Raw genomic sequence first — 57671 nt, 5'->3', positions numbered from 1 at the left:
AACCTGGCGATCGGCGCCCGCGACGGGCTCGGCGTCGTCCCGTTCGACTTCGGACCGGTCGCCGACGCGCTCGCCGAGCGGGGCCGGGTCGTGGCCCGGCGGGCCTACGCGGACTGGTCGGCGTTCGACGACGACCGCAGGCTGCTCGCAAGGGCCCAGGTCGAGCTGATCGAGATCCCGCAGCGCCTGGGGGCCTCCCGCAAGAACGCCGCCGACATCAAGATGGCGGTCGACGCCATCCAGCTCGCGTTCGAGCGGGGCTTCATCACCACCTTCGCCATCGGCACCGGCGACTCCGACTTCACGCCGCTGGTCCACAAGCTGCGCGAGCTGGACAAGCGCGTGATCGGCATCGGCGTCCAGTCCTCGACGTCGGCGCTGCTGCCCCCGGCCTGCGACGAGTTCCTGTTCTACGACCGCCTGCCCGGTGTCGAGCCGACCCAGCAGCCCCGCGGCGCCAGGCGTCGCCCGCGCCCCTACCCGGCACCCGCCACCGAGCCGGCGCCGGCCGCAGCCGACGCGGTCGCGGCGGTCGCAGAGGCCGCCGACATCGCGGACATCGCCGACATCCCGGACCCGCGTCCCGACGAGCCCGCGGCCACGACCGGGGACCGCGAGGTCGGACCGCTCGTGGCCCGCACCCTCGCCGGTCTGCAGCGCCACGCGGACGGCGCGGTGCTCGCCTCCCGCCTCAAGCGCGCGATCCTGCGCAAGGACCCCACCTTCGACGAGGCCGACCACGGGTTCCGCGGCTTCGGCGAGCTGCTGCGCCACCTCGAGCAGGAGCGGGTCGTCGCGCTGCGCAGCGGGTCCGCCCAGGGGGACCCCGAGGTGACCTTCCCCGAGGACGGGTCCGCCGACGGGGCCGCGTTCCGCCTGCTCGCCGACGTCGTGCACGACCTGCAGGCCACGGGCAGCAGGCCGCAGCTCAGCGGGCTGAAGGACCAGTTGCGCAAGCGACGGCCCGACTTCAGCGAGAAGCGCTACGGCTTCAACACGTTCCTGTCCTTCGCCAAGGCCGCGCGCGCCCGCAACGTCGTCGCGATGGAGTGGGACGAGGACGAGAGCGACTACCTGCTGCACGTCCCCGACTGACGCTCACGTCTTGTTGCGCAGCACCGGCCAGCCGTCGTCGCCCCAGACCACCGGCTGCAGGGCCAGGCGCGGCGCGCCGTTCGCCGAGGCGTCGTAGTAGTGGTAGGCGATGATCTCGTCGGACACCGACTGGCCGCCCGGTCCGACGCGGTCGCCCGTCGTCTCCAGCAGCGTGGTGCCGCCACCCTCGAGGAGGGGCTGCCCGTCCCGGTCCACGTAGGGCCCGGTGACGTCCTCCGAGCGCCCGACCATGATCTTGTAGTCGCTGTCGACGCCCGCGCAGCACTGGCCCCAGGACGTGAACAGGTAGTACCAGCCGTCGTTCTCGACGATGTAGGCGGCCTCGATGGCGTTGGGCGCCGCCTTCCGGTCCGCGATGTGCAGCGACTCCTCGCCGGGGTTCGCGACCTTGCCCGACGGCCAGTCCAGCTGGACCATCCGGATGCCGCTCCAGTACGAGCCGAACGCCATCCACGGCGTCCCGTCGGCGTCCTCGATGATGCCGGGATCGATCGCGTTGAAGTTGTCGTCGGGGCCCGAGCTCACGACCGCGCCCTCGTCCACCCACTCGTAGTCGGGGTCGGAGGGGTCGAGCGTGGTGTTGGTGGCCAGCGCGATCACCGAGGTGTTGTGGCCGAACGTCGAGGCGGAGTAGTACATGTAGTACGTGCCGTCGTGCTCGTAGACCTCCGGCGCCCACAGGTTGTGCACGCCGGGCACCGCCTCGCTGATCCACTCGGGGATCGTGGGCCAGATCGTGCCCTCGTAGGTCCAGTCCTCCCCGTTGGGCGAGGAACGCACCTGGATGGTGCCGCCGCCCATGCTGGCCTCCCCGGTGGCGAAGACGTACCAGTCCTCGCCACCCCCGCCTGCGACGAGCGCCGGGTCGTGGGCGGCGAGGTCGCCGGTCAGCTGCCACGGCTGTTCGGCCTGTGCGGGCACGGACGCTGCGGGCACGGCGGCGGCGGCCGGGGGCGCCGCGAGCACCGCGGTCCCGACCAGCACGGCGGCGACGGTGGCCAGGAGCGGTGCGAGTCGCACGGGCGTATCCGTTCTCGGGAAGGGACCGGACGCCGGACGATCGCTGGGGATGATCGTCCCGGCTGTGATCAGCGTAGGCACGCCGACGAGATCGGCAACGGTCGCGCAACGATCAACCACTGCAGAGTGATCCAGCTCACTCGACCGCGTGTGGGAGATCCACTCGGTGCAGTCGCTCAGTACCGCCGGAACGCCCTGGTCGTGAGCTCGCGGGCCTCCCCTGCGAGGTCGAGGAACCCGGTGGTGCCCTGCTCCAGCAGCTCGCGCGCCGCGCGGGCGACCGCCGCGAACGCGATCCCGCTGAACGCCCCGCCCACCGAGATCCGCGCGACGCCGGCCTCGGCCAGCTCCGCCACCGGCGCCATCCCGGGCAGCAGGAGCACGTTGACCGGGCGGTCGACCGACGACACCACGCTGCGGACGTCGGCGAGATCGACCAGGCCGGGCGCGTAGAGGACGTCCGCGCCCGCCTCCTGGTAGGCCTGCAGCCGCGCGATGGTGTCGGCGAGGTCGGGGTTGCCGCGGATGTGGTTCTCGGCCCGCGCCGTGAGCACCAGCCCGTGCCCCTCCCGCGCCGCCTCCGCCGCGGCCGCCACCCGCTCCGCCGCCCGGCCGATGTCGTGGATCCCCGGTTCGAGGGCCGGGCTGTAGTCCTCGATCGAGCACCCCGCCAACCCGGCCGCCACGGCCTCGGACACCGTGGCCGCCACCGTCTCGGGGTCGTCGCCGTAGCCGTCCTCGAGGTCGGCCGACACGGGGACGTCCACGCAGGCCGCGATCGCCGCCGCGTGCCGGAGGACGTCCGCGGCGTCGACCCCGCCGTCGGCGGCCCCGACCGTGGCCGCGAAGCCGCTGCTGGTGGTGGCCAGAGCCGCGAACCCGAGCGTGGCGAGCACCTTCGCCGTGCCCTCGTCGTAGGGGTTGGGCATCAGCAGCGGCGTGCCGGGGACGTGCAGCGCGCGGAACCGGGCGGTCATGTCGGTGGAGGCGATCGTCACGCGCGCGGACGCTACCGGCAGGCGCCCCGCCCGCCGCAGCGGATTCTCACGCCTCCCGGCGTCGGGCCCGCGGGGCCGCGTCCAGGGCGGCCACCAGGTCCTCACGGGCCCGGGCCACGCGGGACCGGATCGTGCCGACCGGACAGCCGCACACCCGCGCCGTGTCCGCGTAGCTGAGGTCGAGCACCTGGGTGAGCACGAACGCCTCGCGCCGGTCCGGGTCGAGCGCCGCGACGAGCTCGGCGAGCAGGACGGCCTCGTCCGCGGCTCCGCGCACCACGCCGGTGCGCGCTGCGACGACGTCCCAGTCCTCGACCCCGGTGGTGCGAGGCCGCCGCCCGGCCGCGCGCACGGCGTCGGCCGCGGCGCGCCGGGCGATCGACAGCAGCCAGGTGCGCGCCGAGGACGCCCCCTCGAACCGCGGGAGCGCACCGACCGCCCGCAGGTAGGTCTCCTGCGCGAGGTCCTCCGCCTGGCCGGGGTCGGCCAGGTGCGTGACGAAGCGCAGCACGTCGCGCTGGGTGGCCCGGACGAACGCCGCCAGCGCGTCCCGGTCACCGCGCCCCGCCGCGAGCGCCCACGCGGTGATCCGCTCGTCGTCCGGTCGCTCGGCCACGGGCAGAACCCTACGACCGGCACCCGGCGCCGGGAACTCGGGCGGCCCTCGTTGCGACCATAGGCCTATGCGGTGTGAGGAGTGCCGGGACGCGATCTCCGCGCGGATGGACGGCGAGGACGCCGGCGTCGCGGGCGAGGATGTCGAGCGGCACCTCGCCGGCTGCGCCCCGTGCCGCGGCTTCGCCGACCGCGCCGCGCGCGTCACCCGGCTGACGCGGATCCGCCCGGCCGAGCCGGACCACGACGTACTTCCCGGGCTGCTCGCCGCGCTCGACGCGGGCACCGCGCGTCCGGCCCCGCCGCGCGGGTGGCGGGCCGTCGTCCGGGACGCGGTCCGGGTCGCGCTGGCCGTCCTCGGGGTCGGTCAGCTGGCGCTGGCGATCTCCGGCGTGATCGCCGCGGCGGGCACATCCGGTGGCTCGCACCGCCTCGCCGGCGCGAGCATGGCCCACCTCTCCCACGAGAGCGCCGCGTGGAACCTCGCGCTCGGCGTCGCGTTCCTCTGGGTCGCGAGCGGGGCAGCGCGCCGGATCGGCGGGCTCGTACCGGTCATCGGCGCGTTCGTCGGGCTGCTGGTGGCGCTCAGCGTGCTCGACCTGGCGACCGGGCACGTCGATCCGGGCCGGCTGGCCGGCCACGTGCCGGTGGTCGCGGGCCTGGTCCTGCTGCTCGTGCACGCCCGGCTGGGACGCGGCGGCGGCGGCACGACGGGCACGTCCCGCGCCGGCGCGCGGAGGAGCGCAGCCCGGCACCTCCACGACGACCGGCCCGACGGCGGGCACGCCGACGGCGGGCTGCAGCCCACCGCCCACCACCGCGCCGCCTGACGGAGCGGATCGCGGGAACCGGAGCCCGGTGCGCGACGACCACTCCGGTGATGCTGCGAACCCCCGCTCCCCCACCCGCCGTCCGCGCCCGGATCCAACCCTGGCTGGGCACCGCCGCCCGCCTCGTGCTGGGCGGGGTCTGGCTCGTCGCCGGCGCCGCCAAGATCACCGACCTCGACGCCTCCGTCCGGGCCGTGCGCGCCTACCGGCTCCTGCCCGAGACCGCGGCCCAGATCGTCGGCGCCGGCCTGCCGGTGGTGGAGATCCTGCTCGGCGTCCTGCTGGTGGCGGGCGCGGGCGTCCGCGCGGCCGCCGCGGTCTCCGCGGTGCTCATGCTGGCGTTCGTGATCGGGATCGCCACGGCGTGGGCCCGGGGCCTGCGGATCGACTGCGGCTGCTTCGGCAGCGGCGGTGAGCTGCCCGCCGGGCAGGACCCGACCTACGGGCTCGAGCTCGCGCGCGACGCCGCGCTCACCGTGCTCGCACTGGCCCTCGTCCGGTGGCCCACCGGACGGCTCGCGATCGACGGGCTGCTGGACGCCCGCCGGAAGGAGACCCCCTGATGCCCTCCCGCCGCGCCACCCTCGCCCGCCGCCGCGGGCCCGCGACCGGCACCGTCGTCGCCGTCGTGGTGCTGGTGCTGTTCGCCGCCGCCGTCGGGTTCGGCGTCTACCGCGCGCAGTCGGACGCGGGCGACGGAGCGTTCCCCGCCGGGGCGGATTCCGCCGGCGTGGTGGTGGGACGCGCGGACGCGCCCGTCACCATCGACCTCTACCTCGACTTCCAGTGCCCGGCCTGCGCGCAGTACGAGCAGGCCGCGGGCGCCACGCTCGACGAGCTGGTCGCCTCCGGGCGGGCGCGCGTCGTCTACCACCCGGTGGCCTACCTCGACCGCTTCTCCAGCACCCGCTACTCCAGCCGCTCCTCCGCCGCAGCGGGATGCGCCGCCGACGCGGGCGTACTGCCCCGGTTCACCCGGCTGCTCTACGCCCACCAGCCCCCGGAGGGCGGAGCCGGGCTCCCCGACGACCAGCTCGTGGCCCTCGGGCAGGAGGCCGGCGGGGGCCCGGAGTTCGCGGCCTGCGTCCAGGAGGCGCGCTACGCGGGCTGGACGCGATCGGTCACCGACACCGCGTCCCGCTCCGGGATCAACCACACGCCCACCGTGCTCGTCGACGGGCAGGAGATCACCCGCTCGGCCGAGGCGCTGCGCGCCGCCGTCGGCTGAGCCCACCTATCCTGGGCCGGCCGGTATCGGCCGGCCTGGTGTGGGGGGCGCATGACGACGGGGTGCCGCGACGGGGCCGTCCGGTGAGTGGTGGCCTCGTCGAACCGACGCAGCGCGTCTCGCGCGCGTGGATCGCCCGCTTCGCCCTGGCCTGGATCGGGCTGTACGCAGGCCTGTTCGGGCCGTTGCAGGTCCTGCTGCCCCAGCAGGTCGAGGCGCTGGCACCGGAGGCCAAGGAGGCGGCGCTGGCGCTCGTGCTCGGGGCCGGCGCCGCGTGCTCGCTGGTCGCGAACCCGCTGTTCGGCGCCCTCTCGGACCGCACCCGCTCGCGGTGGGGGCGGCGCAGACCGTGGATCGCGCTCGGCTTCGCGGGCGGGGCCGCGGCGATCGTGCTGCTCGCCGCGGCACCGGCCATCCCGCTGGTCGTGCTGGGCTGGTGCGGCGTGCAGACCTTGCTCAACGCGCCGTTCGCCGCCCTGTCCGCCGCGGTGCCCGACCAGGTGCCCGCCGCCCAGCGGGGCACCGCCGCCGGCTACCTCGGACTCGCGTTCGTGGTGGGCGTCGGCTGCGGCACCGGGCTGGCGGTGCTCGGGGGCGCGACCGCCACCGGGTACCTCCTCTGTGCGGCGTTCGCCCTCGTCAGCTGCCTGCCCTACCTCCTGGGAGGCCGCTCGGGCCGGCCCGGACCGGCCGAGCCGTGGCGGTGGGGCTCCTTCCTGCGCGGGTTCTGGATCGACCCCGTGCGCCACCCGGACTTCGGGTGGGGCTGGCTGACCCGGTTCCTGATCAACCTCGGCAACGCGGTCGTGCTGCTGTACCTGTTCTTCTTCCTCTCCGACGTGGTCGGTCTGGCCGATCCCGCCGCCGGCGTGCTCGTCCTCACCGCCGTCTACTCGGTGGCGGTCCTCGGCTCCGTCCTCGTGGCGGGGGTCCTGTCGGACCGCGTCGGGCGCCGTCGGGTGTTCGTCACCGCCGGTGGCGTGCTCATGGCGGCCGCAGCGGTGCTGATCGCGGCGTGGGCGAGCTGGCCGGGCGCCCTGGTGGCCGCAGTGGTGCTGGGGATCGGGTTCGGCACCTACAGCTCGGTGGACTTCGCCCTGCTCACCCAGCTGCTGCCCTCGGCGCGGGACCGGGGCAAGGACCTCGGCGTGCTCAACATCGCGAGCTCCCTGCCCCAGGTGCTCGCGCCCGCGATCGCGGCGCCGATCGTCACCGGGCTCGGCGGCTACACGGCGCTCTACCTGGTGGCGGCGGGCATCGAGGTGGCCGGTGCCCTGCTGGTCTACCGGATCCGCTCGGTGCGGTAGCGCTCAGCGCTCACCGCTCACGTGAGGTCGCGGTCGTCGCGGTGCGCGCCGTAGAACTCGGTCTGCCGGGCCATCACGGTGCGCATGCCGGTGCCGCGGGGAACGCCGTAGACGGTGCCCGGGAAGTCGAGCTCGCGCTGGACCTCCCACAGCTCGTCGTGCCGGTCGGGCGCGAACAGCCGCGCCGGGTCGCCCACGGCGACCCACCCGATCGGCACGACGGTGCCGGGAGCGAGCCGGGACCGCACGTGCAGCACGCTGTGGATCCGCAGCTCGCTGCCTCCCCCGGCGACGGCGCCGGGGAAGAGCGCCGCACCGGTGGCGATGAACACCTCGTCCTCGACGGTGGCACCGTTGACGTGGGCGTGCGGCCCCACCAGCACGGCATCGCCGAGCACGGCGGGGTGCGCGGCCCGGCCCCGGACGAGGGCGTTCTCCATCACGACGACGTCGTCGCCGACGCGGACCTCGCCGTCCTCGGCCGTGAGCACCGCGCCGTGCAGCACGCGCGCCCGCTCCCCCAGCACGACCGCCCCGCACACCACGGCCGACGGCGCGACGTAGGCCGACTCCGGCACGGTCGGCCGCCGGCCGCGATGCTCGAGGATCATGGGCACCGAGGGCAGCGGCGCCGGGCCCGGATCCTGCTGCGCCGGCCTGCCGGTCAGTGCACCGCGGGCCCAGCCGTGGAGGCCGAGCCGCGGATGAGGAACGCCCCCACGATCGCGAGCAGCGACAGCGACGCTGCCACGAGGAACGCGGCGTGCACACCACCGGCGGTCTGCTCGACCAGCGACACCCCCTCGGCGGCGAGCGCCGACGAACGGACGCTCAGCACGCTCACCAACAGCGCCACCCCGGCGGCGCCGGCCAGCTGCTGCGTGGTGCCGAAGATCGCGCTGCCGTAGGAGTACAGGTGCGGCGGCACCGCGCCGAGCCCCGCGGTGAACAGCGGGGTGAAGACGAACGCCAGCCCGATGCTCAGCAGCAGGTGGAAGCCCAGGACCTGCAGCATCGAGCTCCCCGACGTGAACAGCGTGGTGGACCACAACGCCGCGCTCGTGGCGATCGTGCCGGGCACGAGCAGGGCCCGCGCGCCGAACCGGTCGTACAGGCGCCCGACGACCGGGCCGAGCACCCCCATGAGCAGGCCGCCCGGGAGGAGCAGCAGGCCGGTGGTGAGCGGGGCGAGCATCAGCACGTTCTGCAGGTAGATCGGCAGCAGCACCACGGTACCCAGCAGCGTGGCCATCATCAGCATCATCATCGCGCTGGCGACGGTGAACGTGCGCGCCCGGAACGTGCGCAGGTCGAGCAGGGCCCGCTCGCTGCGCTGGAGCACGAGCTGCCGGGCGACGAACGCCACCAGCCCGGCGATGCCGACGACGAACGCGGCCCACAGCACGACCGGCGACGCGCCCTCGGCCGAGTGCCCCACACTGCTCAGCCCGTACACCAACCCGCCGAAGCCGAGCGCCGCGAGCACGACCGACGGCACGTCGATCGGGGCGGACGTGGACTCGCCGACGTTCGAGATGCGCCGCAGGCCCAGCAGCAGGGCGGCGAGCGCGATGGGCAGGACCAGCCAGAACATGTAGCGCCAGCCGAGGATGCTCAGCACGACGCCGGACACCGTGGGCCCGATGGCGGGCGCGACCGAGATGACGATCGAGATGTTGCCCATCACGGCCCCGCGCCGAGCGGGCGGCACGAGCGTCATGACGGTGGTCATCAGCAGCGGCAGCATGATCGCCGTGCCGCCGGCCTGGATGACGCGGCCCGCGAGCAGGACCGTGAAGCCCGGCGCGACCGCGGCGATCAACGTGCCGGTGCTGAAGAGAATCATGGCCGCGCCGAACAGGGTGCGCGTGGGGATCCGGCGGATCAGGAAACCCGTGATCGGGATGACCACGGACATCGTGAGCAGGAAGCCCGCGGTGAGCCACTGGCCCACGGCGGCGTCCACCCCCAGGTCGACCATGAGGACCGGCAGCGCGACACTCATGATCGTCTCGTTGAGGATGACGACGAACGAGGACACCAGCAGGACCCCGATCACCAGGCGATCGCGGGCGCTCAGCCGCCCCGTGGCGTCGGGGCTGCTCGACGCGCGGTCGAGCACGTCGGACGGGTCGTTCACGGTGTCCCCCAGGATCTCCGGTCGTGGTCGGCCGGTGGGCCTCGACCACTGGTAGCGGAATGTAGGGACTAGGACCGACAGAACGCTCAGGATTAATCCCTGGACCCGATGAGGCGACCGTCACGTCCTCGTAGGCTCGTCGCATGATGCTGGTGGCCGGCGCGACCGGCAACGTGGGGCGTGAGGTCGTTCGCGAGCTGCGGGCCCGCGAGGTGCCCGTGCGCGCGCTGGCCCGCAGCGCGGGCGCACCGATCGAGGGCGCGGAACGAGTGCTCGGCGACCTCGAACGTCCGGAGACCCTGCGCCCCGCTCTCGAGGGCGTCAGCGGCATGTTCCTGCTCCCCGGCTACCGGAGCACACCCGAGCTGCTGGCCGCGGCGCACGACGCCGGCGTCGCCCGCGTCGTGCTGCTGTCGGGCGGCTCCGCCGCGGGCGGGGACCGCGGCAACGCCATCTCGGCCTACATGATCGCCACGGAGGAGGCGCTGCGCGCGTCCGGCCTGCGGTGGACGATCCTGCGTCCGGCCGGCTTCATGTCCAACACGCTCGAGTGGGCGCCGCAGCTGCGCGCCGGGGACGTCGTACGGGGCCCGTTCGGTGGCGTCGCGCGTCGCGATGATCGACCCGGCGGACATCGCGGCCGTCGCCGCCACCGCCCTCGTGGCGGACGGACACGAGGGGCGGGTGTACGCGCTCTCCGGGCCGGAGTCGCTGCTGCCCGCGGACCGGGTCCGCGTGCTCGGCGAGGTGCTCGGGCGCGACCTGCGGTTCGAGGCGCAGTCCGACGACGAGGCGTGGACGGAGATGACCGCGCGGATGCCCGAGCCCTACGTGCGCGCGTTCTTCGACTTCTACGTCGACGGCGCCCTCGACGAGTCGCCGGTGCTGCCCACCGTCGAGGAGGTCACGGGCCGCCCGCCACGGACGTTCGCCGACTGGGCACGGGCCCACGCCGACGCGTTCCGGAGCTGAACGCGACACCCGGCGCACCCCACGCTCGCCCGCGGCGCGGCGAAGGCCCGGGCGACGCGTTCGGTCAGCCGCCCGGCCCGGCCGGCTCCGCGGCGCCGCCCTCCCCTCCGCTCGATCCCGGTGCAGGTGCCCCGTCGTACCGGCCGGTGCAGGTCCGTTCGGGGGCGGCCGGGCCGGCACCGGCGGCGGGCGCGCCGTCGGGTGGGGCCGGGTCCGGGCCGAGGACGGTGACCCCGACCTCGCCGTCGCCGTCGCCGTCCAGCACGGCGGCGAGCGCCGCCACGAGCTCGTCCACCAGGTCCGACCCGGGCTCGGGACGGGTCGGGTCGGCGGCGGGGGTGCCGCCCGGGACGAAGCCGGCTTCCGCCAGCTCCTGCCGCAACGCCTCCTCGTCGGCGCCCGGGACGCCGGCGAGATCGTCGGCGAGTGCCTGCGCGTCGACCTCCCACCGTGCGGCCTGCTCGCACGGCTCGGGCTGCGCGACCGGCACCGACGCGGTGACGCCGAGCACGGCCGAGCCCACGAGGCCCGCGATGACGGTGACCAGTGCAGCGGCCATGGTGCCCACCACTCCTCGATGCCGGGCTCCAGGACGTCCGGCCGGTCCCGAACGCTAGTGCCCCCACGTCCCGCATTGGGCCGTTCCGCGAAGCCCGCGACCCTCATCCGGCGGGCGGCACCCCCAGCGCGTCGGCCACGCCCCAGCTGACGGTGCTGCCGCTGCCGGGCGCGCCGGTGCGTTCCCCGCTCATCCGGCCGGAGGCCGGGTCGACCAGCAGCTCGTAGCGCTGCCTCGCCCCGTCGGCGTCCCACTCCACGCCCAGCACGCCCCGCCGGCCGCCGTCCTCGAGGTGCGCCCGAATGCCGGGCACCCGGTCGAGCGCGGCGTAGAGAGCGGCGCGCAGGTCGGCGGGCACGGCGGTCCTGCGCAGCAACGACGCCACGGCGACCAGGGCCGCGTGGTCGGGAGCGTCCGGGTACGGGGCGGCGCGGCGGACGACGTCCGACTGCAGCAGCGCGGCCAGGGCATCGGGGTCGCGCGGCAGCCCGGCCAGGAACTCCTGGCTCGGCTGCTGCCAGCTGTCCCCGCGGGGGCCGAAGTACTCGCCGGACGCGGAACGCAGCTCCCCGACCTCGCTGTCCGGGCTGCCCCGCAGCAGCCACGTGCCGGAGCGGTCGTGCGGGATCCACTCCTGCAGGAACGGCCCGGCGGCGTACTCCGTGCGGCGGTAGAGGTACTGGCCGGGGGCGACGTCGAGGTCGGACGCGTGCCGGCCGAGCTCCGCCGCGGGCACGGGCACACCGTCGACCGGTGGCGCCGGTGGCGCCGCCGGCACGGGCGAGGCCGCCGGCGCAGCCCCGCCGCCGGAGGTCACCGCGGCGACGCCGGACACCGTGGCGACCACGGCGGCCGCGGCCGCAGCGGCGGCCAACCAGCGGAACGCGCGGCCCCCAGGAGCCGGCCTCCCCCGCGGCACCGCCCGCTCGGCGGCCCCCGCCGGGAACGCGGCACCGACCCCGACGTCACCCGCGGTGCCGGTGACCCGTCGACGCAGCCGACGCAGGGTGGCCGCGTCCGGTCCGGCGTCGGCGCGGAACCCGGCCAGGGCCGCGTCGAGCTCGTTCTCGCTCCAGATCCGCTGCCGATCAGGCATCGTCGTCCTCCCCGGTCGGGCCGCGCAGGGCGCGGCGGGCTCGGTGCAACCGGGACCGGGCCGTGCCCGCGGGGACACCCAGCGCGGCGGCGACCTCGGACGGTTCCAAACCACCCCAGGCCACGAGCAACAGCACGTCCCGCTCGTCGGCCGGCAGCGCCGCCAGACCGCACGCCAGCCGGGCGACCCGCTGCGCGGCGTGCACCCGGGCGATCGCCACCTCGTCGGCGGGATCCGCCACCTCCCGCGGAGCCCGTGCCTGCGCCGCGTACCCACGGACCTCCTGGCGCAGGTGGCGCCGCAGCAGGTTGGTCGCGATCCCGAACAGCCAGGCCCGCTCGCTCCCCCGCCGCGGGTCGAACCGGCTGCGGGTGGCGGCCAGGAACGTCTCGGCGACCAGGTCCTCGGCGTCGTGCGACCCGACGCGGCGGGCGAGGTAGCGGTGCAGCCCCGGCGCGTGGGTGTCGAAGAGGACACCCAGCGCCCGCGCTGCGGGAGCAGGCGCGGGATCGCCCGCCTCGTCGGACATCGTCACACCCCCTACTTGCCCGCAGCGCAGATGAGCGTTCGCGATGATCACCGCGAGCGCGGTTCCGCCGCCGCGGCCGACGCCGAATGTCGCACGTCCGGCGGGACGCGGCCGCCACCACCGGATCGGCGCCCGAGGTGGAGCGCGCCCGGCCGTGCCGGTCGTCGACACCCGCCATCGCCGCCCCGATCACGTCCCGCCGGCCCGGCGGGGCAGCCGAGTCGATGCGGCCGAGTGGGGTACAACCTGCGGATGGCCTTCAGGTTGACGCCACATGAACGCGGCTTCTACCCGCTGTTCACGCGCGCAGCGGAGAACATCGTGCGCGCCGCGGACGACCTCGCGCTCCTGGTCGCGGCCGCGCCCGAAGACCGTCCACCGCTCGCGACGCGCGTCAAGGACGCCGAGAACGCCGGCGACGAGGTGACCCACGAGATCCTCGTGAAGCTCAACCAGACGTTCGTGACGCCGTTCGACCGCGAGGACATCTACCGGCTCACCTCCTCCCTGGACGACGTGGTCGACTTCATGGAGGAGGCCGCCGACCGGATCGTGCTCTACCGGCTCGAGGAACTCCCGCCCGGGATGCGCACGCAGGTCGACGTGCTGCGCCGGGCCGCCGCCGCCACCGCGGAGGCGATGCCGAGGCTCGCCACGATGGCGGAGCTGCGCGAGTACTGGGTGCACGTCAACTCGCTGGAGGACGAGGGCGACGTGGCCTACCGCGCACTGCTGGCCGACCTGCTCGCCCCGCCGGAGGGCGCGCCCGCGCTCGACGTCCTCACCATCCTCAAGCTCAAGGAGGTCGTCGAGGTGCTCGAGGAGGCCGCGGACGCCTTCGAACACGTGGCCAACACCGTCGAGAGCATCGCCGTGAAGGAGTCCTAGTGCTCCTCGCCACGATCGTCGTGGTGATCGCGGTCGCGCTCGTCTTCGACTACACCAACGGCTTCCACGACGCCGCCAACGCGATCGCCACCTCCGTCGCGACGCGGGCACTCGCCCCGCGCACCGCGCTCGCCATGGCCGCGGTCATGAACCTCATCGGCGCGTTCCTCGGGACCGAGGTCGCCTCCACCGTCGGCAGCGGCATCATCGACGCCCCGCAGGGGATGTCCGGTCTGATCGTGGTGCTCTCCGCGCTCGTCGGCGCCATCACCTGGAATCTGATCACCTGGTGGTTCGGGCTGCCGTCCTCGTCGTCGCACGCGCTCATCGGCGGCCTCGTCGGCGCCGCGCTCGCCTCGGCCGGCGCCGTGCAGTGGGACGGCGTGCTGGCGAAGGTCGTGATCCCGATGGTGCTCTCCCCCCTCGTCGGGTTCGCACTGGCCGCGCTCGTGATGCTCACGCTGTTGTGGATCTTCCGCAACGGTCGCCCGCGCCGGCTCTCCACCGGGTTCCGGCACGCGCAGACCGTCTCGGCCGCGGCCATGGCGCTCGGACACGGTCTGCAGGACGCCCAGAAGACGATGGGCGTGATCGTGCTCGCGCTCGTCGTCGGCGGCTACCACGAGGGCTTCGAGGTCCCCTGGTGGGTCGTGCTGATCTCCGCGGGCGCGCTGTCGGCCGGCACCTACGCAGGCGGCTGGCGGATCATGCGCACGCTCGGCAGGCGGATCATCGACCTGGACCCGCCGCGCGGCTTCGCCGCCGAGGTCACGGCGTCAGCGGTGCTGTACACCACCGCGTTCGCGTTCGCCGCGCCGATCTCGACGACGCAGACGATCACCTCGTCGATCCTCGGCGTAGGCGCCACCAAACGCCTCTCCGCGGTGCGCTGGGGCGTCGCCGGGAACATCGCGGTGGCCTGGGTCCTCACCATCCCGATGGCGGCGCTCGCCGCGGCCGTCGCCTTCTGGGTGCTGCACGCGATCGCGGTCTGACCCACCGGTCACACCCCCGCGGCGAGGGCCGGCTCCCTGGTGACCGCCGTCGTCGGACCGACGGCGGGCTCACCCAGGTAATGACGCGAGAGCCGCCGGTAGTGGCGAGTGCCGAAGGCGGCGAGGGTGAGCACCAGGCCCAGCACCCCCGCGATCGTGAACAACAGCGCGAGGCCCCGCTCCGGTCCCGTCCCGAACCACGGGCCGAGCACCTGCGCCCCGACGCCGGTCGTCATGAACGGGATGAACACGAACTGCGCGACCGGGCTGATCAGGAACGCGGTCAACGGCGACGCGGCCTGCTCCACGCTCTGCGCGAAGCCGAACACCCGGCCCTGCCGCTCGAACGGCACGACCTTCTGCAACACGGTCTGCTCCGACGCCTCCACGTAGGGCATCACGCACATGTAGAGGAACATCCCGACCGCGAGCAGGACGATCGACGAGCGCAGCGCGAAGACGCTGCAGATCGCCCACAGGACGAGGTTCGCCAGCAGCAACGCCCGCAGCGGGTTCGAGCCGAGCCCGCGGCGGCTGATCACCAGGCCGCCCGCGATGACACCGGTGCTGAGCACGCCCCACAGCAACCCCCACGCCTCGACGGACACGAGCGAGAGACCGTAGGGGTCCATCAGGGCCATGAACACGCCGCCGAGGAAGTTGTTGATCGTCGAGAACACGATCAGCCCGAGCAGCCCCGGCATCGAGGCGACCAGCGCGATCGTGCCGCGCAGATCGATCCGGCTCCCGCTGCCGGAAGTACCCGCCGGGCGCTCCTCGGGGAAGGTCAGCCCGGCGAGGTGCACGATCACGGCGCCGGTCGCCACGACGGCCAGCAGCAACACCGCGGTCATCCCGGCCATGCCGATCAGGAGGCCGCTGATCACGGAGGTGACCAGGAACGACACGCCTGAGGTCGTCCCCACCAGCCCGTTGGCGCGATCCCGGCGACCCTCCGGGACCAACAGCGTCACCACCGTGGACAACGCGATCCCCCGGACGTTCCCGACGATCACGCCGCCCATCAGCAGCAGGACGAACACCCACAGCACGGGGCTCGCGGGATCGCGAAAGGCCGCCGGACCCGCGGCCGTGTGCACGGCCAGGCTCGCCGCGTACAGCAGCAACGATCCGGTGCTGGAAGCCAGCATCACGGTGCGCTTGCGGTGGTGGTCGACGAGGCTGCCGAACCACACACCCGACACGGCGGTGAACCCGAGGAAGATGCCGGCGATGATCCCGGTGGCGAACACCGAGTGGGTCTCGAGGTAGACGAAGAACGTCACGGCGAACCACACGGTGAAGTTCACCGTCGACGCCACGAGCGTGTTGGCGAGGGCGTGGTGGAAGGTGCCCCGGGGCGCGCCGGAGGTCGTCCCGTTGTGGCTCGAGGCGGTCATGCCGGTGGAGACCCCGGCCGACCCGCCGAACTCATCGGAGCAACCGTCCCGACACGCGCTCACGCTGTGTGGTGGATCTCGGGCTGGGCCATCCGGTTGAATGACGCCGTGCGGCACCACCGCCCCCGTGACGAGGAGCCGGGCGGCCCGCTCGCGGGCGGCACCGGCGAGTGGCCGCTGCCGCCAGACGCCGCCGACGACCTGTCGCCCGGTGAGCTGTGGGACGTCGGAGGTCCCGGCAGTGCCTCGGCAGCGGCCCGCGGATGCCTGTGTCCGCGGCTGCCCAACGACCCGCGCGCCGGCCTGGGACGGCTCATCGCGCCGGACTGCCCGGTGCACCGCTCACGCTCGGAGTGACCGGCGTCGGCGGCGATCGATGCACCTCGGGTCGCGTCCATCCACAGGTCCGCGTGATCGGAACCGGATTCCGGTGCGCGCGCCTAGCGTCGCAGGCGTGTTCGAGGCGAGGGATGCGCACTCTGCAGCCGGGACGGGGCCTGCCGTCCCGGTGGACGCCCGCGTCGTCGCCGGCTGGGTCGCTCGCCTCGGCGTGCTCGACACCGAGGTCCCCGACGCGGAGCGGGTGGACCAGCTCCGCGCCCTCGAAGAGTTGAAGGCCGCCGCCGCCGCGGCGCAGGCTCGCATCGCCCTCGACCTGGACACCTCCCAGCGCGCCGCACAGGCAGCCGCGGGTGTTCCCGCGAACCAGCGAGGACGGGGAGTGGCGGCGCAGATCGCGCTCGCGCGGCGCGAGTCCGCATTCCGGGGTGCCCGGCACCTCGGACTGGCGAAAGTCCTGGTCAACGAGATGCCGCACACCCTGGCCGCGCTCGAGCGCGGCCTCATCTCGGAGTGGCGGGCCACCCTCCTCGCCCGGGAGACCGCGTGCTTGTCCCTCGAACACCGCCGCCTCGTGGACGCCCGTCTCGCCGCGGACCCTTCCGTCCTGGACGGGTGGGGAGACCGGCAGCTGATCGCGGAGATCCAGAAGATGGCGTGCGAACTCGACGTCGCGTCGGTCGCCCGTCGCCGCGCCCGCGCCGAGTCCGAGAGGCGGGTCACCTGTCGGCCCGCACCGGACGCCATGGCGCTGCTGTCCGGGTTGCTGCCCGCCGCCCGTGGGATCGCCGTGTGGGTCGCGCTGCGCCGCGAAGCGGATTCCCGCATCGCTCACGGCGATGGCCGCACCCGCGGGCAACTCATGGCCGACATCCTCGTCGAACGCGTCACCGGACAGGCCGACGCAGCCGCGGTCCCCGTCGAGATCCACCTGGTCATGACCGACTGCAGCCTCCTCGGCGACGACAGCCGCGACAGCGACGGCGACGGCGACGACAACGGCGACGACAACGGCGACGAGGACCCCGACATGTCGGCGCACCTGGCCGAGTACGGGCCCATCCCCGCCGGACTGGCCCGCAGGCTCGCGGTCTCCGCTGCCGAGGCCGAGACGGCATGGCTGCGCCGGCTCTACACCGCGCCCGGCGTCGACGAGCTCGTCGGGATGGACTCGACCAGGCGAACCTTCCCGCCCGGCCTCGCCCGGTTCATCCGCATCCGCGACCAGTTCTGCCGCACCCCGTGGTGCGGCGCCCCGATCCGGCACATCGACCACGCCCTCCCCCACGGACGGGGCGGGGCCACGTCGGAGCGGAACGGCGAGGGGCTGTGCGAACAGTGCAACTACGACCGGCAGGCACCCGGGTGGGACGCTCGCGCCGGCACCGGTTCGCGCCACACCCTGCAGATCACCACGCCCACCGGCCACACCTACATCACGACCGCGCCCCGCCCACCCGGCGATCCCTCCCGGACGCGCCGCCGCGGTCCACGCCGCAGACGTGCTAGTCCAGGTTCGGCCGGAGCCAGTTCTCCACCTCGGAGACCGGGAGCCGCCGGCGGTCCGCGTAGTCCCGGACCTGATCCGAACCGATCCGACCCACCGTGAAGTAGCGCGACTCCGGGTGGGCGAAGATGAGCCCGCTGACGCTTGCCGCCGGGGTCATCGCGAACGACTCCGTGAGCTGCATGCCGACCCGCTCGGCTCCCAGCAGCGTGAACAGCTCATGCTTGAGGCTGTGGTCCGGGCTCGCCGGATATCCGAGCGCAGGCCGGATCCCGCGGAACCGCTCGGCGTGCAGGTCCTCCATGGCCGGGTCGGCGTCGGGCTCGAACCAGGCGCGCCGGGCCTGCAGATGGACGTGCTCGGCGAATGCCTCGGCGAGCCGGTCCGCCAGAGCCTTGACCATGATCGCCCGGTAGTCGTCGTGCTCGGCCTCGTACCGCGCGGCCAGGTCGTCGGCCCCGTGGACCGCCACCGCGAACCCACCGAGATGGTCGTCCGAGGGCGCGATGTAGTCGGCGAGGCAGCGGTTGGCCCGGCCCTCCGGCTTGACGGTCTGCTGGCGCAGCATCGGGAAGCGGACGCCTGCCTCACCGGACACGACGATGTCGTCGCCCTCGGAGTGCGCGGGCCAGAACCCGTACACGCCCCGGGCGCTGAGCGTGCCCTGCGCGATGATCTCGTCGAGCAGCCGGTTGCCGTCGTCGAATAGTTCTCGGGCGGCCGGCTGATCGAGGATCGCCGGGTACTTGCCCTTGAGCTCCCACGCGAGGAAGAAGAACTGCCAGTCGATCATCTCGCGTAGCTCGTCGAGGGCCGGGGTGACGGTGCGACTACCGGTGAACAGCGGAACCGGGATGTCGTCGAACGGCACCTGCTCGCGGTTGGCGCGAGCCTGCGCGAGCGGCAGCTTCGGACGCTGCTGCCGGCCGGCGTGCTGCACGCGCAGTCGCTCCTGCTCGGCGCGGTTGGCGATGTCGAGCTGTTCCGCCCGTTCCGGGTCGAGGAGGTCGGACACCACGCCCGTGACGCGCGACGCGTCGAGCACGTGCACGGTGCTCGCGTCGTACTCCGGCGCGATCCGCACGGCCGTGTGCTGCCTGGAGGTGGTCGCCCCGCCGATGAGCAGCGGCAGCTTCAACCCGCGGCGCTGCATCTCCTGCGCCACACCGACCATCTCGTCCAGCGAGGGCGTGATCAACCCGGAGAGCCCGACGGCGTCGGCGCCCTCGGACACGGCAGTGTCGAGCACGACGCTCGCCGGCACCATCACCCCGAGGTCGACGACCTCGTAGTTGTTGCAGGCGAGGACGACCCCCACGATGTTCTTGCCGATGTCGTGCACGTCGCCCTTGACCGTGGCGAGCACGACCTTGCCCTGTCCGCGGCTGACCTCGTCGCGGCCGTCGAGCCGCGCCTGCTCCTTCTCCGCCTCCATGTAGGGCTCCAGGTAGGCGACGGAGCGCTTCATCACCCGCGCGCTCTTGACCACCTGCGGCAGGAACATCTTCCCGGCGCCGAACAGATCACCGACCACCTTCATCCCGTCCATCAGCGGGCCCTCGATCACGTCGAGGGGCCGGGCGGCCTGCACCCGTGCCTCCTCGGTGTCGGCTTCGACGAAGTCGACGATCCCGTGCACCAGCGCGTGTGACAGCCGCTGCGCGACCGGGGCGTCGCGCCAGGACAGGTCCACGGTGCGCTTGGTTCCGGAGCCGGTCACCGTGCCTGCGAAGGTGACCAGCCGGTCGGTGGCGTCCTCGCGACGGTCGAAGAGCACGTCCTCGACGAGCTCCAGCAGGTCGGCGGGGATGTCCTCGTAGACCGCGAGCTGCCCCGCGTTGACGATGCCCATGTCCAGCCCGGCCTTGACGGCGTGGAACAGGAACGCCGAGTGGATCGCCTCGCGCACGACGTCGTTGCCGCGGAAGGAGAACGACAGGTTGGAGATGCCCCCGGACACGTGCACACCGGGGCAGCGCTCCTTGATCTGCGGGAGCGCATCGAGGAATGCCTTCGCATAGCCGTTGTGCTCGGCCATGCCGGTGGCGACGGCGAGCACGTTGGGGTCGAAGACGATGTCCTCGGGCGGGAACCCGACCTCCTCGGTGAGCAGCTTGTAGGCGCGCTCGCAGATCGCGACCTTGCGCTCGGCGGTGTCGGCCTGCCCCTTCTCGTCGAACGCCATCACGACGACGCCGGCACCGAACCCGCGGACGTGCCGGGCCTGCTCGAGGAAGGGTTGTTCGCCCTCCTTGAGGCTGATCGAGTTGACGATCCCCTTGCCCTGCACGCATTTCAGCCCGGCCTCGAGCACGCTCCACCGGGAACTGTCGATCATGACCGGCACCCGGGCGATCTCCGGCTCGGTGGCGATCAGGTTGAGGAACCTGGTCATCTCCCGCTCGCTGTCGAGCAGGTCGGCGTCCATGTTGACGTCGATGACGTTCGCGCCGCCGCGCACCTGCTCGAGTGCCACGTCGACCGCGGCCTGGTGGTCGCCGGACTCGATGAGTCGACGGAAGCGCTTCGAGCCGGTGACGTTGGTGCGTTCGCCGATCATCAGGAATCCGGTGTCCGCGCCGATGGTCAGCGGTTCGAGGCCGCTGAACCGGGACGTCGTGGGCCGCGGCGCGACCTCCCTCGGGGCCAGCCCGGCCACCGCGGACGCGAGCCGCTCGATGTGGTCGGGCCCGGTGCCGCAGCACCCGCCCACGACGTTGACCATGCCCGATTCGGCGAACTCGCGGAGCAGCTCGGCGGTCTGTGCGGGGGTCTGGTCGTAGCCGCCGAACGCGTTGGGCAGGCCGGCGTTGGGGTGGCAGGCGACGTAGGTGTCGGCGAAGCGGGCGAGCTCCGCGACGTGGGGACGCATCTCGGCCGCGCCGAGGGAGCAGTTCACGCCGACGACCAGCGGTTCGGCGTGGCGGACGGAGCTCCAGAACGCCTCGACGGTCTGCCCGGACAGGGTGCGGCCGGACAGGTCGACGATGGTCACCGAGATCCACAGCGGCAGGTGCGGCGCGACCTCGTGGGCCGCGGCTACGGCTGCCTTCGCGTTGAGCGTGTCGAAGATCGTCTCGATGAGCAGCAGGTCGACACCGCCCTCGGCAAGCCCGGCGATCTGCTCGGCGTAGCTCGCGCGCACGTCGTCGAAGGACACCGCCCGGTAGGCGGGGTCGTTGACGTCGGGCGAGAGCGAGAGGGTGACGTTGAGGGGGCCGACCGATCCGGCGACGAACCGCCCGCCGGCTTCGTCGGCGGCCTGGCGGGCCAGCTGCGCGCCTCGCACGTTCATCTCGCGCACCGCGGCCTGCATCCCGTAGTCGGCCTGGCCGATGGAGGTGGCGGTGAAGGTGTTCGTGGTGGTGATGTCCGCCCCGGCGGCGAGGTAGCGGCGGTGCCCGTCGAGGACGATGTCGGGGCGAGTCAGGTTGAGCAGGTCGGGGTCGCCGGTGAGGTCGTGGGGGTGGTCGGCGAACCGCTCGCTCCGGTAGTCGGCCGGTGTGAGCCCGGCGCCCTGCAGCATCGTGCCCCACGCGCCGTCGAGTACGGCGATGCGCTGGTCGAACAGCTGCGCAAGCGCCTCCGCACGATGTCCTGACATTCTCTGCACCCGCCCTCCGGAATCGGAGGCGCCCTTGGTGCAGATCCTCCGGGCCGAGCGTGGCGGACATCGTCCGTCGCAGCGCCTCTCGACCCGGCGCCTGAGCCTACCGGGTGGCCGCACGGAGGGGCACACGCCGCCCGGGTGCCGGTGTGACCGCGTTCACCCGGAGCGGTCTGCTCGTGGACGCCCGCGCCACGGTCCGGGCGCACGGGCAGCGGTCCTGACGACCGCTCAGGACGCGATCACCTGGGGCGAGGTCACCTTCAGGTGCGCGTTCGCCCACCGCATGACGCGCAGGGTCTGCGGATGGCAGGCCTGCGCCAGGTCGAGCAGATCGCGTTGCCGCATCGCCTGCGCGGCTTGGGCCAGCAGCTCCCAGTCCAGCGACACGCCGGCGGCCTTGCGGTGCACGCGGCGCAGGTCGGCCAGCAACAACAAGCCGGTCTCGGGTCGCTTGCGCAGTGCCGTGCCCGCCCGCTGGGCGAGGTCGGCGACGACGGGCACCTCCCAGCGCGGCGCCGGGTTCAGCCGCACGCCGTGCTGGTGACCGGCCCCGGCGAGGCGTTGGACGTGGATCTGCGACCACCGCGCGATGTCGCGGGCGACGTGGAAGATCTCCTGGTCGGCGGGATGCCGGTCGGCGACGGCGAGCAGGTCGCGTCCCAGTGAGACCTCCGAGCGGTGCAGCTCGCGCAGCACGAGTCCCAGCTTGCTCATGACGTCGCTCCCCCCGTGCGGGCCGGTTCGGGCCGGCGCTCGAGGGCGCGCCCGTCCGGGCCACCGCGCGTCGCCGGCACGCCCTCGCCGACGGGGCGCGGCGCCCCGGTGGTCGGTGCCGGGGACGGCCCGCTGCCTCCGGCCACGCGCGTCAGCCGCGCCGCGGCCGTCTTGAAGAGGGGCTGTTTGGACACCGGGTCCCAGTCGGTGATCGTGAGCTCGTTGGCGGCGCGGCCCCCGTTCCCGTCCGGACCGGACCCGCTCGAGTCCCAGTAGCCGTAGTGGAACGGGACGAACAGCACGCCGTCGCGGATCCCGCTGATCCGCACCGTGGCCCGTATCGCGCCGCGCGGCGTGGCGACCTCGGCCAGGTCGCCCTCCTGCACGCCGAGGCGGCGTGCGTCGGTCGCCGAGCACTCGACCCACACCTCGGGCGCCGCGGCCTGCAGCTGCGGGGCGCGACCGGTCTTGGTCCGGGTGTGGAAGTGGTAGATCGTCCGTCCGGTGATCAGGACGAACGGGTGCTCGGGGCCGGGTCGCTCGTGCGGCGGCAGGTACTCGGCCGCCTTCAGGATCGCGCGCGCGTGCGGGTTGAGCGCCCGGTACTCGGTCTCCTCCAGGGGTGCCCCGGTGACCATGTCGCGCCCGTAGCTCTCGCAGTAGTCCGGGGCGCTCCAGAACTTCCCGTCGACGTAGAGCCGCTCGGTGCCGTCGGGGTGCTCGGCGTCGCAGGGCCACTGGATGCCCGACGCCGCCTCCCGCAGCTTCGTGTGGCTCAGCCCGGTGTAGTCGCACGGCCTGCCCTCGGTGGACGCCGCCCACGCCGCGAACGCCGACTCGGCGTCGTGCCACTGCGGGAACGGCCGGCCGTCGGCGTCGCGGAAGTCCATCCGGCGGGCGAAGTCGAGGAAGATGTCGAGGTCGGGGCGCGCCTCGCCGGGTGGATCGACCGCCTTCTCCGACAGGTGCACCGTGCGGTCGACGTTGGTGAAGCAGCCCGTCTTCTCGCCCCACGTCGCCGCGGGCAGCACCACGTCGGCCAGCTGGGCCGTCTCGGACAGGAAGATGTCCTGCACCACGAGGAACAACCGGTCCTGGCTCAGGATGTCGCGGATCCGCGTGAGCTCCGGCAGCGAGACCGCCGGGTTGGTGCCGCTCACCCAGAGCATGCCGATGCTGCCCTCCTCGGCGTAGCGGATCATCTGCATGGCGTGGGTGGGCGGGGCCATGTGCGGGATCTGCAGCGGGTCGAGGTTCCAGTGCCGGGCGAGCTCGGCCACGTGCGCGTCGTTGTTCCAGTTGCGGAACCCGGACATGTCCCCGTCGGCGCCGCACTCGCGGGTGTTCTGGGCCGTCGGCTGGCCGTTCATCTGCAGGATCCCGCAGCCGGGCCGGCCGAGCATGCCGCGCACGAGGTTGAGGTTGTTGACCTGGACGGCCGCGGCCGAGGCCTGGTGGGACTGGTAGACGCCCTGCAGCACCGTCGAGAGCAGCCGCTGCGCCCCGCCGAGCACCCGTGCCGCGGCGCGGATCTCCTCGGCGCCGATGCGGCAGGTGCGCGCGACCTCGTCCGGCGGGTAGTCGGCCACCCGCTTCTCCAGCTCGGGGAACCCGACGGTGTGGGCGTCGACGTAGTCGCGGTCGACCCACCCGTTGCGGATGATCTCGTGCAGCAACCCGTTCATCAGGGCGACGTTGGTGCCCGGCAGCGGGGCCAGGTGCACGCCGCCGCTCTCCCGCGCCGCGCGCGCCACCTCGGTGTCCCGCGGGTCGACGCACACGATCTTCGGCGGGTCCTGGCCGGCGAGCCGGTCGAGCATCCGCATCCAGAGCACCGGCTGGGTCTCGGCGACGTTGTGCCCGAACAGCGCGATGACGTCGGCGTGGTCGACGTCGGTGTAGGAGCCGGGTTGGCCGTCGCAGGCGAAGGTCTCCTTGAGCGCGGCGGCGGCGGTGGCCGTGCACAGGCGCGTGTTGCCGTCCATGTGGTTGGTGCCGATCGCGCCGTGCCCGATCGCGGCCTGCGTGTAGTACTCCTCGGCGAACAGCTGGCCGGTCGTGTAGAAGCCGATCGACGACGGCCCGCGCTCGGCGAGCAGCTGCTTCGTGCGGTCCACGACGTGGTCCATCGCGGTGTCCCAGTCGGTCTCGACGAGCCGCCCGTCGCGACGCACCAATGGCCGGGTCAGCCGGTCCGGCGAGGCGTTCGCCTGCCACCCGAACAGGTCCTTCGGGCCGAGGCGCCCGTGGTTGACCCGGTCGTCGGCCCGCCCGCGTACCCCGACGATCCGCCCGTCGCGCACGGCGATGTCGATCGCGTCGCCGTTGGAGTGCAGCAGGGACGCGGTCCGCACCCAGCGCTGCACGTCCTCCTCGGCGACGCCCTCGGCGAGGTGCTGGTCCACGCGGACCGGCCAGCTCCCGCCCGCCGGATAGGGCGTGCGGCTGCCCCACGGCTCGCCGATCGCGTCGCGGCTGGCACTCGGTTCCCGTCGCATGGTGGGCGCGTACCCGGCAGTCGGCGGGTGAACTCGCGCCGTTCCCGCTCCGTGATCCCGGGCGCCGGGCACCGGTAGGACCTGCGCGAACCGGGCGTCAGCGCACGTCGTCCTCGCCCGCCATCTGCAACCGGATCTCCCGCGCGGCCGCCATGTGCTCCTCCGCAATCTTCGCCGCGGCCGCGGCGTCCCGGTCGGTGATCGCCTCGACGAGCCGGGCGTGCTCCTGCAGGGCGGTCGCCCACCGGCCGGCGCGGGTGAGCGTCGTCGCGGGGTAGCGGACGAGGTGGGCGTTCAGGTTCCGGAGCGTGTCGACGAGGGTGGCGTTGTGCCCGGCCGCCCACACCGCCTCGTGGAACCGGCGGTTGGTCTCGGCCATCGCCGCGCCGTCGGTCGCATCGGTCTGCTCCATGAAATCGTGCGCGCGGCGCAGCCGCACGAGGTCGAGCTCCGTGCGCCGGTCGGCGGCCCACCGCGCCGCCGTGGCCTCGAGGGTGATCCGCACGTCGTAGATCTCGAGGATCTCCTCCACGCTGCGGGTCCGCACCCGCATGCCCCGCGCGCCCGGTTCCACGAGCCCGTCCTGCTCGAGGCGGCGCAGCGCCTCCCGCACCGGGGTGCGGCTGGTGCCGTACCGCTGCGCCATCGTCACCTCGACGAGGGGCGCACCCGGCGGGAGCGCGCCGGACACGATGTCCTCCCGGATGCGGGCGTACACCCCAGCCGACACGCACACCTCCCCTCGATCGCATGCAATGGTATCCACGGCGCCGGCATGATGGCGTGGTCATCGCGGAGGGAGTCGGGTGTGGCGGACAGGGTCGCGGTACTGGGGGCCGGCGCGGTCGGCGGGATGCTGGGCGTGCTGCTCGCCGATGCAGGCCACGAGGTGACGCTGCTGGCGTCGGACCGGACCAGCACCGCGATCAACCTGGACGGGGTGCGCCTGCGCAGCGGCCGGTTCGGCGAGCGCCACGCGCGGGTGCCGGCGCGGCCGTGGCTCACCGCGCCCGTCGACGTCCTGTTCGTCACCGTGAAGGCACCGGACCTGCTCGCCGCCCTGGCCAGGGTGGCCCCGGCGCTGGTGGGCGGCGCGGTCGTGGCGCCGCTGCTGAACGGCGTCGACCACGTCCCGATGCTGCGCGCGGCGCTCCCGGGCGCCACCGTCGTGCCGATGACGGTGTCGGTCGAGGCCACCCGGGTGGCCCCGGGTGTGATCGAGCACGTGTCGCCGTTCGTCGAGTACGCGCTCTGCGCCGCGGACGCCGACGGCGCACCGGGCCCGCTCCTGCGCGGCGCGGGCCTCGACGTCGACGCAGCGGCCCCGGACGAGGCGACGCTCCTGTGGCGCAAGCTGTCGTTCCTCGCCCCGCTGGCACTGCTCACCACGCACGCGCGGGACGCGCTCGGGCCCGCGCGCGACGCGCGTCCCGACCTGCTCGACGCCCTGGTCGACGAGGCGGCCACCGCGGCGGCAGCGGACGGGGCGACCGTCGACCCGCAGGGGGTCCGGGAGCGGCTGCGCGGGCTGCCTGCCGGGATGCGGTCCTCGATGCTCAAGGACGCCGTCGCGGGGGCGACGCTCGAGCTGGACGCGATCGCCGGGCCGATCCTGCGCTCCGCCCCGGACGGGGCCCCGGTCACGCGCGAGGTCGTCGCGGCGATCAGCGCGCGGGTCTGAGGCGGGCGCGCACGGCCGGGGGCAGCAGCATCCGCCGCGGGTCGACCAGCGCCAGCGCCGCGAGCCCCACCAGCGGGAGCAGGGTGAGCTGCACCAGGCCGGCGCCCGACCAGCCGAGACCGGCGACGAGGCGGGCGAAGAGCAGCCCGGACACCGCGGCGGCGACGTAGTAGGTCAGGGTGAACAGCCCCGCGCCGCGCCCGACGTGCTCGGGCCGCACCGAGCGCTGCAGCACGGTGGTGCAGTTGGTGAACAGCACGCCGCTGGCGAAGGTGCCGATGAGGAACGCCAGCACGTACTGGGCGAGCGCCCCGGTGGCCAGCTGGTAGGCGAGCAGTGCGGCGAGGGAGGTGCCGACGAAGCCCACGGCCATGAGGATCCGCTGGTCCACGCGGTCGGCGAGCCAGCCGACGGGCAGCGCGGTCATCGCGCCGAACCCGATGAGGGACGCGGCGAGCGCCGCCTGCCCTGGGTCGAACCCGAGCTGCTCCCGCAGGAACGTCGGGTAGAGGCCGAGGAAGCCGTAGAAGACCAGGCCCGACACCGCCGAGGTGGTGCCGAACGCCAGCGTGTTGCGGTTGTACGGGCCGGCGGGGACGTGGTCGAAGTCGCCGGCGCCCGCGGCCGCTCCGCGACCGGCGACGGCCTCGCTCATCGCGCGCGGCACCGTCACCAGGATGACCGCGGCCATGACCAGGCCGACGACGCCGAACACGTAGAAGGGGGTGCGCCAGGTGCCGCCCGCGGCGGCCAGCGCCTGCCCGATGACCGGCCCGAGGAAGACCCCGAGCCCGAAGGCGAGGCCGATGAACCCGGCGGCCAGCGCCCTGCGGTGGAAGAAGAACGCGCCGATCACCGCGTAGATCGCGGTGGCCTGCACGCCCTCGCCGATCCCGGAGACGAGCCGGTAGACGGCCATGTCGGCGAAGCCCGCCGCGAGCGGGATGGCGGTCGTGCCGAGCGAGTACACGACCACGCTGACGACCACGATCGTGCGCCGCGACATCCGGTCCAGCAGGTACCCGGCGGGGATCCCGGTGAGGGCGAGCCCGAGGGTGAACCCGGTGGCCAGCAGGCCTGACTGGTCGAGCGAGAACGCGTACTCCTCGCGGATCTCGGGCAGGAGCGGGTAGAAGACCTGCCGGTCCATCGCGTTGAGCAGGTACGACAGGCACAGGACGGCGAAGCCGATCCCGATCGCCGTCGTGGACGCCTGCCGCCCCCGATCCCCGGACACCGTGCGCTGCGCCATGGGAGCTCCTCCGGTGCTCGGCCGTCAGTGCCCGCGGGTGCTGGCGCTGTGGTAGTCGGTGTAGGTGTAGGGGTTGTCGAGGATCGAGGTCTGCGGGACGTCGGGGTTCATCCCCTTCTCCCACTCCTGTTCGCCGAGCGCGGCACGCAGGTGCGCGACGGTCTGCTCGACGGCCCGGCGCGCCGCGTCCAGGTCGATCCCGACCAGCCGGTGTTCGTGCTTCACGACCCGGCCGCCGACCAGCACGGTGTGCACGTCCCCGCGCTGGGCCTGGAACGCCACGTGGCCGTGCGGGTGCAGCAGCGGGGTCATCACCGGCGAGTGCTCGTTCTTGATCAGCACGATGTCGGCCTTCTTGCCCTGCTCGATGCTGCCCAGCTGCGCCTCCCGGCCCAGCGCGCGGGCGCCGCCGCGGGTGGCCCACTCGACGACCTGCTCGGCCCGCAGCGCGGCGTGGGTGACGGTCTCGCCCTTCGCGTGCGCCTCCAGGTGCTCGCGGGAGCGGTCGGCACCGAGCGTGGCGCGCATCGCGGAGAACAGGTCCCCGCTCCACCAGACCGAGGTGTCCATCGACAGCGAGACCGGGATGCCGTGCGCGCGCAGGGCCCAGGTGGGCGGGTAGCCCTGCCCAGCGCTCTGTTCGCTCTCGGTCGACACCGACGCCGAGCCCCCGGTCGCGGCGATGCGGTGGTAGGAGTCGGCGGAGAGCGAGGCGGCGTGCACGTAGACCGTCTCGGGCGTCATGAACCCGTGCTCGTGCATGAGCCGGATCCCGTCGTCGCCGGTGGCGCCCCAGACGCCGGCGTGCGTGGTGACCGGCACGCCGAGCTCGCGCGCCACCTCGAACGCCGGCTTCTCCGGGAAGGCGGGGTCGCCGGTGACGTCGAAGGCGAGCTGGAAGCCCAGCATCTCGTCACCACGGCCACCGCCGGGGATGCGGCGGGCCACGAAGTCGCGGAACCCGGGCGAGGCGGTCCAGTTCGCCGGGGCGTCCTGGATATTGCCGTAGGCGAGGACGAACCGGCCCGGCACGGACGCCAGCGCGTCCACCGCGGCGTCGGCATGCTGGGGCGTCTGCAGGCCGTGCGACCAGTCGACGGTGGTCGTGACGCCGGCGTCGAGGGCCTCGATCGCACCGAGCAGGTTGCCCGCGTACACGTCCTCGGGCCGGAAGGCCTTCCCCCACTCGAGGTAGTACCAGACGAAGTACTGGGTCAGCGTCCAGTCGGCGCCGTAGCCGCGCATGGCCGTCTGCCACAGGTGCCGGTGTGTGTCGATCATCCCGGGCATGACGATCCCGCCGGTGGCGTCGATCTCGACCGTGCCCCCGGGCACCGCCAGGCCCGGCCCGACGGCGGCGATCGTGTCCCCGACGACCAGCACGTCCTGCGCGGGCAGCACCCGGCGCGCCGCGTCGACGGTGAGGACCGTGCCGCCCCGCAGCACCACCGGACGACCTGCAGCGACCGCGTCGGGCTCACTCATCGCCTGCGACTCCCTCGATGGAGGCGGACGGTCGTCCGTATGACGGTCGCCCTTCTGAAGGCGCAGCTTCGTGGAGACGCCAGGAGCTGTCAATCCGCTCCTCGGACGATCGTGCGCAGAAGCGCCGGCAGCCCTGTCCGCATCGCGGACACCCCGGCGTACCCTCGGGCGGTCGGCACGTGAGGAGTGGTGGGATGCCCCGCGAAGGAACCGGTCCCGACTTCATCGAGGCACTGGCCCGTGGGCTCGAGGTCATCGCGGCCTTCCCGCCGAACCGCCCGGCGATGACGCTCGCCGAGGTCGCCGCGGCCACGAACCTCGCGCGCCCCACCGCACGGCGGATCCTGCTGACGCTCGAGGACCTCGGGTACGTGCGCGTCGTGGAGCGGGGGTACTCGCTGACCCCGCGCGTGCTGGAGCTCGGCGTCTCCTACGTCCGGTCGATGGGGCTGTGGGACGTGGCGCGGCCGCACCTGGAGCGCCTGGTCGCGCAGACGAACGAGTCGTGCTCGATCGCCCAGCTGGACGGGTCTGACATCGTCTACGTCGCCCGCGTCGCCGTCCCGAAGATCGTCTCGCTCGCGGTCCAGATCGGCACGCGCTTCCCGGCACTGGCCACCTCGCTGGGGAAGGTGCAGCTCGCGGCACTGCCCCCGGACGAGCTGGAGCGGGTGCTCGCGGAGCCCACCCGGTCCGGGCTGGTGCCGCGCTGGCAGCCCGACCGCGCCGAGCGCGACGCCGCGCTGCGGGAGGTGCGGGCGCGGGGCTGGGCCCTCACCGACGAGCAGCTGGCGCTCGGCATCCGTTCGGTCGCCGCCCCCCTGCGCGACGGGTCGGGCCGGGTCATCGCGGGCGTCAACGTCAACTGCCACGCCGCCGAGACCAGCATGGAGCGACTCGTCGAGCACCACCTCCCGCTGCTGCTGCAGGCCGCGGGCGAGATCAGTGCCGACTTCGCGCGCCTCGCCGAGGTCCCGCACGTCACGGTGAGCGCCTCCTGAGCACTTGACGCCCCTCGCGTCGGACTGAACAATCCAGCGCGTCGGACGCATGTCCGAAGGACGGACAGAGGTGTTTCAGTGACCGTGAACGGCGTGGGACGGCGGCCGGTGGGAGGCCCGCTCACCGGGCTACTGGTCGCGGACTTCTCCCGGATCCTCGCCGGCCCCTACGCCACGATGCTGCTGGCCGACATGGGCGCGGAGGTGATCAAGGTGGAGGGCCCGCGCGGCGACGACACGCGCACCTGGACCCCGCCCGAGCACGAGGGCGTGTCCACCTACTACCTGGGCATCAACCGGGGCAAGCGGTCGATCGCGCTGGACCTGCGCGACGCCGACGACGCCGGGGTGGCCCGCGAGCTCGCCCGCCGTGCCGACGTCGTGATCGAGAACTTCAAGCCCGGCGGCATGGCGAAGTACGGTCTGGACTTCGAGTCCGTCCGCGCCGGGAACCCGGGCGTCGTCTACGCCTCGATCAGCGGCTTCGGCTCCGGCGCCGGACGGGACGTGCCCGGCTACGACCTGATGGTGCAGGCGATCTCCGGCCTGATGAGCCTCACCGGCGACCCGGACGGCCCGCCCTACCGCGCAGGCATCTCGGTGTTCGACGTGATGGCCGGCAACCACGCCGCGATCGGCGTCCTCGCCGCGCTGCGCCACCGCGACGCCACCGGGCGGGGCCAGCACGTGGAGGTCAACCTGCTGTCCTCGGCGCTCACCGGGCTGGTCAACCACAGCTCGGCGTGGGCCGCGGCCGGCGTGGTGCCCTATCGGATGGGCAACGCGCACCCCAGCGTCTTCCCGTACGAACCGCTGCCCACGGCCGACAACGACCTGATCGTCACGGCCGGCAACGACGGCCAGTTCCGCAAGCTGTGCGAGGTGCTGGGCATCCCCGAGGTCGCCGACGACCCGCGCTTCGCCCGCAACGCGGACCGGACCGAGCGCCGCGAGGAGCTGCGCCCGATCCTCGTCGAGCGGCTCGCCGAGCGGGGGGCGCTGGAGTGGTTCGACCTGCTCACCGCGGCCGGGGTGCCGAGCGGGCCGATCAACACCATCGACGGCGGGTTCGCGATGGCGGAGCGGTTCGAGCTGGACCCGGTCGTCACCGTCGGCGAGGGTGAGCGTGCGGTGCCCACGACGCGGCACCCGATCCGCTTCTCCGACACGCCCGTGGCCTACCGCTTGCCCCCGCCCGAGCTCGACGAGCATGGTGCGGAGCTGCGCCGGTGGCTGACCACGCCGCGGGCGGGCACACCGCAGGAGGGGACACGATGACCGCGCCTCGGGAGTACCCCACCGCGTTGGGCGCCTCCAGCACGGAGAAGATCACGCTGCTCGGGCACGACCTCGCCGAGGACGTCATGGGCTCGGTCGGGTTCGGGGAGCTGGCGTTCTGGCTCGCCACCCAGCGGCGCCCGACGCCGGGCGAGACGCGGGTGTTCGAGGCCGTGCTCGCCGCGCTCGCCGACCACGGGTTCACACCCACCGCGATCACCACCCGGCTGACCTATCTGTCGGCGCCGGACTCGGTCCAGGGAGCGCTGGCGGCCGGGCTGCTCGGCGGCGGCTCCCGGTTCCTCGGCGTCACCGAGGACTGCGGCCGCTTCCTGCACGAGCGGCTCCCCGGCGAGCTGCCCGTCGACGACGCCGGCTGGGACGCGCTCGCGCTCGAGACCGTGCGGCGGCAGCGCGAGGCGAAGCGGTTCGTGCCCGGCCTGGGCCACCACGTGCACAAGAACGGCGACCCGCGCACGCCGCGGCTGCTGCAGATCGCCACCGAGGAGGGGTGCTACGGCCCGCACCTGTCGCTGTTCGCGGCGATCGGGCGGGTGCACCCCCAGGTGCTCGGCAGGACCCTGCCGCTCAACGGGGCCGGGGTCTGCGGCGCCGCGCTGGCCGACCTGGGCCTGCCGTTGGAGCTGCTGCGCGGCTTCGCGCTGCTCGCGCGCACGGCGGGCCTGATCGGCCAGCTCGCCGAAGAGCTGCGCCACCCGGTCGCGGGCGACATCTTCCTGTCGGTGGACCTGCACAACCGGTCCGTCGACCCCGATCCCTACGAGCCGGGAGGTCGGCGTGGCTGAACTGGTCGCGGTGATCGCGTCCACCCACCACCCCTTCTACTACAAGGCCAGCACGGCGACCGGCGAGGACCGGCCGCCGTTCGCCGACGAGTGGGTGCGCAAGGTCGAGGCGTTCCGCGAGACGCTCACCCGCGCGCGGCCCGACGTGCTGGTGATGGTCGGCTCGGACCACTTCCACCAGCTGTGGCTGGACAACATGCCGCAGTTCCTGGTCGGGAAGGCTCCGGTCTACGACGCCAACTGGTACAACGAGGAGCGCGAGTTCGGCCTCCCGCGGATGGTCCTGCAGGGCCAGGAGGACCTATCCTCCCACATCCTGCGCGAGGGCCTGGACGCCGGCTTCGACCTGGCGTTCTCCAACGAGCTGCGGATCGACCACTCGATCACGTGCCCGATCATCACGCTGCGCCCCGAGGCCGACCTGCCGATCGTGCCGGTCTACACCAACATCTTCGCCCCGCCCCTGCCGCAGCCCAAGCGGTTCGTGCAGCTGGGGCGCACCATCCGCGAGCTGGTCGAGTCCTGGCCGTCGGACCAGCGCGTCGCGGTCATCGGCACCGGACACCTGTCGCTGGAGCTGGGCGGGCCCCGCCAGTTCGGCCCGCACGGCCCCGACCCGGAGTTCGACCGCAGGGCCGTGGAGTGGATCTCCTCGGGTGACGTCGAGGGATGCCTGGCCGAGGTCACGCTGGACAGCCTGCACGCCCCGGGCAACGCCACCCACGGCTTCATGGACTTCATGCTGATGATGGGCGTGGCCGGCGAGGGCCGGAAGGCCGACTACGTCGACACCTACGACCTGTTCCACACCATGGAGGCCTACTTCACCTGGTACCCGGAGGCCCGGTCGTGAGCAGGTACCTGCTGAACAAGTTCCTGTTCACCGTCGACCGCGACGCCGCGCTCGTCGAGCGCTACCGCGAGCAGCCGCGCGAGACCGTCGGTTGGTGGGAGGCCGAGCACGCCAACCGGCTGCTGAACTGCGTCGACGCGGAGCGCTCCACCTGGCTCGCCTTCGACGACGCCGAACGCGAGGCGCTGGCCAACCACGACTACCCGGCGCTCTTCGCGATGGGTGCCCACCCGTTCCTGACGCTCACGCTGTTCATCGCGATGTTCGAACGCGACCACGCCGAGCCGCTGGGCTTCCAGAAGGAGTACGCGCGCAGGCTCGCGCACTTCTCGCTGCCCTACCCGGACATCGCGACGTGAGGGCCGCGCAGATCGAGGAGCTCGGCCGGCCACCGGTGGTGACCGGGAAGGAGCCGCCCGCCGCGGCGGGCGGGTACGTGCTCGTCGAGGTGCTCGCCGCACCGATCACCCCGCTGGACCTGCTGTGCGCCTCCGGCACGTCGTACTTCGGCCGGCCCGCCGCGCCCTACGTGCCCGGGGTGCAGGGCGTCGGCCACGCGGACGGGCGCACCGTCTGGTTCCCGACCTCGGCCGGCATGGCGCCGGGTGACGGGAGCATGGCCGCGGTCGCGGCGGTGCCGGAGGCCGACCTGGTGGAGCTCCCGGCCGGCGCCGACCCGGTGGCCGTCGCGGCCGCGGGCCTGTCCGCCGTCGCGGCCTACCTCGGCCTGACCTGGCGCGGTGAGCTCGCCGCGGGCGAGCAGGTCGTCGTGCTCGGGGCGGGTGGCGTCGTGGGGCAGGCCGCGGTGCAGGTCGCCCGGGCGGCCGGCGCGCGGCGGGTCGTCGCCGCCGCGCGGTCCGAGGCGGCGCAGCAGCGCGCCCGCGACGCCGGGGCCGATGCCGTCGTCGCGCTCGACACCGACGACCACGTCGAGCTGGCCGACCGCCTCGCCGAGGCCTGCGACGGGCCGGCCGACCTCGTGCTCGACCCGCTGTTCGGCGCCCCCGCCGCGGCGGCCGCGCGGGTGCTGCGCCCGGGCGGGCGGCTGGTCAACCTGGGCGGCTCGGCCGGGGAGACCTCCCCCATCGACTCCTCCACGCTGCGCAGCCGGTCGCTGCGGCTGCTGGGCTACACCAACAACGAGCTCTCCCCCGAACGCCGGGCCGACGCGATCCGGACCGTCGCCGACGCCGTCGCCCGGGGCGCACTGGCGGTCGCGCACGAGCGCGTCCCGCTGGAGCAGGCCCCGTCCGCCTGGGAGCGCCAGGCCGCAGGCGGCGCCGCAGGCCGGATCGTCCTGACCCCGTAGACCTCCCGAGGAGCAACCGTGTCGCTTCCGCTGCTGCCGACATCGCTGGTGGGGAGCTACGCCCAGCCCGACTGGCTGATCGACCGCGCGAAGCTCGCCGGCCGCTTCCCGCCCCGCGTGCGGGCGAAGGAGCTGTGGCGCATCCCGCCCGAGCACCTGGCCGAGGCGCAGGACGACGCCACCGTCGTCGCGATCCGGGCGCAGGAGGAGGCCGGCCTCGACATCGTCACCGACGGCGAGATCCGGCGGGAGAGCTACAGCAACCACTTCGCCACCGCGCTCGAGGGCGTCGACGTCGACAACCCGGGCACCGCCCTCGACCGCAGCGGCCACCCCAACCCGGTGCCCCGGATCGTCGGGCCGATCGCGCGCCCGCACCCGGTGGAGGTCGAGGACCTGCGCTTCCTGCGCGCCCACACCGACCGGACGATCAAGATGACCGTGCCGGGACCGTTCACGATGGCGCAGCAGGCGCAGAACGACCACTACCCCGACGCGGAAGCGGCCGCGATGGCCTACGCGGCGGCCGTCAACGCCGAGATCACCGACCTGTTCGCGGCGGGCGCCGACATCGTCCAGATCGACGAGCCGTACCTGCAGGCCCGCCCGGACGCCGCGCGCGCCTACGGGCTGAACGCCCTCGACGCCGCGCTCGACGGCATCACCGGCACCACCGCGGTGCACCTGTGCTTCGGCTATGCCGCGATCATCCACGAGCGCCCGGAGGGCTACTCGTTCCTGCCCGAGCTCGCAGGCTGCTCCGCCGACCAGATCTCGATCGAGACCGCCCAGTCCGGGCTCGACCTCGGCGTGCTGGCCGACCTCAGCCAGAAGACGATCATCCTGGGGGTGCTGGACCTGTCCACCCCGGAGGTCGAGGGCGTCGAGACGGTGGCCACCCGCATCCGCCGCGCCTTCGACCACCTCCCGCCCGCGCAGGTCGTCCCCGCCTCCGACTGCGGGATGAAGTACCTCCCACGCGCCTCGGCCTTCGGCAAGATGCAGGCGCTGGCCGGGGCCGCCCGCCTCCTGCGCGCGGAGCTCGCCTGACCAGGTTCCCCGCCCGTACCGTCACCGCATGCCCCTCCGCAACGGCGCGCACGGCTACGGCCGGGTCAGCAAGTCGCTGCACTGGCTCACCGTCGGGCTGATCACCGCGCAGTTCGTCGTGGGCTACCGGATGGCGGACGAGGATCCCGCGCTGGAGCGCGAGGAGGACCGGCTCGACGCGCTCGAGGACGGCTGCCGCGCGGAGACCGACGCGGGCGAGGCCGCCGAGGAGCGCTGCGAGGAGCAGCTGGAGCTGCGCGAGGACGCGCTCGACGCCCGCCAGGACGACGTCGTCGGGGACGCGCTGTCCGGGCTGTTCTCGGGCCGCGCGTTCGGCGACGGGCTGTCGCTGCCCGAGTGGCACGTGCTCCTGGGGCTGTCGATCATCGTTGTGGCCGTGGTCCGGCTGCTGTGGCGGGCGACGACACCGCTGCCGCCGTGGGCCGAATCCCTCAGCGCCGGGGAGCGCAGGCTCGAGTCGGTGCTGGAGAAGGCGCTGCTCGCACTGCTCCTGCTCGTACCGGCGAGCGGCCTGCTCCTGGTGGCCGGGGTCGCTCCCGTCGCCCTGCACGTCGCCGCCCACGTCGTGTTCTTCGCGGTCGTCGGCACGCACGTCGGTCTGGTGCTTCGGCACACCGTGATCCGCCGGGAACGGCACCTGAGCCGCATGCTGTGACCCGGGGTCAGGAGCGGACGGCCTGGATGTCGATCTCGATGCGCAGCGTCCGCCCGACCGCCAGCACGCCGGAGAGCACGGACTGGTTCCAGCTGACCGCGAAGTCGTCGCGCGCGATCTCGGTGCTGGCCGAGAACGCTGCGCGCACCCCGCCGAACAGGTCCGGCCCGGTGCCGCCGTAGACGACGTGCAGCGGCACCGGCGCGCTCACGTCCTTGAGCGTGAGCACCCCGTCGAGGATCCAGTGCTCGGCATCGAGGCGCCGCAGCCCCTCGCTCTTGTAGCCGATCTCCCGGTGGCGCTCGACGTCCAGGAAGTCGGCGCTGCGCAGGTGGGCGTCGCGGTCCGGGTCGTCGGAGTGGACGCTGCCCGGGTCCATCGTCACCTCGACCGAGCTGCCCTCCAGCGGGTCGGCCACCTCGATCCGGCCGCCGAAGCGGCGCACCCGGCCGTGGATCCGGCTCATCCCCAGGTGCAGGGCGGTGGCCCGGATGCTGGAGTGCTGCGGGTCGATCGTCCACGTGCCCGGCGCGGGCAGCACGGCGCCGCCCGCGCGGGCCAGCTCCAGCACGCCGAGCGGCGTGATGCCGCCGTCGGCCACCGCGACGGAGCTGGCCACCGGCTCGTGCCCGGCGCTCGCGACGACCAGGGTGTACGCGCCGGTGGCGAGCCCGTCGAGCAGGAAGTGGCCGTCGTCGCCGCTGGTCGTCCGCGCGCCCTGCCCGCCCGTGGAATCGACCGCCGTGACGGTGCCGCCCGCGATGGGCCAGCCGTCCGGCGTGGTCAGCCTCCCGGTGACCGCGCCCCCGTTCACCGCAGGCTCCTGGCCTCGGCCGGGGCCGGCTGCGGGTGGCCGGTGGCCGGCGCGGTGAGCGCGACGGCGGCGGTCGCCACCGACCCGGCGGTCACCTGCACCACCTGCGCGACCGGCGCGTACCCGCGCGCGGTGAGGGTGTAGGTGCCCGGGGCCAGGTCGGGGAACTCGAACGTCCCGTCCGGCCCGGTGACCGCCGACGCGACGACGCCGCCTTCGGGGTCCACGAGCGTGGCCAGCGCCTCCCCCACCGGAGCCCCGCTGCTCGCCGCGGTGACGCTGCCGCGCAACACCGCGCGGGCGGGCAGCGCGAGGTTGCGCTCGGTGCGGGTGCCGGCGCTCAACCGGACGCTCGCCGCCGCGGGCGGGCGGCCGGGCGCCGCGGCGACCAGCGTGTACTGGCCGTGCGGCACGCCCAGCAGCCGGTAGCGGCCCGCGGCGTCGGTGGCGGTGGCACCGGAGACGGCCCCCTGCACGTCGATCAGCGTGACCGCGGCGTCGACGACGGGGACGGTCTCGCCGCCGGGGCCGGCGCACGTGACGACGCCCTGCACCCCGCTCGTGCCGCTCAGCGCGATGTCGTGGCGGGCCGGGCGGTCGGCCACCGGCACCAGCGCCGCGTGCGGCTCGTAGGCGCCCGACGCCGCGACGACGAGGTAGGTGCCCCCGGTCGGCAGCGTCAGCCGGTACGCGCCGTCGCGACCGGTGGTGGTGCTCGTCTCGTGCCGCCCGCCCTGGTCCGCGACCGTGACGACGGCGCCGCCCAGGCCGGCACCGTCACCCCGCGACACGGTGCCGTGGATGCCGGGCCCGGGCGTGGGCCGCGGCGAGGGGCGCTCGCCGGCGGGCTCGGCGGCGGGCGAGGTGGCGGGCGCGGTGGGGGCGGTGGTGGGCACGGCGTGCTGCGCGCCCACGGTGTGCGTCCCGTTGCCGGGCGCGGGGTGACCCGCCCCCGGCCGGAAGTCCGGGGCGTGGGCGATGGCCTGCGCAGGCGTGTCCCACCCGGCGCGGGCTCGCCCGTTGGCCGCGGCGGCGACGGCGGGCACCGGCTCGGTGCCGGCCGTGGCCGCGCCGGGCGCCCCCGCCTCGGACCGCTCCCGCTCCAGGCCGGTCTCGGTGCTCAGCGGGACCTCCCGGATGAACAGCACCGCGAGGATCGTGACGACCGCGAGCGCACCGGCGACCAGGAAGATCTGCGCGGTCGCGTCGCCGTAGGCGGCCCGCACGATGCCCGCGAGTGCGGGCGGCAGCTCGTTCAGGCTGCCGATCCCGACCTCACCGACCCCGCCGGGCGGCGCGGTGATCCCGGCCGCGCCCAGCCCCTCGGTGGTGAGCGTCGTGACCCGCGCCGCCAGGATGGCGCCCAGCACCGACACCCCGACCGTGCCGCCCATCGAGCGGAAGAACGTGACGGTGGACGTGGCCGAGCCGAGGTCGGTGGCGGCGACGGAGTTCTGCACGGCCAGCACGAGGTTCTGCATCAGCATGCCCATGCCGGAGCCGAGGATGAACAGCGAGGCGCCGACCAGCACCATGCTCGTGTCGTGGTCGATCGTCGACAGCAGGCCGAACCCGCCGAGCATGAACAGCGCACCCGCGACCAGGTAGCCCTTCCACCGCCCGAACCGGGTGATCAGCGAGCCCGAGACGGTGGCCGAGATCGTCGAGCCGATGATCATCGGGAGCATGAGCAGGCCGGCGACGGTCGGCGAGTAGCCGCGCGCGATCTGGAAGTACTGGCCCAGGAAGACGGCGCCGCCGAACATGGCGACACCGACGGAGATGCTCGCGATCGTGGCCAGCGTCGTGGTGCGGTCGCGGAACAGCCGCAGCGGGATGACCGGTTCCTTCGCCCGCGACTCCACGACGAGGAAGAGCACGATCAGCAGGGCGCCGAGCCCGGCCAGCCCGAGCGAGGTGCCGGATCCCCAGGCGAACTGGTTCCCGGCGAGCGTCACCCAGATCAGCAGGGCCGACACGCCGCCGGCGATCAGCGCGGCGCCGAGGTAGTCGATGCTGACCTTGCGCTTGACGACGGGGAGGTTGAGCGTGCGCTGCACGACGATCAGCGCGAGGACGGCGAGCGGCGCGCCCACCCAGAAGCACCACCGCCAGCCGAGCCAGTCGGTGTCGACGATGACGCCGCCGATCAGCGGGCCCGCGACCGGGGCCACCGACATGACCGTGGAGATCACGCCGGTGTAGCGGCCCCGCTCGCGCGGGCTGATCATCGCGGCCATCACGATCATGATCAGCGCCTGCAGGCCGCCCAGGCCGAGGCCCTGCAGGGCGCGCCACGCGATCAGCGTGCCGACCGACTGGGAGAACCCGGCGAAGATCGAGCCGACGGTGAAGATCGTGATCGCCAGCTGCACGAGCAGCTTCTTGCTGAACAGGTCGGCGAGCTTGCCCCAGATCGGCGTGGTCGCCGTGGAGGCGAGCAGGGTCGCCGTGACCACCCACGTGTACTGGCTCTGCGTGCCGTGCAGATCCGTGATGATCGTCGGCAGGGCGTTCGACACGATCGTCGAGGACAGGAACGCCGTGAACATCGCCAGCAACATCCCGGAGAGCGCCTCCAGGGTCTGCCGGTGCGTCATCCGGCCGCTCTCCTCGGCGGCGGCCGGTTGTCGGGCGGCGCTCGCCGGCGGGGCGGACGTCCCCTGGCTGGACGTGGTCAAGTCCTTCTCCTCGGGCAGGTCACGTGCGTGGGTGCGGTAGGGCTGCGTCGCCCGGGTCAGGAGGCCTGGCGGGCGGCGGTCCGCAGCGCGGGTTCGTTCCGCTCGCTCAGGGCGTGGTGCAGGTCGTGCACCAACTGGTCGAGCCGGGCGACCAGGTGGGAGACCTCGGCGTCGTCCCAGCCCTCGAGGGCGTCGGCCACCCAGCGCGCGCGCAGGCCCCGGTGCTCGGCGAGCGTGGCCAGCCCCGCGTCGGACGCGGCGAGCAGCTGCGCGCGCCGGTCGGCGGGGTCGGGCCTGCGCAGCACCAGCCCCAGCTGCTCCAGTGCGGCCACCTGGCGGCTCGCCACCGACGGGTCGACCTCGAGGTGGGCCGCCACCGCGCCCAGGCGCTGCTCCCCCTCGCGGGCGAGCAGGCTGAGCACCGCGACCGTCCAGCCCGGCAGGTCCTCCTCGAGGGGCAGCTGCCGCGCGCTCCGGCTCGCGCGCACGATGGTGCGCAGGACGTCCATCAGCTCGTCCGCGGTCGCAGTGGTGATCACGCCGTTCTCCCAGTTGGTTGCTACCAACAACAGTACGCCGTTAGTTGTGCTCTACAACTTCCGGGTCTGTGCCGTCCCTCACCGCCGGGAGCGCCGGATGCCCTCGGGCATGCAGCCGAACGGTCTACCAGAGCGGCGCACTGTTGTCGGGCGGATCGCCGTCCTCACGACGACGACGCGCCAACCCGACCCAGCCCGCGGTCATCCCCCCGGCCGAGAGCAGGAAGAGGGCGGGGCTCAGCACCGCGAGCGCGAGCAACAACCCCAGGCCGCTCAGCGCGAGCACGAGGGCCGGCCAGGAGCGCCACCGGCGCGGCCCGTCGTCCGGCCACTGGGAGAAGCGGCGGGCGAACTCGGGATCGTCGTCCCGCAGCTGACGTTCGATCGCCTCGAGCCTCCGCCGGTCGTTCTGGTTCAGCATCGCGTCTCCGTCAGCGGTCCGCCCGTGCACGTCCGCTCGCGCACAGACCAGCGTGAGCAGCGGGTTCCCTCGCAGAACGCGGCCAAACGGCGCAGGGACGACGAGCGCTCGGGCACAACGCCGCACCCCGAACTTCGTCGAGGAGCACGAAGACCGGATGCGCGGGAGCGGGTTGGCTGCTGCTCATGGGAACGCCGCTCGAGGTCGACGACGTCCACCAGGTGCCGCTGCCGAGCGCGCCCAGCATCTCCCCGGACGGCCGACTGGTCGTGTACGTGCTCCGCACGACGGACGTGGCGGCCGACGCCGACCGGTACTCGCTCTGGGCGGTCGCGACCGGGGGCGACGGCACGCCGGTGCGGCTCACCCGCGGCGACGCGGACACCGCACCCGCGATCGCGCCCGACGGGCGGCGGGTGGCGTTCCTGCGCCGCACCCCCGACGGAGCGCAGCTGCACCTGCTCGCGCTCGACGGCGGGGAACCCGAGCCGCTGACGGAGCTCCCGCACGGTGCGGGCCCGCCGGTGTGGAGCCCCGACGGCACCAGGATCGCGTTCGTGGCGCCGGTCGAACGGGGCGCGCAGGGCGAGGAGGCGCCGGTCGTCGTCGACCGGCTCGACCACAAGGTCGACGGCGCCGGGCTGCGCCGCACCCGCCGTCGGCACATGCACGTCCTGGACCTCGCCACCGCCACCGTCCGGCAGCTGACGGACGGGGACTGGGACGCGGGGCACCCGGCGTGGTCCCCCGACGGGCGCACGCTCGCGTTCGCGGCCGCCCCCGAGCCGGACGCCGACCTCACCCTGGCCTCGGCCGTGCACGTGCTCGACGTGGACGCGGCTCGCGGCGGGGCCGGGCCGCGGCGCGTCGGCCCGGCGCGGGGCACCGCGGCGCTCGCGGTGTGGACGCGCGAAGGCGAACACCTGCTCGTGACGGGGACGCCGGAGGTGGCGATCGGGCACACCGGGCTGCTGCGGGTCCCCGCCGACGCCGGGTCCGCCACTGCCGCGCCGGACCCGGTCGACCTCGCCGCGCCGCTGGACCGCAACGTGATGCCGGGCGGGCCGGGCTACCCCGGTGGCGCCGCGCAGCTCGCCGCGGACGGGCACACCGTCGTGTTCTGCGTGCGCGACCGGGGATGCACGCACGTCTACGCCACGGATGTGGACAGCGGCTCGCCACCGCGTCCGGTGCTCACCGGCGCGGACGTGGTCGTGTCCGGCCTGTCGGTGGCCCGCGACGCCGACCGGGCGGCGGTGGTCGTCGCCGACGGCGACGCGTACGGCGAGGTCGCCGTCGTCGAGCTGGGCACCGGTGCGCTCACGCGGCTGACCACGCACACCGCGGACGCCCTCCCCGACGTCACGCTGTTCCGGGCCGAGCCGCGGGAGTTCACCGTGCACGACGGTTCCGTCGTGCACGGCTGGCTGCTGCGCGACCCGGCCGCGTCCTCGCCCGCCCCGCTGCTGCTGGACGTCCACGGTGGGCCGCACAACGCCTGGCACCCGGCCGCCGACGCCGCGCACTCCTACCACCAGGCGCTGGCCGCGCGCGGCTGGGCGGTGCTGACCCTCAACCCGCGCGCGAGCGACGGCTACGGCGGCGACTTCTACACCGGCGCCGTCGGCGCATGGGGCCTCGCCGACGAGCGCGACTTCCTCGACCCGCTGGACCAGCTCGTCGCCGAGGGGGTGGCCGACCCGGACCGGCTCGCGGTGAGCGGCTACAGCTACGGCGGCTACATGACGTGCTGGCTCACCGGGCGCACCGATCGCTTCGCGGCCGCGGTGGCCGGTGGCGTCGTCGTCGACCTGCGGGCACTGGCGGGCACCAGCGACCTCGGCCACGGCCTCGCCTCGCTGGAGTTCGGCGACGCGCCGGAGCGGGTGCGGGCCCAGTCCCCCATCGAGCACGTCGAGCACGTCCGCACGCCGACGCTGGTGCTGCACGGCCTGGCCGACGAGCGCTGCCCTGCCGGCCAGGCCGAGCAGTGGTTCAGCGCCCTGCGGACCCGCGGCGTCCCGGCCCGGCTCGTGCTCTACCCGGGCGCGTCACACCTGTTCATCCTCGACGGCCGCCCGTCGCACCGCAGCGACTACGGCCACCGCATCCTCGACTGGCTGGAGCGCCACGTCGGCGGGCGGCGCGCCCTCGACGCCGCGCACTGGCAGCGCCGGCTGGGCGAGCTGGCCGAGCGGTGCCAGGTCCCGGGCGCCGGCCTGGCCGTCCTGCGCCTCGGTTCCGGCCCCGGTGGCGCGGACGAGCTCGTCGAGGCGACCCACGGCGTGCTGAGCCGCGCCACCGGCGTCGAGGTCACCCCCGACACGGCCTTCCAGATCGGGTCGATCACGAAGGTCTGGACCGCGACCCTGGTGATGCAGCTGGTGGACGAGGGCCGCATCGACCTCGACGCCCCGATCACCGACGTCCTGCCCGACTTCCGGGCCGGGGACGCCGAGGTGACCGAGAAGGTCACGATGCGCCACCTGCTCAGCCACACCAGCGGGATCGACGGCGACATCTTCACCGACACCGGACGCGGCGACGACTGCGTGGAGGCCTACGTCCGGCAGCTGGACGGCGCCGCCCAGAACCACCCGCTGGGTGCCACCTTCTCCTACTGCAACTCCGGGTTCATCCTCGCCGGCCGCGTCGTCGAGGTCCTGACCGGGCTGACCTGGGACGCGGCGCTGCGCGAGCGCCTCGCCGCCCCGCTGGGCCTCGCGCACACCTCGACGCTGCCCGAGGAGGCCGTCCTCGGACGGGTCGCCGTGGGCCACGTCGGCGAACCCGACGAGGAGCCGCGCCCGACGCCGGTCTGGCTGCTGCCCCGCTCGGCCGGGCCGGCCGGGCTGGTCAACGCGACGCCGCGGGACGTGGCGGGGTTCGCCGCGATGCACCTGCGTGGCGGCACCGCCCCCGACGGGACGTCGGTGCTGACCGCGGCGTCGGTGGCCGCGATGCAGGAGTGCCAGTTCGAGCTGCCCGACCGGCACACCCTCGGCGACTCCTGGGGGCTGGGCTGGATCCGGTTCACCTGGGACGGCAGGCGGGTGATCGGCCACGACGGCAACACGATCGGCCAGTCGGCCTTCCTGCGGGTCGTGCCCGACGCCGGGATCGCCGTGGTGCTGCTGACGAACGGCGGGCACGCCCGGGACCTGTTCCAGCAGCTGTACCGGGAGGTCCTCGCCGAGACCGCCGACCTGGCGATGCCGGCGCCGCTCGCTCCGCCCGCGGACCCGCCTCCCGTCGATGCCGACCGCTACACCGGCGTCTACGAGCGGACGTCGGTCACCAGCGAGGTGTTCGAGCGGGACGGCACGCTCGTGCTGCGCACGACGAGCACCGGCCCGGTGGCCGCGGCCCTGGGCGAGCCGACGCACGAGTACGACCTCGTGCCGGTGGCCGAGGACCTGTTCGTGATGCGGGCGCCGGGCGTCGAGACGTGGACGCCGGTGACGTTCTACCGGCTGCCCGACGGCAGCGAGTACGTGCACTACGGCGTGCGCGCCAACCCGAAGCGGCGGTCGTGATGGCCGCTCCCGCGGGCGCGCTCACCACCGCGCGGTTCGAGGCCGCGCTGCCGGCGATGCTCGCCGACCTCGAGCAGCTCGTCAGGTGCGAGTCGCCCTCGGCGGACCTGGCCGCCGTGGCGGCGAGCGCCGAGGTGGTCGCGGGCCAGGGCGCCGCGGCGCTCGGTGCGGCGGGCGAGCGGCTGGTCGTCGACGGCCGCACCCACCTGCGCTGGCGGCTCGGTGAGGGCCCGCGCCGGGTGCTGGTGCTCGGCCACCACGACACCGTCTGGCCGATCGGCACCCTCGCCACCCTCCCGTGGTCGGTGCGCGACGGCATCGCCACCGGCCCGGGGTGCTTCGACATGAAGGCCGGCCTCGTGCAGGCCTTCCACGCGCTGGCCGCCCTGCGCGCCGACGGGCACGACCTGGACGGGGTCACCGTGCTCGTCACCGGGGACGAGGAGGTCGGCTCGCCGTCCTCGGAGGCGCTGATCCGCCAGGAGGCGCGCGGCTGCGACGCGGCGTTCGTGCTGGAGGCGAGCGCCGACGGCGGGGCGCTCAAGACCGGCCGCAAGGGCGCATCGATGTACGAGATCGCGGTGTCCGGACGGGCCGCGCACGCGGGCCTCGAGCCCGAGAAGGGCGTCAACGCGGGCATCGAGCTGGCCCACCAGGTGCTGGCCGTCGCCGCGCTCGCCGACCCCGCGCGGGCCACCACCGTCACCCCGAGCGTGCTGCAGGCGGGCACGACCACGAACACCGTGCCGGCGAGCGCGCGGCTCGCCGTGGACGTCCGGGTCCTCTCGGTCGCCGAGCAGGAGCGCGTCGACCGGGCCGTCCGCGCGCTGCCCACCACCGTGCCCGGCGCCCGGGTGAGCGTGTCCGGGGGCCCCAACCGGCCACCGCTGTCCCCGGAGTCGTCGGCGACGCTCTTCGCGCTCGCCCGCGACGTCGCGGCCCGGCTCGGGCTGGACCCGCTCGACGGCGTGACCGTCGGCGGGGCGTCCGACGCGAACTTCACCGCCGGTGCGGGCGTGCCCACCCTCGACGGTCTCGGCGCCGTCGGCGGGGGCGCGCACGCCGACGACGAGCACGTGCGGGTGGCCGAGCTGCCCCGGCGGACGGCGCTGCTCGCGGGCCTGGTCACCGCCGTGCTGGCCGGTGGCGGCCGTGGCTGACCTGGCCGCCCCCGTGCGGGAACCGCGGCTCGCGCAGGCGATCGCCGACGCCGAGCGCGCGGCGCGCCGGAGCGGTGTGAGCATCCGGGAGCTCACCGACGTCGCCGCGATGGACGCCGCGCACGCGCTGGTGGACCGGATCTGGCGCCCGGATCCGGCGAACCCGCCCGTCACCACGGAGCTGCTGCGCGCGCTCGGCAAGGCGGGCAACTACCTGGCCGGCGCCTACACCGGGGCCGAGCTGGTCGGCGTGACCGTCGGGTTCTTCGCGGCGCCGTCGGGCACGGCCCTGCACAGCCACATCACCGGTGTCGCCGGGCCCGCCCGGTGGCGCCACGTCGGTTACGCGCTCAAGCTGCACCAGCGCGCATGGGCCCTCGCGCGCGGGATCACCACGATCACCTGGACCTTCGACCCGCTCGTGCGGCGCAACGCGCACTTCAACCTCACGAAGCTGGGGGCGGTGGCCGCGGAGTACCTGCCGGACTTCTACGGGCCGATGCAGGACTCGATCAACGGCGGCGACGCGACCGACCGGCTGCTGACCAGGTGGGAGCTGACCGCGCCCGGCGTCGAGGCGGCGTGCGCGGGCCGTCCGCGGACGGTCGACGAGGCCGCGCTGCGCGCCGCCGGGGCGGCCGAGGCGCTGGCCGTGGACCCCGCGGGCGGACCGCGGGTGGCGCCCGCCCCCGAGCGCGCCCGGCCGCTCACCCTCGCCGCGGTGCCACCGGACGTCGAGGCGCTGCGCGCGGAGCGCCCGGACCTGGCGCGGCGCTGGCGGCGCGCGTTGCGCGAGGTCCTCGGGGACGCCCTGAGCGAGGGGGCCCGCGTCGCCGGGTTCGCGCGCGAGGGCTGGTACGTGATCGACCGTTCCGACGAGCCGGGGAGGCCCACGCGGTGAAACTGACGTCCGTCGAGCTGAGGCGGGTGGCGATGCCGCTCGTGGCGCCCTTCCGCACGTCGTTCGGCACGCAGACGGTGCGCGAGCTGCTGCTGGTCCGCGTGACGACCCCGGACTCGGAGGGCTGGAGCGAGTGCGCCACCCTCGTCGACCCGCGCTACTCGGCGGAGTACGTCGACGGGGCGGCGGACGTGATGCGCCGCTTCTTCGTCCCGGCACTGGCGGCGGTGCCCGACCTCGACGCGCACGCGGTCGGGCGGGTCCTGAGCCCCTTCAAAGGCCACTGGATGGCGAAGGCCGCCCTGGAGACCGCGGTGCTCGACGCGGAGCTGCGCGCGGCCGGGCAGTCGTTCGGGCGGTTCCTGGGGGCCGCCCGCGACCGGGTGCCGTGCGGGGTCTCGGTCGGGATCATGGACTCGATCCCCCAGCTGCTCGACACCGTCGGCGGCTACCTCGACGCGGGCTACGTCCGGATCAAGCTCAAGATCGAGCCTGGCTGGGACGTCGAGCCCGTGCGCGCGGTCCGGGAGCGCTTCGGGGACGAGATTGCGCTGCAGGTCGACGCGAACACCGCCTACGCCGTCTCCGACGCCCGCCACCTCGCGCGGCTGGACCCGTTCGACCTGCTGCTGATCGAGCAGCCCCTCGACGAGGACGACGTGCTGGGCCACGCGGAGCTGGCCCGGCTGGTGCGCACCCCGATCTGCCTGGACGAGTCGATCACCTCGGCCCGCACGGCGGCCGCCGCGATCCGGCTGGGGGCGTGCGCGGTGGTCAACGTCAAACCGGCGCGCGTCGGCGGCTACCTGGAGGCCAGGCGCATCCACGACGTCTGCGTGGCGCACGGCGTGCCGGTGTGGTGCGGCGGCATGCTCGAGTCCGGGATCGGCCGGGCCGCGAACGTGGCCCTGGCCGCGCTGCCCGGTTTCACCCTGCCCGGCGACACGTCGGCGTCGGACCGCTACTACGCCACCGACCTCACCGCGCCGTTCGTCCTCGACGACGGTCACCTGCCGGTGCCGACCGGGCCGGGACTCGGGGTCGAGCCGGTGCCCGAGCTCCTCGACGCGATGACCACGGCCCGGGAGTCCCTGCCGCTGCGCTGACCGCTCCCGTCGCGCAGCGGTGCGCGGCTACGGTGGCGCTGTGGATCGTGACCGGAACGGGCGTGCGGTGGCATCTCCCTCACCGCCGTCCCGGCCCCGGGCCGGCCTCGGTCGCGTCCTGGACCGGTTGGGCACCACCCTGCTCGACGTCGCGGCGGGCGACCCGCACGGCCCGGCGGCCGCGCACGGCGTCGGCGGCGTGGTCATCCACGACCCCTGCGACGAGCCGGTGCTGCCGCCGGGCGCGCTGGTCCTCGCGGTCGGCGTCGACGACGCCGCGGAGATCGCCGCGCTGCTGCGCCGCGTGGCCGACCAGGGCGGCGCGGGCGTGGTCGTGCGCGCGCCCGTGCCGGTGGACGACCGGCTCACGGCCCTGGCCGCCGACACCGGCACCGTGCTGCTCGGGCTCACGCGCGGGGCCAGCTGGAACCAGCTGGCCGCGCTGCTGCGGGCCCTGCTCGGCGAGGGCGACGTGGGCGCGGACGCCGCAGGCGCCGAGCCCGAGTCGCTCGGCGGCGTGCCGGCCGGCGACCTGTTCGCACTCGCCAACGCGGTCAGCGCCCTGCTCGACGCCCCGATCACCATCGAGGACCGCAGCTCGCACCTGCTCGCGTTCTCCGGCCGCCAGGACGAGGCCGACGAGAGCCGGATCGAGACGATCCTGGGCCGGCAGGTCCCGGACCGCTACATGCGCAGGCTGGAGGAGTGCGGCGCCTTCCGCCGCCTCTACGCCCAGGACGGGCCGGTGTTCGTGAGCCCGGACGACCTGGGCATGCCGGAGGTCTCCCTCGGCCGCGCCGCGGTCGCCGTCCGGGCGGGCGACGAGATCCTGGGCTCGATCTGGGCCGCCGTACCCGGTGCGCTCTCCCCCGCGCGGGCGCAGAGCCTCGTCGACGCGGCCAAGCTGGTGGCCCTGCACCTGCTGCGCATGCGGGCCGGGGCCGACGTCGAGCGCCGGCTGGTCGCCGACCTGGTGGCCACGGCGCTCGAGGGCGGCCCGGACGCCGGCAACGCGCTGGCCCGGCTCGGGCTGGCCGACCGGCCGCTCGTGGTGCTCGCGCTGGGCCTGCCCGAGGGCGACGGTGAGCCGGAGACCCTCGCCCTGGCCCGCCGCGAGACCGAGCGCCAGCGGGCCGCCGACGCGCTCGCCGTGCACCTGTCCGCACTGCACCCCGACGCGGTCGTCGCCGCCCTGCGCGGCGTCGCCTACGGCATCGTGCCGGTGCCGCGCGACGAGGCGGGCGCGGGCGAGGAGCGCGTCGTCGCCATCGCGGCGGGGTTCCTGCAGCGCACCAGCGCCCGCTCCCCCGGCTTCATCGGGGTGGGCCGGCTCGCCACCGACATCACCACCCTGACCCGCGCCCGCGACGACGCCGACCGGGCGCTGCGGGTGCTGCGCAGCGCCGGCAGCAGCGGCACCCCGTCACGCCGCGTAGCCCGGGCCGCGGACGTGCAGGTCGAGTCGCTCCTGCTGCGGCTGGCCGACCTCGACGCCGCCGAGGGCCACGAGCCCGCGGGCCCGGTCGGCGAGCTGCTGGCCTACGACGCCGCGCACCGCACCCATCTGGTGAAGACCCTGCGCGCCTGGCTCGACGCCTTCGGCGACGTCAACGTCGCGTCATCGGCCGTGCACGTGCACCCGAACACCTTCCGCTACCGGCTGCGCCGGATCGTCGAGGTCGGCCACATCGACCTCGACGACGCCGACACCCGCTTCGCCGCCATGCTGCAGCTGCGCCTGCTGGGGCACACCGGCGACGCCGCGCGGTAGCGCTCAGTCCTCCCCGGCCGCCACCATCATGATGCTGGTCGGGATCACCGCGCCGCCGCGGCTGTCGAACCGGGCGCCGCTGCCGAACACCGGCGTGGGGGCCTGCGCCACGGGCACCACGTCGAACGCGGTGAACAGGGCCGACTCCGCGCGGTTCCACAACTCGCACCCCGCCTCCCCCGCGGTCACCTGGGCCCGGGCCGCCAGCTCGGTGTAGGCGGGGTTGTCGATCGCGGTGTAGTTCGAGCCGTCCGGCGGCGTCGCCCCGGTGGCGAAGGGCGAGATGGTCACCGGCAGGTAGGCGTTGAGCGGGAGGTTGGCGACGTCCCACGCGTCGCCGCCGAACGTCGCCTCGATGATCCCGGTGTCGGTCATGGCCCGGCTCTCGACGACGACGCCGAGGTTCTCCTGCCACCGGCGCGCCAGCAGCTCCATGCCGGCGGACAGGTCGTCGAGCCCGCTCTTGTAGAGCAGCCGCAGGGTCAACGGCGTGCCGTTCCGCGACCGGGTGCCGTCGGCGCCCAGCGTCCAGCCCGCCTCGTCGAGCGCGCGCCGCGCCGCGGCGACGTCCTGGGCGGGCAGGGTGCCCGCCACGGTGTCGCCGGTGCATCCGCGCGGCTCCAGGACGGCCATCGCCGTGGGCGCCGACCCGAGCCCGCTCGTCATGACCATCCGCAGCTCGTGCAGGTCGAGCGCCAGCGTCAGCGCGCGGCGTACCGCGGGGTCGCTACCCGGGTGGCCCTGCTTGTGGTTGAACCACAGCTGCCCGGTGATCCGGTCGGTCGCCGACTCGAACATCCCCCGCACCCGCAGGCGCTCCTGGTCGACGCCCGTGATCGCGGCCGCGTTGACGTCCCCGGCGAGCAGCAGGTTCGCCGCCGTGGCCTCGTTGTCGACGACGCGCACCACCACGCGGTCCGGGAAGCCGGCGGCGTCGGTGGACGCGCCCCCCGGGCCCCACGTGTAGCCCTCCCGCCGCACGAGCGTGTAGTGGTCACCCGCGACCGCCTCGGTGAGGGTGAACGGGCCGGTCCCGGCGGAGCCCCTGGCCAGCACGTCCCGGTCGCTCATCCCCGCCGGGCAGACGATCGGCACGCTCGCCACCGACTCGAGCAGGAACCCGTAGGGCTGCGCCATGGTGACCGTGACCGTGCGGGCGGTGTCGTCGGCCGTGGTGGTGAAGTCGCGGTTCGGGAAGGTCGTCCCGATCAACGGCGAGGCGTTGGCCGGGTCCTTGAGGTAGTCGAGGTTCGCCTGCACCACCGACGCCGTCATCGGCGTCCCGTCGTCGCAGACCACGTCCGGGCGCAGGGTGAACGTCGCGCTGGTGGCGTCGGCCTCCCACGCCTCGGCGATGCCCGGCACCGGCCGGTTGTCCGCGTCGTGGGCGACCAGGGTGTCGTAGGTGAGCGTGTTGAAGTTGTTGGTGACCGACAGGACCGTCTGGTGCGGGTCGAGGTTCCCGGGGTCGGCGCTGATCACGTAGGTGAACGTGGCGCCGTCCACCGGCCGGTCCGCGGACCCGTCGCCCGCGCCCCCGCACGCGGTCGCGAGCAGGGCCAGCGCACCGAGGCACGCGGCGAGGGAGAGGGTCGGGGCGCGTCTCATCGTCTCCTCCAGGCCGGCCGCGGCGGGTTCCGCCCAGCCTGGGGACCGCGGCGACCACGCGCATCGTCGAAACCGACCGAGATCGGCGGGCCCGGTCGTGCCCGGCACCGAATCCGGCCTGCGGGGCGGGCCGTGGGCGGGGTCTTGTGCGACCACCACCGACCAGCAGCTGATTCTTCGTCGTCGGCGACGATGACCCCCGGAGTGCTCCACACCACTCTGGGGCGATGACCGAGCTCGCCGGGGCCGCCCGGCCCACCGGCCTCCACGCCGGCCCGTGGCTCGAGTTCGCCGTGCGCCGGACGGGCCGGCTGCTGGTGTCGGTGCTGGTGCTGGTGACCGCGTCGTTCGCGATGATCCACCTGATCCCGGGCGACCCGGTCCGCGCCGCGCTCGGCATCACCGCCTCGCCCGAGCTCGTCGAGGAACGCACCCGGGCGCTCGGGCTCGACCAGCCGCTCCCGGTGCAGTTCGCCGGCCACCTGTGGGGGCTCCTGCGCGGCGACCTCGGCACGTCCACCGTCTCCGGGCTGCCGGTCGCGCAGGTCATCGGCGACCGGCTACCGGCCACTGCAGGCCTCGGCGTCGCGGCCTTCGTGCTGACGATGGTGGTGGCGCTGCCGCTGGGTATCGCGGCGGCGGTCGCCACCCACGGCGGCAGGCGGCGCGGCGGCGAGCTCGCCTTCGCCGGGGTCACCGGGGTGCTGGCGGCGATCCCGGACTTCCTCATCGCCGTCGGCCTGGTGTTCCTGTTCGGGGTCACCTTCACCGTGCTGCCCGTGGCCGGGCTCTCCGGGCCGGAGTCCTTCGCGCTCCCCGTGATCGCCCTCGCGGTCGCACCGGCCGCGGCACTGGCCCGCATCGTCCGCGTCGAGGGGCTGCGGGTGCTCGGCCAGGACTACATCCGCACCGCCCGCGCCAAACGGCTGCGCCCGCGCCTGGTCCACCTGCGCCACGCGCTGCCCAACATGCTCACCGCGGCGCTGACGGTGGGCGGGCTGCTGCTGTCCGGGCTGATCGCGGGGACCGTGCTGGTGGAGAACATCTTCGCGTGGCCCGGCCTGGGCACCACGATCGTCGCCTCCATCACGCAGAAGGACTACCCGCTCGTCCAGGGGATCGTCCTGGTCTACGGCGTCGCCGTGCTGCTGGTCAACCTGGTCGTCGACGTGCTGCTCGCGCTGTTCGACCCCCGATCGACCATCCGGGAGGGATGAGCGTGCGGCTGCGGGGGATGCAGGCCGGCGGGCGCACCGGGCCCTGGTGGGGCCTGCTGCGCACACCGATGGGAGCGGCCGCCGGTGCCGGCGTGCTGGTGCTGGTGGGGCTCGCGGTCATCGGGCCCGCGGTGTGGGGCGGAGCCGCCGAGGCGGTCGACGTCGACGCCCTGCGTGACGGCCCCTCCGCGGAGCATCTCGTGGGCACCGACGGGCTCGGGCGCGACGTGCTCGCCCGGGTGCTGGTGGCCACCCGGACCTCGCTCGGGCTGGCCCTGCTCGCCACGGCGATCGGCGTCCTGTCCGGCGTGGTGCTGGGTGCCCTGCCCGCCGTGCTCGGCCGCCGGGCCGGACGCCTCGTCGTCGCCGCGGTGAACCTGGCCGTCGCGTTCCCCGCGCTGCTGCTCGCGATCTTCCTCGCCGTCGTCTTCGGCGTCGGTTCCCAGGGCGCCGTGCTCGCGATCGGGTTCGCCCTCGCGCCGCCGTTCGCCCGGCTCACCCAGACGCTCGCCGCCTCGGTGGCGGGGCAGGACTACGTGGCGGCGGCGCGGGCGCTGGGCGTGGGCCGGGCCCGGCTGCTGGTCCGCCACGTGCTGCCCAACATCGCCGAACCGCTCGTCGTCAACGCCGCCCTCGGTGCGGGGAACGCGCTGCTCGCCTTCGCCGGGCTCTCCTTCCTCGGGCTCGGGGTCCAGCGCCCCGCCTACGACTGGGGCAGCCTGCTGGGCGAGGGCCTGAACCGGATCTACATCAACCCGGCCGCCGCGCTGGCACCCGGTGCGGCCGTCGTCCTCGCCGGCCTGGCGTTCACCCTGCTCGGCGAGGCGGCGGCCGCCGCCGTCGGGCTGCGCGCCACGGCCACCCGCGCCCCCGTGCCCCCGGCGGCCCCGCCTCCCGCCGTGGCACCGCCGGGCCCGGACGGAGACGTGCTGCGGGTGCGGGAGCTGCGCGTGGCGTTCCCGCGCGACGGCTCGTGGACCGTCCCCGTCGCCGGTGTCTCCTTGGACGTGCGCGACGGCGAGGCCGTCGGCATCGTCGGCGAGTCCGGGTCCGGCAAGAGCCTCACCGCGCTCGCCGTGGCCGGCCTGCTCCCCCAGGGCGCCGTGCGGACCGCCGCAGCGCTGAGCGTCGCCGGGCAGGAGATCTGCGACGTCCCGGACCGGTCGCTGCGCCGCGCGCTCGGCACGGACCTGGCGATGGTGTTCCAGGATCCGCTCACCTCGCTGAACCCGGCGCTGCGGATCGGGCGGCAGCTGGCCGAGGTCGCCGAGGAGCACCTGGGAAGCTCCCGCGCGGACGCCCACGAGCGCGCCGTCGATCGGCTGCGCGACGTCGCTATCCCCGATCCGCACCGGCGCGCCCGCCGGTACCCGCACGAGTTCTCCGGCGGTATGCGCCAGCGCGTGATGATCGGCATGGCGTTGATGGCCGGACCGCGGGTGATCATCGCCGACGAACCGACCACGGCCCTCGACGTCACCGTGCAGCGGCAGGTGCTGCGGCTGCTGCAGCAGGCGCGGGAGGACCACGGCACCGCCCTGCTGCTGATCTCGCACGACCTCGCCGTCGTGGCGAGCGTGTGCGACCGGGTCCTGGTGATGTACGGCGGCCGGGTCGTCGAGGAGCTCCCGGTGAGCACGCTGCTCGCCGGGCCCGCGCACCCCTACAGCCGGGCGCTGCTGGCCTCGGTGCCGCGGATGGACGCCGACCGCACCCTCCCGCTGGCGACCATCCCCGGCCGGCCGCCCGACCCCTCGACGCGCCCACCCGGCTGCCCGTTCCAGCCGCGGTGCGCGCACGCCACCGACCGATGTGCGGAGGCGGTGCCGCCGCTCGAGCCCTACGCCGCCGGGCACCGGGTGGCCTGCCTGCACCCCCAGGTCGGTCCGGTCGGCCCGACGACGGCGCCGGCCCTGGAGGCCACCTCGTGACCACGCTCGAGTTCCACGGCCTCACCGTGCGGTTCGGCTCCGGGCGCCACCGCGTCACCGCGGTCGACGGCGTCGACCTCGTGGTGCCCACCGGGACCGTCGTGGGCCTGGTCGGCGGGTCCGGCTCGGGGAAGTCGACGCTGGCGCGAGCGGCGATCGGCCTCGCGCCCGTGTCGGCGGGCCGGGTGCTGCTGGGCGGGGAGGACGTGACGCGCGCCCGCGGCAGGCGCGGCGGGCGCAGGCGCGCGGTCCAGATGGTGTTCCAGGACCCCTACTCGTCGCTGGATCCGCGGATGCCGGTGGGAAGCTCGATCGAGGAGGGGCTCACCGCCAACCGGGACCGCGTCGGCCCGGTCGCCGCCACCCGGCGGGCCCGCGCGGCCGAGGTGGAACGCCTGCTCGACCTGGTGCACCTGGACCCGGGGCTGGCGGCGGCCCGGCCGGGCGCCCTCTCCGGCGGGCAGCGCCAGCGCATCGCCCTCGCCAGGGTGCTGGCGGCCGCACCCGAGGTGATCATCGCCGACGAGATCACCTCCGCACTGGACGTCTCGGTGCAGGGCTCGATCCTGAACCTCGTCCGCGAGCTGCGCGGCGAGCTCGGGCTGACGATGCTGTTCATCTCCCACAACCTCGCCCTGGTCCGCTACGTCAGCGACACGGTGGCGGTGATGCGCCGCGGCGAGCTCGTCGAGGTCGGCCCCACCGAACAGCTGCTGGGAGCGCCCGAGCACGGGTACACACAGGAGCTGCTGGAGGCGGTCCCCCGCCTGGGCGACCGGCTCCCGGCGCTCTAGCTCGGCGGCCCCGGCACGCCCGCCCGCGGGAGCGCGAGGCGAAAACGGGGGGGCGAGGGGCGCGAGCACGGGATCGCCCGGGCTCTGACCCGGACGAACGGCACTCTCGTCGGTACCTAGCCGACGAAAGTGCCGTTCGTCCGGGTGGAGCCTGAGGCCAAAGGCCCGGCGGTGCGTCGGTCAGACCCGCACCGGACGGCCGGGGAGCACGTCGGTGCGCAGTTCGCCGTCGCGCACCACGAACTCGCCCGCCACCAGGACGTGGTGGAAGCCCGTCGACGGGGCCGCCGTGTCCTCGTAGGTCGCCCGGTCCGTCACGCGCTCGGCGTCGAACACGGTGATGTCGGCGTCGCAGCCGGGCTGGACGCGGCCCTTGCGCCGCATCGCGGGCACGCCGGCGCCCAGCACGTCGGCAGGCACGAGCGTGCAGCGCCGCACCGCCTCGGCCACGTCGAGCAGGCCGCGCTCGCGCACCAGCATCCGGAACGTCCGCGCGTAGGTGCCCGCCGTGCGGGGGTGGGTGACGGCGTCGGGGGGCAGCGGCCAGCGCAGCGGGTCGCGCTCGCCGCCGCGCCACAGCAGCGGGGAGGCGTCGCTCGCGACCGCCGCGTCGTCGAACGCGAGCGCGCGCTCGACGTGCGCGAACGCCTCCGGGTCGGACTCGTCGAGGAAGTGCACGAACGCCGCGCCACCGGGGTCGGACTCGCGCAGCGCGCGCAGCTCGGCCTCGTCGGCCATGCGCCGCCCGGTGGCGAGGTAGCCGATGGAGTGCGGGGTGAGACCGCGCCGGTGCAGGAATTCGGGGGCGAGGAAGGCCGCACCGATGCCCGTCATGCCGCTGCCGTAGGGGTAGGCCTCGGTGGTGACGCGCGCGCCCTCCCGCCGCACCTGTTCCACCAGCGCCAGTACGCGGTCGACGTGGCGGACCGAGGTGCTGTTGAGGTGGCAGTAGTGCATGTGCGCGCCGGTCTCCGCGGCGGCGCGGGTGATCTCCTCGGCGCCGTCCACCGGGGTGGTCGGGTCCTGCTCGACCAGCTCCCGGGCGTGCGTGTAGGTCGGCCGGCCCGCGCGGGCGGCCAGCGCGGCGACGGCGAGGTACTCCTCCGGCGTGACGCGCGGCGCGTACCCCACCAGGATGCCGACGCCGAGCGCGCCCGCGGCCAGCTCCTCCTCCAGCGCCGCCACGATCCGCTCGACCTGCGCCGGGCTCGCCTCGCGCTGCCACTCCGCGCGCCCGATGTTCGCCATGAACCCGTCGATGTCGGCCGTGGGCTCGAGCCCGGCGACCACCTGCATCCGCACCGCGGCCCACGACGCCGAGTAGCCGTAGTGGATCGGGCGGCCCTCTGCGGCCGCGGTCCGGTAGGCCGGCTCCACCGGGCTCACCCCGGCCTCGAGCTCCAGTGCCGTGGTGACGCCGTCGAGGGCCCGCAGCCGCTGACCCGCGACGTCGTCGGTGTGGTTGTGCAGGTCGATGAACCCGGGGCCGACCACGAGGCCGGACACGTCCACGCGCGTGCGGCCCTCCAGCGGGCCCGCGCTCACGGCGGCGATCGTGTCTCCCGAGATCCCGACGTCGCGCACGGCGTCGAGCCCGGTCTCCGGGTCGATCACCCGCCCGCCGGCGAGCACCAGGTCGTAGGTCGTCATGCGGTCTTCTTCCCCTCCGCGAGCTCGAAGCGTTCCGGTCGTTGCGGCACCCAGATGGCGATCACCGCGCTCAGCACCGTGGTGCCGATCAGGAACCCGAACGCGGCGGTGTAGGAGAAGCGGTCGACCAGGGCGCCCATCAGCACCGGTGCCAGCACCCCGGCCACCTGGCCGCCCACGTTCACCACGCCCATCCCGGAGCCGATCACCGCCCGGGGCAGGGCGCGCACGGGCATCCCGAGCACGCTCATCGTCGAGAGCCCGGCCACGCCCATGGCGAGGGTCTGGTAGATCGTGAACTCCACCGCGCTGCCGGCGCGCAGCATCAGCACCAGCATCGCGGCGGCCACCAGGAGCACCGGGATCACCAGCACCCGCGCCCGGTAGTAGAAGTACCGGTCGAAGAGCCAGCCGCCGACGAACGTCGTCACGGTCATCACCAGGCTCGGGATCGCCGCGGCGATCCCGGCGTTCAGCAACGGGATGCCCCGCTCCTCCAGCAGGTAGCTGGGCACCCAGGTGATCAGGCCGTACACGAGCATGTTCGCGGAGCAGAACAGCGCGGCGAACTTCCACACCGAGGACGAGCGCAGGACGGTCCCGATGCCGGGCGTGGACCCGGCCCCGCCCGGGGTGGCGTCCCCGGGCTCGCCGGGCTCGGAGAGCTCGGCCGGGAGCGGGCGCGGCAGCAGCGCCCAGAGCACCATGCCGATGAGCGCGCCGGCGCCGGCGACGATCCAGAACGTGTCGCGCCACCCGAACGCCAGCAGCACCGGCGCCACCACGAGCGGGGCGAGGCCCGCGCCGAGGGAGTTGGAGGCCAGCATCCACCCGGCCCCGGTGGCGCGCCGGTCCGGTGTCGTGCGCTCGGCGAGCGCCTTGAACGACGCCCCCGGGAACAGCGCCTGCGCCACGCCGAACAGCGCTCGCACGACCACCAGCGCGACGAAGCCCCACATCGCCCCGGTCAGCGCGGTGAACACCGACCACAGCAGCAGGGAGACCAGCAGCAGCCGCTTCGCGCCGAAGCGGTCGGCGAGCATGCCGCCCGGCACCTGGAAGACCAGGTAGGCCAGCGCGAACGTCGTGATCAGCCAGCCCTGCTCGGTCTTGCTGAGGTCGAACTCCTCCCCGATGAAGGGGAGCGCGATCGCCACCATGGTGCGGTCGACGTAGTCGATCACCCAGACCGCCATCAGCAGGGCGATGGTCGCCGTCGAGGTCCGGCGCACCTGCGCCCGCGTCCACGTCGGTGACGCGGTCGTGTCGGGTCCCATCGGTCCTCCCTGGCTACGGGTCTGCCGATTGTCGCCAGGCCCCGGCGGCGCGCCTTCGTTCCGGACGCACAAACCGAGGAGCCGATCTCGGTGGGGCCGACGAACCGGCGCCGCTCACACCTCCCGCAGGAACCGGTCCAGCACCCGCGCGCCGAACTCCAGTGCGGCCACCGGCACCCGCTCGTCCACGCCGTGGGCCATCGCCCGGTGGTCGTAGCCGTCGTCGGCGGGCAGCCCGAGCGGCCCGAAGCCGTAGCAGGGGATGCCGAGCGCGGAGAAGGCCTTCGCGTCGGTGCCGCCGCCCAGGCAGTACGGCACCACCACGGCCTCGGGGTCCTCCGCCCGCAGCGCCTCGGTCATCGCCGTGAACCACGGGGAGTCGAACGGCGCCTGCACCGGCTCACCGCGGCTGACGAACTCCCGCCGCACGTCCGGACCGAGCAGCTCGTCGACGACCGCCAGCACCTCCTCGGTGCCGCCGGGCAGCACGCGGGTGTCCACCAGCGCCTGCGC

50 protein-coding genes, 1 pseudogene and 1 riboswitch (2 of these 52 cut by a window edge) are annotated in these 57671 nt (G+C 74.4%); of the genes and pseudogenes, 28 read left to right on the top strand and 23 right to left on the bottom strand.

Going from position 1 to position 57671, the window contains the following annotated elements; translation table 11 throughout:
• Positions 1-1095 carry the 3' portion of a PIN domain-containing protein gene (locus tag FB558_RS22965; protein WP_211366740.1) on the top strand. It extends 45 nt beyond the left edge of the window, so 1095 of the gene's 1140 nt are visible here — the last part of the coding sequence; the start codon falls outside the window, past its left edge; it ends in the stop codon at positions 1093-1095.
• A 3-nt stretch (positions 1096-1098) separates the two neighbouring features.
• Here FB558_RS22965 and FB558_RS22960 read toward each other — a convergent pair whose 3' ends face one another.
• The 3 genes from FB558_RS22960 to FB558_RS22950 form a co-directional block, all read right to left on the bottom strand.
• Entirely contained in the window at positions 1099-2136 is a 1038-nt protein-coding gene (locus tag FB558_RS22960; protein WP_142056457.1) for an arabinan endo-1,5-alpha-L-arabinosidase, read from the bottom strand.
• A 176-nt stretch (positions 2137-2312) separates the two neighbouring features.
• Positions 2313-3134 carry an isocitrate lyase/PEP mutase family protein gene (locus tag FB558_RS22955; protein WP_246106678.1) on the bottom strand — a complete coding sequence of 274 codons (822 nt, stop codon included), beginning with the start codon at positions 3132-3134 and terminating at the stop codon, positions 2313-2315.
• A gap of 46 nt (positions 3135-3180) precedes the next feature.
• Positions 3181-3756: a sigma-70 family RNA polymerase sigma factor gene (locus FB558_RS22950; RefSeq protein ID WP_425468059.1), complete on the bottom strand. Its 576-nt coding sequence runs from the start codon at positions 3754-3756 to the stop codon at positions 3181-3183.
• Between the two features lie 61 nt (positions 3757-3817).
• On the opposite strand from FB558_RS22950, the gene FB558_RS22945 reads away from it, so the two are divergent.
• The 4 genes from FB558_RS22945 (at position 3818) to FB558_RS22930 (ending at position 7114) form a co-directional block, all read left to right on the top strand.
• Entirely contained in the window at positions 3818-4579 is a 762-nt protein-coding gene (locus tag FB558_RS22945) for a zf-HC2 domain-containing protein (RefSeq protein ID WP_142056455.1), read from the top strand.
• A 50-nt stretch (positions 4580-4629) separates the two neighbouring features.
• A complete protein-coding gene (locus tag FB558_RS22940; RefSeq protein WP_142056738.1) occupies positions 4630-5142 on the top strand; it encodes a MauE/DoxX family redox-associated membrane protein in 513 nt (170 codons plus the stop codon).
• Entirely contained in the window at positions 5142-5807 is a 666-nt protein-coding gene (locus FB558_RS22935) for a thioredoxin domain-containing protein (RefSeq protein WP_142056454.1), read from the top strand. The genes FB558_RS22940 and FB558_RS22935 overlap by 1 nt, the downstream gene beginning before the upstream one ends.
• A gap of 83 nt (positions 5808-5890) precedes the next feature.
• Positions 5891-7114, top strand: coding sequence for an MFS transporter (locus tag FB558_RS22930; protein ID WP_246106677.1), 1224 nt, complete (start codon positions 5891-5893; stop codon positions 7112-7114).
• A gap of 17 nt (positions 7115-7131) precedes the next feature.
• On the opposite strand, the gene FB558_RS22925 is transcribed toward FB558_RS22930, so the two are convergent.
• Positions 7132-7725, bottom strand: coding sequence for a gamma carbonic anhydrase family protein (locus FB558_RS22925; RefSeq protein WP_142056453.1), 594 nt, complete (start codon positions 7723-7725; stop codon positions 7132-7134).
• A 53-nt stretch (positions 7726-7778) separates the two neighbouring features.
• Complete coding sequence (locus tag FB558_RS22920) at positions 7779-9254, bottom strand: DHA2 family efflux MFS transporter permease subunit (RefSeq protein ID WP_142056452.1); 1476 nt, start codon at positions 9252-9254, stop codon at positions 7779-7781.
• 143 nt (positions 9255-9397) lie between these two features.
• On the opposite strand from FB558_RS22920, the pseudogene FB558_RS44680 reads away from it, so the two are divergent.
• Both FB558_RS44680 and FB558_RS44675 read left to right on the top strand, forming a co-directional pair.
• Positions 9398-9757 (top strand): annotated as a pseudogene (locus tag FB558_RS44680) (SDR family oxidoreductase); the annotation flags it as partial.
• A gap of 94 nt (positions 9758-9851) precedes the next feature.
• Entirely contained in the window at positions 9852-10226 is a 375-nt protein-coding gene (locus FB558_RS44675) for a Rossmann-fold NAD(P)-binding domain-containing protein (RefSeq protein WP_246106676.1), read from the top strand.
• A gap of 64 nt (positions 10227-10290) precedes the next feature.
• On the opposite strand, the gene FB558_RS43350 is transcribed toward FB558_RS44675, so the two are convergent.
• The 3 genes from FB558_RS43350 to FB558_RS22900 form a co-directional block, all read right to left on the bottom strand.
• The gene (locus tag FB558_RS43350) at positions 10291-10785 is read right to left on the bottom strand and encodes a hypothetical protein (RefSeq protein ID WP_170231474.1); all 495 of its coding nucleotides are present in this window, start codon (positions 10783-10785) and stop codon (positions 10291-10293) included.
• Positions 10786-10888: 103 nt separating this feature from the next.
• Positions 10889-11881, bottom strand: coding sequence for a hypothetical protein (locus FB558_RS22905; protein WP_142056451.1), 993 nt, complete (start codon positions 11879-11881; stop codon positions 10889-10891).
• The gene (locus tag FB558_RS22900; protein ID WP_142056450.1) at positions 11874-12410 is read right to left on the bottom strand and encodes an RNA polymerase sigma factor; all 537 of its coding nucleotides are present in this window, start codon (positions 12408-12410) and stop codon (positions 11874-11876) included. The genes FB558_RS22905 and FB558_RS22900 overlap by 8 nt, the downstream gene beginning before the upstream one ends.
• Positions 12411-12662: 252 nt before the next feature.
• Here FB558_RS22900 and FB558_RS22895 point away from each other — a divergent pair, with 252 nt between their 5' ends.
• Entirely contained in the window at positions 12663-13298 is a 636-nt protein-coding gene (locus FB558_RS22895) for a DUF47 domain-containing protein (protein WP_142056449.1), read from the top strand.
• Positions 13298-14293 carry an inorganic phosphate transporter gene (locus tag FB558_RS22890; RefSeq protein WP_142056448.1) on the top strand — a complete coding sequence of 332 codons (996 nt, stop codon included), beginning with the start codon at positions 13298-13300 and terminating at the stop codon, positions 14291-14293. The genes FB558_RS22895 and FB558_RS22890 overlap by 1 nt, the downstream gene beginning before the upstream one ends.
• Before the next feature lie 8 nt (positions 14294-14301).
• On the opposite strand, the gene FB558_RS22885 is transcribed toward FB558_RS22890, so the two are convergent.
• Positions 14302-15693 carry an MFS transporter gene (locus tag FB558_RS22885; protein ID WP_142056447.1) on the bottom strand — a complete coding sequence of 464 codons (1392 nt, stop codon included), beginning with the start codon at positions 15691-15693 and terminating at the stop codon, positions 14302-14304.
• 108 nt (positions 15694-15801) lie between these two features.
• Between FB558_RS22885 and FB558_RS22880 the strand changes: the two genes are divergently transcribed.
• Positions 15802-16050 carry a hypothetical protein gene (locus FB558_RS22880; protein WP_142056446.1) on the top strand — a complete coding sequence of 83 codons (249 nt, stop codon included), beginning with the start codon at positions 15802-15804 and terminating at the stop codon, positions 16048-16050.
• Positions 16051-16147: 97 nt separating this feature from the next.
• On the top strand, positions 16148-17641 hold the full coding sequence (locus FB558_RS22875; protein ID WP_211366739.1) for an HNH endonuclease: 1494 nt from the start codon (positions 16148-16150) through the stop codon (positions 17639-17641).
• On the opposite strand, the gene metH is transcribed toward FB558_RS22875, so the two are convergent.
• The 4 genes from metH to FB558_RS22855 all read right to left on the bottom strand — a co-directional run bounded on the left by metH (position 17538) and on the right by FB558_RS22855 (position 25091).
• The gene (gene metH, locus FB558_RS22870) at positions 17538-21143 is read right to left on the bottom strand and encodes a methionine synthase (RefSeq protein WP_142056444.1); all 3606 of its coding nucleotides are present in this window, start codon (positions 21141-21143) and stop codon (positions 17538-17540) included. The genes FB558_RS22875 and metH overlap by 104 nt on opposite strands.
• Before the next feature lie 19 nt (positions 21144-21162).
• A riboswitch (S-adenosyl-L-homocysteine riboswitch) is annotated at positions 21163-21239 on the bottom strand.
• A 138-nt stretch (positions 21240-21377) separates the two neighbouring features.
• A complete protein-coding gene (locus FB558_RS22865) occupies positions 21378-21863 on the bottom strand; it encodes a hypothetical protein (RefSeq protein WP_142056443.1) in 486 nt (161 codons plus the stop codon).
• A complete protein-coding gene (locus FB558_RS22860; protein WP_142056442.1) occupies positions 21860-24361 on the bottom strand; it encodes a molybdopterin oxidoreductase family protein in 2502 nt (833 codons plus the stop codon). Before FB558_RS22860 ends, FB558_RS22865 begins: the two co-directional genes overlap by 4 nt.
• A 97-nt stretch (positions 24362-24458) precedes the next feature.
• Positions 24459-25091, bottom strand: coding sequence for a GntR family transcriptional regulator (locus FB558_RS22855; RefSeq protein ID WP_170231473.1), 633 nt, complete (start codon positions 25089-25091; stop codon positions 24459-24461).
• A 78-nt stretch (positions 25092-25169) separates the two neighbouring features.
• Here FB558_RS22855 and FB558_RS22850 point away from each other — a divergent pair, with 78 nt between their 5' ends.
• Complete coding sequence (locus FB558_RS22850) at positions 25170-26042, top strand: ketopantoate reductase family protein (RefSeq protein WP_211366738.1); 873 nt, start codon at positions 25170-25172, stop codon at positions 26040-26042.
• Here the strand turns inward: FB558_RS22850 and FB558_RS22845 are convergent.
• Both FB558_RS22845 and FB558_RS22840 read right to left on the bottom strand, forming a co-directional pair.
• Positions 26026-27294 carry an MFS transporter gene (locus FB558_RS22845; protein ID WP_142056440.1) on the bottom strand — a complete coding sequence of 423 codons (1269 nt, stop codon included), beginning with the start codon at positions 27292-27294 and terminating at the stop codon, positions 26026-26028. The genes FB558_RS22850 and FB558_RS22845 overlap by 17 nt on opposite strands.
• Before the next feature lie 24 nt (positions 27295-27318).
• Positions 27319-28779, bottom strand: coding sequence for an amidohydrolase family protein (locus tag FB558_RS22840; RefSeq protein ID WP_142056439.1), 1461 nt, complete (start codon positions 28777-28779; stop codon positions 27319-27321).
• Positions 28780-28973: 194 nt separating this feature from the next.
• Between FB558_RS22840 and FB558_RS22835 the strand changes: the two genes are divergently transcribed.
• The 8 genes from FB558_RS22835 to FB558_RS22800 all read left to right on the top strand — a co-directional run bounded on the left by FB558_RS22835 (position 28974) and on the right by FB558_RS22800 (position 35752).
• Positions 28974-29780: an IclR family transcriptional regulator domain-containing protein gene (locus FB558_RS22835; protein WP_142056438.1), complete on the top strand. Its 807-nt coding sequence runs from the start codon at positions 28974-28976 to the stop codon at positions 29778-29780.
• Positions 29781-29858: 78 nt separating this feature from the next.
• On the top strand, positions 29859-31058 hold the full coding sequence (locus FB558_RS22830) for a CaiB/BaiF CoA transferase family protein (RefSeq protein ID WP_425468053.1): 1200 nt from the start codon (positions 29859-29861) through the stop codon (positions 31056-31058).
• Positions 31055-31864 carry a citryl-CoA lyase gene (locus tag FB558_RS22825; RefSeq protein ID WP_142056437.1) on the top strand — a complete coding sequence of 270 codons (810 nt, stop codon included), beginning with the start codon at positions 31055-31057 and terminating at the stop codon, positions 31862-31864. The genes FB558_RS22830 and FB558_RS22825 overlap by 4 nt, the downstream gene beginning before the upstream one ends.
• On the top strand, positions 31857-32717 hold the full coding sequence (locus tag FB558_RS22820; RefSeq protein WP_142056436.1) for a DODA-type extradiol aromatic ring-opening family dioxygenase: 861 nt from the start codon (positions 31857-31859) through the stop codon (positions 32715-32717). The genes FB558_RS22825 and FB558_RS22820 overlap by 8 nt, the downstream gene beginning before the upstream one ends.
• Positions 32714-33076, top strand: coding sequence for a hypothetical protein (locus FB558_RS22815; RefSeq protein ID WP_142056435.1), 363 nt, complete (start codon positions 32714-32716; stop codon positions 33074-33076). Before FB558_RS22820 ends, FB558_RS22815 begins: the two co-directional genes overlap by 4 nt.
• Complete coding sequence (locus FB558_RS22810) at positions 33073-34026, top strand: quinone oxidoreductase family protein (RefSeq protein WP_142056434.1); 954 nt, start codon at positions 33073-33075, stop codon at positions 34024-34026. The genes FB558_RS22815 and FB558_RS22810 overlap by 4 nt, the downstream gene beginning before the upstream one ends.
• Positions 34027-34044: 18 nt before the next feature.
• Positions 34045-35076 carry a 5-methyltetrahydropteroyltriglutamate--homocysteine methyltransferase gene (locus tag FB558_RS22805; RefSeq protein ID WP_142056433.1) on the top strand — a complete coding sequence of 344 codons (1032 nt, stop codon included), beginning with the start codon at positions 34045-34047 and terminating at the stop codon, positions 35074-35076.
• A 28-nt stretch (positions 35077-35104) separates the two neighbouring features.
• The gene (locus FB558_RS22800) at positions 35105-35752 is read left to right on the top strand and encodes a cytochrome b (RefSeq protein WP_142056432.1); all 648 of its coding nucleotides are present in this window, start codon (positions 35105-35107) and stop codon (positions 35750-35752) included.
• 7 nt (positions 35753-35759) lie between these two features.
• Here FB558_RS22800 and FB558_RS22795 read toward each other — a convergent pair whose 3' ends face one another.
• The 4 genes from FB558_RS22795 to FB558_RS22780 all read right to left on the bottom strand — a co-directional run bounded on the left by FB558_RS22795 (position 35760) and on the right by FB558_RS22780 (position 40207).
• The gene (locus FB558_RS22795; protein WP_142056431.1) at positions 35760-36566 is read right to left on the bottom strand and encodes a YceI family protein; all 807 of its coding nucleotides are present in this window, start codon (positions 36564-36566) and stop codon (positions 35760-35762) included.
• Positions 36563-39247 carry an MFS transporter gene (locus tag FB558_RS22790; RefSeq protein WP_246106675.1) on the bottom strand — a complete coding sequence of 895 codons (2685 nt, stop codon included), beginning with the start codon at positions 39245-39247 and terminating at the stop codon, positions 36563-36565. Before FB558_RS22790 ends, FB558_RS22795 begins: the two co-directional genes overlap by 4 nt.
• A 56-nt stretch (positions 39248-39303) precedes the next feature.
• Positions 39304-39786, bottom strand: coding sequence for a MarR family winged helix-turn-helix transcriptional regulator (locus FB558_RS22785; protein ID WP_142056430.1), 483 nt, complete (start codon positions 39784-39786; stop codon positions 39304-39306).
• A gap of 124 nt (positions 39787-39910) precedes the next feature.
• Complete coding sequence (locus FB558_RS22780; protein ID WP_142056429.1) at positions 39911-40207, bottom strand: DUF3040 domain-containing protein; 297 nt, start codon at positions 40205-40207, stop codon at positions 39911-39913.
• Positions 40208-40392: 185 nt separating this feature from the next.
• On the opposite strand from FB558_RS22780, the gene FB558_RS22775 reads away from it, so the two are divergent.
• The 5 genes from FB558_RS22775 (at position 40393) to FB558_RS22755 (ending at position 48681) form a co-directional block, all read left to right on the top strand.
• Positions 40393-43743 (top strand): serine hydrolase, encoded by a 3351-nt coding sequence (locus FB558_RS22775; protein ID WP_142056428.1) that lies wholly within the window; start codon positions 40393-40395, stop codon positions 43741-43743.
• 56 nt (positions 43744-43799) lie between these two features.
• Positions 43800-44903 carry a M20 family metallopeptidase gene (locus tag FB558_RS22770; protein ID WP_211366778.1) on the top strand — a complete coding sequence of 368 codons (1104 nt, stop codon included), beginning with the start codon at positions 43800-43802 and terminating at the stop codon, positions 44901-44903.
• Complete coding sequence (locus FB558_RS22765; protein WP_246106674.1) at positions 44896-45804, top strand: GNAT family N-acetyltransferase; 909 nt, start codon at positions 44896-44898, stop codon at positions 45802-45804. The genes FB558_RS22770 and FB558_RS22765 overlap by 8 nt, the downstream gene beginning before the upstream one ends.
• On the top strand, positions 45801-46910 hold the full coding sequence (gene menC, locus FB558_RS22760; protein ID WP_142056427.1) for an o-succinylbenzoate synthase: 1110 nt from the start codon (positions 45801-45803) through the stop codon (positions 46908-46910). The genes FB558_RS22765 and menC overlap by 4 nt, the downstream gene beginning before the upstream one ends.
• Positions 46911-46977: 67 nt before the next feature.
• Entirely contained in the window at positions 46978-48681 is a 1704-nt protein-coding gene (locus FB558_RS22755) for a PucR family transcriptional regulator (RefSeq protein ID WP_142056426.1), read from the top strand.
• A gap of 3 nt (positions 48682-48684) precedes the next feature.
• Here FB558_RS22755 and FB558_RS22750 read toward each other — a convergent pair whose 3' ends face one another.
• Entirely contained in the window at positions 48685-50289 is a 1605-nt protein-coding gene (locus tag FB558_RS22750) for an ABC transporter substrate-binding protein (protein WP_142056425.1), read from the bottom strand.
• A gap of 227 nt (positions 50290-50516) precedes the next feature.
• Here FB558_RS22750 and FB558_RS22745 point away from each other — a divergent pair, with 227 nt between their 5' ends.
• From FB558_RS22745 to FB558_RS22735, 3 genes are read left to right on the top strand one after another with little or no spacing between them, the layout of a single operon-like run.
• Positions 50517-51506, top strand: coding sequence for an ABC transporter permease (locus FB558_RS22745; RefSeq protein ID WP_142056424.1), 990 nt, complete (start codon positions 50517-50519; stop codon positions 51504-51506).
• Complete coding sequence (locus FB558_RS22740) at positions 51503-53437, top strand: dipeptide/oligopeptide/nickel ABC transporter permease/ATP-binding protein (protein ID WP_246106673.1); 1935 nt, start codon at positions 51503-51505, stop codon at positions 53435-53437. The genes FB558_RS22745 and FB558_RS22740 overlap by 4 nt, the downstream gene beginning before the upstream one ends.
• The gene (locus FB558_RS22735) at positions 53434-54231 is read left to right on the top strand and encodes an ABC transporter ATP-binding protein (protein ID WP_142056423.1); all 798 of its coding nucleotides are present in this window, start codon (positions 53434-53436) and stop codon (positions 54229-54231) included. Before FB558_RS22740 ends, FB558_RS22735 begins: the two co-directional genes overlap by 4 nt.
• Before the next feature lie 180 nt (positions 54232-54411).
• Here FB558_RS22735 and FB558_RS22730 read toward each other — a convergent pair whose 3' ends face one another.
• From FB558_RS22730 to FB558_RS22720, 3 genes are all read right to left on the bottom strand, one after another.
• A complete protein-coding gene (locus FB558_RS22730) occupies positions 54412-55881 on the bottom strand; it encodes an amidohydrolase family protein (protein WP_142056422.1) in 1470 nt (489 codons plus the stop codon).
• Positions 55878-57158, bottom strand: a complete 1281-nt coding sequence (locus tag FB558_RS22725; protein ID WP_142056421.1) for an MFS transporter — start codon at positions 57156-57158, stop codon at positions 55878-55880. Before FB558_RS22725 ends, FB558_RS22730 begins: the two co-directional genes overlap by 4 nt.
• Positions 57159-57272: 114 nt before the next feature.
• A protein-coding gene (locus FB558_RS22720; protein WP_246106672.1) for a M20/M25/M40 family metallo-hydrolase crosses the window boundary here: on the bottom strand, positions 57273-57671 show its 3' portion. It continues 897 nt past the right edge of the window; the window shows 399 of its 1296 coding nt (coding positions 898-1296); the start codon falls outside the window, past its right edge; the stop codon is at positions 57273-57275.

The organism is Pseudonocardia kunmingensis (assembly GCF_006716445.1).
GTDB classification, from domain to species: domain Bacteria; phylum Actinomycetota; class Actinomycetes; order Mycobacteriales; family Pseudonocardiaceae; genus Pseudonocardia; species Pseudonocardia kunmingensis.
The sequence above is the reverse complement of the archived record's forward strand: the minus strand, read 5'-3'. Positions and strand labels throughout refer to the sequence as shown.

What these genes read in the sequence shown, in the direction of transcription:
- FB558_RS22945 (WP_142056455.1), top strand. Translation starts at nt 3,818, where the DNA reads ATGCGGTGTGAGGAGTGCCGGGACGCGATCTCCGCGCGGATGGACGGC.
- FB558_RS22940 (WP_142056738.1), top strand. Translation starts at nt 4,630, where the DNA reads ATGCTGCGAACCCCCGCTCCCCCACCCGCCGTCCGCGCCCGGATCCAA.
- FB558_RS22935 (WP_142056454.1), top strand. Translation starts at nt 5,142, where the DNA reads ATGCCCTCCCGCCGCGCCACCCTCGCCCGCCGCCGCGGGCCCGCGACC.
- FB558_RS22925 (WP_142056453.1), bottom strand. Translation starts at nt 7,725, where the DNA reads ATGATCCTCGAGCATCGCGGCCGGCGGCCGACCGTGCCGGAGTCGGCC.
- FB558_RS43350 (WP_170231474.1), bottom strand. Translation starts at nt 10,785, where the DNA reads ATGGCCGCTGCACTGGTCACCGTCATCGCGGGCCTCGTGGGCTCGGCC.
- FB558_RS22905 (WP_142056451.1), bottom strand. Translation starts at nt 11,881, where the DNA reads ATGCCTGATCGGCAGCGGATCTGGAGCGAGAACGAGCTCGACGCGGCC.
- FB558_RS22900 (WP_142056450.1), bottom strand. Translation starts at nt 12,410, where the DNA reads ATGTCCGACGAGGCGGGCGATCCCGCGCCTGCTCCCGCAGCGCGGGCG.
- FB558_RS22895 (WP_142056449.1), top strand. Translation starts at nt 12,663, where the DNA reads ATGGCCTTCAGGTTGACGCCACATGAACGCGGCTTCTACCCGCTGTTC.
- FB558_RS22885 (WP_142056447.1), bottom strand. Translation starts at nt 15,693, where the DNA reads ATGACCGCCTCGAGCCACAACGGGACGACCTCCGGCGCGCCCCGGGGC.
- metH (WP_142056444.1), bottom strand. Translation starts at nt 21,143, where the DNA reads ATGTCAGGACATCGTGCGGAGGCGCTTGCGCAGCTGTTCGACCAGCGC.
- FB558_RS22865 (WP_142056443.1), bottom strand. Translation starts at nt 21,863, where the DNA reads ATGAGCAAGCTGGGACTCGTGCTGCGCGAGCTGCACCGCTCGGAGGTC.
- FB558_RS22860 (WP_142056442.1), bottom strand. Translation starts at nt 24,361, where the DNA reads ATGCGACGGGAACCGAGTGCCAGCCGCGACGCGATCGGCGAGCCGTGG.
- FB558_RS22845 (WP_142056440.1), bottom strand. Translation starts at nt 27,294, where the DNA reads ATGGCGCAGCGCACGGTGTCCGGGGATCGGGGGCGGCAGGCGTCCACG.
- FB558_RS22840 (WP_142056439.1), bottom strand. Translation starts at nt 28,779, where the DNA reads ATGAGTGAGCCCGACGCGGTCGCTGCAGGTCGTCCGGTGGTGCTGCGG.
- FB558_RS22835 (WP_142056438.1), top strand. Translation starts at nt 28,974, where the DNA reads ATGCCCCGCGAAGGAACCGGTCCCGACTTCATCGAGGCACTGGCCCGT.
- FB558_RS22825 (WP_142056437.1), top strand. Translation starts at nt 31,055, where the DNA reads ATGACCGCGCCTCGGGAGTACCCCACCGCGTTGGGCGCCTCCAGCACG.
- FB558_RS22800 (WP_142056432.1), top strand. Translation starts at nt 35,105, where the DNA reads ATGCCCCTCCGCAACGGCGCGCACGGCTACGGCCGGGTCAGCAAGTCG.
- FB558_RS22780 (WP_142056429.1), bottom strand. Translation starts at nt 40,207, where the DNA reads ATGCTGAACCAGAACGACCGGCGGAGGCTCGAGGCGATCGAACGTCAG.
- FB558_RS22775 (WP_142056428.1), top strand. Translation starts at nt 40,393, where the DNA reads ATGGGAACGCCGCTCGAGGTCGACGACGTCCACCAGGTGCCGCTGCCG.
- FB558_RS22770 (WP_211366778.1), top strand. Translation starts at nt 43,800, where the DNA reads ATGCTCGCCGACCTCGAGCAGCTCGTCAGGTGCGAGTCGCCCTCGGCG.
- FB558_RS22750 (WP_142056425.1), bottom strand. Translation starts at nt 50,289, where the DNA reads ATGAGACGCGCCCCGACCCTCTCCCTCGCCGCGTGCCTCGGTGCGCTG.
- FB558_RS22745 (WP_142056424.1), top strand. Translation starts at nt 50,517, where the DNA reads ATGACCGAGCTCGCCGGGGCCGCCCGGCCCACCGGCCTCCACGCCGGC.
- FB558_RS22740 (WP_246106673.1), top strand. Translation starts at nt 51,503, where the DNA reads ATGAGCGTGCGGCTGCGGGGGATGCAGGCCGGCGGGCGCACCGGGCCC.
- FB558_RS22730 (WP_142056422.1), bottom strand. Translation starts at nt 55,881, where the DNA reads ATGACGACCTACGACCTGGTGCTCGCCGGCGGGCGGGTGATCGACCCG.
- FB558_RS22725 (WP_142056421.1), bottom strand. Translation starts at nt 57,158, where the DNA reads ATGGGACCCGACACGACCGCGTCACCGACGTGGACGCGGGCGCAGGTG.